This window comes from Faecalitalea cylindroides (assembly GCF_028321995.1).
Classification (GTDB): Bacteria; Bacillota_I; Bacilli_A; order Erysipelotrichales; family Erysipelotrichaceae; genus Faecalitalea; species Faecalitalea cylindroides.
In genome coordinates this window covers 1-49246 of the sequence record NZ_JAQLXG010000016.1, presented here as the reverse complement: position 1 = coordinate 49246, position 49246 = coordinate 1, and the positions used below count along the sequence as shown (strand labels likewise).

51 protein-coding genes, 4 tRNA genes, 1 pseudogene, 1 riboswitch and 1 other annotated feature are annotated in these 49246 nt (G+C 35.4%); of the genes and pseudogenes, 40 read left to right on the top strand and 16 right to left on the bottom strand.

Going from position 1 to position 49246, the window contains the following annotated elements; all coding sequences use genetic code 11:
* The first annotated feature begins 165 nt into the window (after positions 1-165).
* Together PND65_RS08640 and PND65_RS08635 are read left to right on the top strand one after the other, a co-directional pair.
* On the top strand, positions 166-384 hold the full coding sequence (locus tag PND65_RS08640) for a cation transporter (protein WP_035402626.1): 219 nt from the start codon (positions 166-168) through the stop codon (positions 382-384).
* Positions 385-393: 9 nt separating this feature from the next.
* Complete coding sequence (locus PND65_RS08635) at positions 394-756, top strand: ArsR/SmtB family transcription factor (protein WP_271991558.1); 363 nt, start codon at positions 394-396, stop codon at positions 754-756.
* A 22-nt stretch (positions 757-778) separates the two neighbouring features.
* Here the strand turns inward: PND65_RS08635 and PND65_RS08630 are convergent, their stop codons facing one another.
* Complete coding sequence (locus tag PND65_RS08630; protein ID WP_035402622.1) at positions 779-1132, bottom strand: ArsR/SmtB family transcription factor; 354 nt, start codon at positions 1130-1132, stop codon at positions 779-781.
* 153 nt (positions 1133-1285) lie between these two features.
* Here PND65_RS08630 and PND65_RS08625 point away from each other — a divergent pair, with 153 nt between their 5' ends.
* Complete coding sequence (locus PND65_RS08625; RefSeq protein WP_271991556.1) at positions 1286-3154, top strand: heavy metal translocating P-type ATPase; 1869 nt, start codon at positions 1286-1288, stop codon at positions 3152-3154.
* 85 nt (positions 3155-3239) lie between these two features.
* Here PND65_RS08625 and PND65_RS08620 read toward each other — a convergent pair whose 3' ends face one another.
* Both PND65_RS08620 and PND65_RS08615 read right to left on the bottom strand, forming a co-directional pair.
* Positions 3240-4010 carry a Cof-type HAD-IIB family hydrolase gene (locus PND65_RS08620; protein ID WP_271991555.1) on the bottom strand — a complete coding sequence of 257 codons (771 nt, stop codon included), beginning with the start codon at positions 4008-4010 and terminating at the stop codon, positions 3240-3242.
* Between the two features lie 76 nt (positions 4011-4086).
* Positions 4087-4689 carry an HD domain-containing protein gene (locus PND65_RS08615; protein ID WP_271991552.1) on the bottom strand — a complete coding sequence of 201 codons (603 nt, stop codon included), beginning with the start codon at positions 4687-4689 and terminating at the stop codon, positions 4087-4089.
* An 88-nt stretch (positions 4690-4777) separates the two neighbouring features.
* Here PND65_RS08615 and PND65_RS08610 point away from each other — a divergent pair, with 88 nt between their 5' ends.
* Positions 4778-5368, top strand: coding sequence for a flavin reductase family protein (locus PND65_RS08610; RefSeq protein ID WP_271991549.1), 591 nt, complete (start codon positions 4778-4780; stop codon positions 5366-5368).
* A 99-nt stretch (positions 5369-5467) separates the two neighbouring features.
* On the opposite strand, the gene aroF is transcribed toward PND65_RS08610, so the two are convergent.
* Positions 5468-6484 (bottom strand): 3-deoxy-7-phosphoheptulonate synthase, encoded by a 1017-nt coding sequence (gene aroF, locus PND65_RS08605; protein WP_035402612.1) that lies wholly within the window; start codon positions 6482-6484, stop codon positions 5468-5470.
* Positions 6485-6520: 36 nt separating this feature from the next.
* Positions 6521-6757: a binding site (T-box leader), on the bottom strand.
* Between the two features lie 79 nt (positions 6758-6836).
* Here aroF and PND65_RS08600 point away from each other — a divergent pair.
* Positions 6837-7478 carry a DUF2238 domain-containing protein gene (locus tag PND65_RS08600; protein ID WP_195191469.1) on the top strand — a complete coding sequence of 214 codons (642 nt, stop codon included), beginning with the start codon at positions 6837-6839 and terminating at the stop codon, positions 7476-7478.
* Here PND65_RS08600 and PND65_RS08595 read toward each other — a convergent pair.
* Complete coding sequence (locus PND65_RS08595) at positions 7475-7738, bottom strand: hypothetical protein (protein ID WP_271991547.1); 264 nt, start codon at positions 7736-7738, stop codon at positions 7475-7477. The two genes, PND65_RS08600 and PND65_RS08595, sit on opposite strands and share 4 nt — an antisense overlap.
* 296 nt (positions 7739-8034) lie before the next feature.
* On the opposite strand from PND65_RS08595, the gene PND65_RS08590 reads away from it, so the two are divergent.
* From PND65_RS08590 to PND65_RS08555, 8 genes are all read left to right on the top strand, one after another.
* Positions 8035-8262, top strand: a complete 228-nt coding sequence (locus tag PND65_RS08590) for a hypothetical protein (protein ID WP_271991544.1) — start codon at positions 8035-8037, stop codon at positions 8260-8262.
* 12 nt (positions 8263-8274) lie between these two features.
* Positions 8275-8730 (top strand): hypothetical protein, encoded by a 456-nt coding sequence (locus PND65_RS08585; protein ID WP_271991542.1) that lies wholly within the window; start codon positions 8275-8277, stop codon positions 8728-8730.
* 20 nt (positions 8731-8750) lie between these two features.
* Positions 8751-9284, top strand: coding sequence for a hypothetical protein (locus PND65_RS08580; RefSeq protein WP_271991539.1), 534 nt, complete (start codon positions 8751-8753; stop codon positions 9282-9284).
* Positions 9285-9405: 121 nt separating this feature from the next.
* The gene (locus PND65_RS08575; RefSeq protein ID WP_195191473.1) at positions 9406-9936 is read left to right on the top strand and encodes a dihydrofolate reductase family protein; all 531 of its coding nucleotides are present in this window, start codon (positions 9406-9408) and stop codon (positions 9934-9936) included.
* A 90-nt stretch (positions 9937-10026) separates the two neighbouring features.
* Positions 10027-10542 (top strand): helix-turn-helix domain-containing protein, encoded by a 516-nt coding sequence (locus tag PND65_RS08570; RefSeq protein WP_271991537.1) that lies wholly within the window; start codon positions 10027-10029, stop codon positions 10540-10542.
* Between the two features lie 147 nt (positions 10543-10689).
* The gene (locus PND65_RS08565) at positions 10690-11820 is read left to right on the top strand and encodes a DUF362 domain-containing protein (protein ID WP_271991534.1); all 1131 of its coding nucleotides are present in this window, start codon (positions 10690-10692) and stop codon (positions 11818-11820) included.
* A gap of 122 nt (positions 11821-11942) precedes the next feature.
* Positions 11943-13301 (top strand): Trk system potassium transporter TrkA, encoded by a 1359-nt coding sequence (gene trkA / locus PND65_RS08560; RefSeq protein ID WP_271991532.1) that lies wholly within the window; start codon positions 11943-11945, stop codon positions 13299-13301.
* Entirely contained in the window at positions 13285-14781 is a 1497-nt protein-coding gene (locus PND65_RS08555) for a TrkH family potassium uptake protein (RefSeq protein WP_087320812.1), read from the top strand. Before trkA ends, PND65_RS08555 begins: the two co-directional genes overlap by 17 nt.
* A gap of 120 nt (positions 14782-14901) precedes the next feature.
* Here the strand turns inward: PND65_RS08555 and PND65_RS08550 are convergent, their stop codons facing one another.
* Entirely contained in the window at positions 14902-15504 is a 603-nt protein-coding gene (locus tag PND65_RS08550) for a TetR/AcrR family transcriptional regulator (RefSeq protein WP_271991530.1), read from the bottom strand.
* 149 nt (positions 15505-15653) lie between these two features.
* On the opposite strand from PND65_RS08550, the gene PND65_RS08545 reads away from it, so the two are divergent.
* The 5 genes from PND65_RS08545 (at position 15654) to PND65_RS08525 (ending at position 23561) form a co-directional block, all read left to right on the top strand.
* Positions 15654-17741 carry an efflux RND transporter permease subunit gene (locus PND65_RS08545; protein WP_271991528.1) on the top strand — a complete coding sequence of 696 codons (2088 nt, stop codon included), beginning with the start codon at positions 15654-15656 and terminating at the stop codon, positions 17739-17741.
* Positions 17734-20046, top strand: a complete 2313-nt coding sequence (locus PND65_RS08540; protein WP_271991527.1) for a hypothetical protein — start codon at positions 17734-17736, stop codon at positions 20044-20046. The genes PND65_RS08545 and PND65_RS08540 overlap by 8 nt, the downstream gene beginning before the upstream one ends.
* A 218-nt stretch (positions 20047-20264) precedes the next feature.
* Entirely contained in the window at positions 20265-20594 is a 330-nt protein-coding gene (locus tag PND65_RS08535; RefSeq protein WP_195376417.1) for a hypothetical protein, read from the top strand.
* 329 nt (positions 20595-20923) lie between these two features.
* Complete coding sequence (locus tag PND65_RS08530; protein ID WP_271991525.1) at positions 20924-22873, top strand: ATP-binding protein; 1950 nt, start codon at positions 20924-20926, stop codon at positions 22871-22873.
* A complete protein-coding gene (locus PND65_RS08525; RefSeq protein ID WP_015536335.1) occupies positions 22866-23561 on the top strand; it encodes a response regulator transcription factor in 696 nt (231 codons plus the stop codon). The genes PND65_RS08530 and PND65_RS08525 overlap by 8 nt, the downstream gene beginning before the upstream one ends.
* Before the next feature lie 49 nt (positions 23562-23610).
* Here the strand turns inward: PND65_RS08525 and PND65_RS08520 are convergent, their stop codons facing one another.
* The 4 genes and pseudogenes from PND65_RS08520 to PND65_RS08505 all read right to left on the bottom strand — a co-directional run bounded on the left by PND65_RS08520 (position 23611) and on the right by PND65_RS08505 (position 25686).
* Positions 23611-24615 carry a sensor histidine kinase gene (locus PND65_RS08520; protein WP_271991522.1) on the bottom strand — a complete coding sequence of 335 codons (1005 nt, stop codon included), beginning with the start codon at positions 24613-24615 and terminating at the stop codon, positions 23611-23613.
* Between the two features lie 217 nt (positions 24616-24832).
* Complete coding sequence (locus tag PND65_RS08515) at positions 24833-25105, bottom strand: helix-turn-helix domain-containing protein (RefSeq protein ID WP_271991560.1); 273 nt, start codon at positions 25103-25105, stop codon at positions 24833-24835.
* 78 nt (positions 25106-25183) lie between these two features.
* A pseudogene (locus tag PND65_RS08510) lies at positions 25184-25417 on the bottom strand (response regulator transcription factor); the annotation flags it as partial.
* Between the two features lie 195 nt (positions 25418-25612).
* Positions 25613-25686 (bottom strand) — tRNA-Thr (locus PND65_RS08505).
* Positions 25687-25791: 105 nt separating this feature from the next.
* Here PND65_RS08505 and PND65_RS08500 point away from each other — a divergent pair.
* Complete coding sequence (locus PND65_RS08500; RefSeq protein WP_271991518.1) at positions 25792-26496, top strand: N-acetylmuramoyl-L-alanine amidase; 705 nt, start codon at positions 25792-25794, stop codon at positions 26494-26496.
* 258 nt (positions 26497-26754) lie between these two features.
* Here the strand turns inward: PND65_RS08500 and PND65_RS08495 are convergent, their stop codons facing one another.
* The 3 genes from PND65_RS08495 to PND65_RS08485 form a co-directional block, all read right to left on the bottom strand.
* The gene (locus PND65_RS08495) at positions 26755-27429 is read right to left on the bottom strand and encodes an adenylate/guanylate cyclase domain-containing protein (protein ID WP_051335254.1); all 675 of its coding nucleotides are present in this window, start codon (positions 27427-27429) and stop codon (positions 26755-26757) included.
* A gap of 224 nt (positions 27430-27653) precedes the next feature.
* Positions 27654-28898, bottom strand: a complete 1245-nt coding sequence (locus PND65_RS08490) for a hypothetical protein (RefSeq protein ID WP_271991516.1) — start codon at positions 28896-28898, stop codon at positions 27654-27656.
* Positions 28868-29290 (bottom strand): hypothetical protein, encoded by a 423-nt coding sequence (locus PND65_RS08485; RefSeq protein WP_022355420.1) that lies wholly within the window; start codon positions 29288-29290, stop codon positions 28868-28870. The genes PND65_RS08490 and PND65_RS08485 overlap by 31 nt, the downstream gene beginning before the upstream one ends.
* 301 nt (positions 29291-29591) lie before the next feature.
* Here PND65_RS08485 and PND65_RS08480 point away from each other — a divergent pair, with 301 nt between their 5' ends.
* The 4 genes from PND65_RS08480 (at position 29592) to PND65_RS08465 (ending at position 32066) form a co-directional block, all read left to right on the top strand.
* Positions 29592-30308, top strand: coding sequence for a replication protein (locus PND65_RS08480; protein WP_271991513.1), 717 nt, complete (start codon positions 29592-29594; stop codon positions 30306-30308).
* Complete coding sequence (locus PND65_RS08475) at positions 30298-30540, top strand: hypothetical protein (protein ID WP_195191428.1); 243 nt, start codon at positions 30298-30300, stop codon at positions 30538-30540. Before PND65_RS08480 ends, PND65_RS08475 begins: the two co-directional genes overlap by 11 nt.
* Positions 30541-30548: 8 nt before the next feature.
* The gene (locus PND65_RS08470; RefSeq protein ID WP_195191427.1) at positions 30549-30815 is read left to right on the top strand and encodes a MerR family transcriptional regulator; all 267 of its coding nucleotides are present in this window, start codon (positions 30549-30551) and stop codon (positions 30813-30815) included.
* 93 nt (positions 30816-30908) lie between these two features.
* Positions 30909-32066 (top strand): site-specific integrase, encoded by a 1158-nt coding sequence (locus tag PND65_RS08465; RefSeq protein WP_271991511.1) that lies wholly within the window; start codon positions 30909-30911, stop codon positions 32064-32066.
* Between the two features lie 43 nt (positions 32067-32109).
* On the opposite strand, the gene PND65_RS08460 is transcribed toward PND65_RS08465, so the two are convergent.
* Positions 32110-32185 (bottom strand) — tRNA-Asn (locus tag PND65_RS08460).
* Positions 32186-32290: 105 nt separating this feature from the next.
* On the opposite strand from PND65_RS08460, the gene PND65_RS08455 reads away from it, so the two are divergent.
* From PND65_RS08455 to uvrB, 16 genes are all read left to right on the top strand, one after another.
* Positions 32291-33169 (top strand): HAD family hydrolase, encoded by an 879-nt coding sequence (locus tag PND65_RS08455; RefSeq protein WP_087159147.1) that lies wholly within the window; start codon positions 32291-32293, stop codon positions 33167-33169.
* A gap of 182 nt (positions 33170-33351) precedes the next feature.
* Complete coding sequence (locus PND65_RS08450) at positions 33352-33912, top strand: manganese efflux pump MntP (RefSeq protein WP_195191182.1); 561 nt, start codon at positions 33352-33354, stop codon at positions 33910-33912.
* Positions 33913-33950: 38 nt separating this feature from the next.
* Positions 33951-34487 carry a nitroreductase family protein gene (locus PND65_RS08445; RefSeq protein ID WP_087159149.1) on the top strand — a complete coding sequence of 179 codons (537 nt, stop codon included), beginning with the start codon at positions 33951-33953 and terminating at the stop codon, positions 34485-34487.
* Positions 34488-34566: 79 nt separating this feature from the next.
* Positions 34567-34643: transfer RNA gene (locus PND65_RS08440), tRNA-Ile, on the top strand.
* A gap of 14 nt (positions 34644-34657) precedes the next feature.
* Positions 34658-34733 (top strand) — tRNA-Ala (locus PND65_RS08435).
* Between the two features lie 155 nt (positions 34734-34888).
* Positions 34889-35791, top strand: coding sequence for a M15 family metallopeptidase (locus PND65_RS08430; RefSeq protein ID WP_271991508.1), 903 nt, complete (start codon positions 34889-34891; stop codon positions 35789-35791).
* Positions 35778-37010 (top strand): CapA family protein, encoded by a 1233-nt coding sequence (locus tag PND65_RS08425; protein ID WP_022355994.1) that lies wholly within the window; start codon positions 35778-35780, stop codon positions 37008-37010. Before PND65_RS08430 ends, PND65_RS08425 begins: the two co-directional genes overlap by 14 nt.
* Complete coding sequence (locus PND65_RS08420; RefSeq protein ID WP_271991506.1) at positions 36997-38190, top strand: M15 family metallopeptidase; 1194 nt, start codon at positions 36997-36999, stop codon at positions 38188-38190. The genes PND65_RS08425 and PND65_RS08420 overlap by 14 nt, the downstream gene beginning before the upstream one ends.
* A gap of 275 nt (positions 38191-38465) precedes the next feature.
* Positions 38466-39365 (top strand): permease-like cell division protein FtsX, encoded by a 900-nt coding sequence (gene ftsX, locus PND65_RS08415; protein WP_022355992.1) that lies wholly within the window; start codon positions 38466-38468, stop codon positions 39363-39365.
* On the top strand, positions 39362-40726 hold the full coding sequence (locus PND65_RS08410) for a murein hydrolase activator EnvC family protein (protein WP_271991504.1): 1365 nt from the start codon (positions 39362-39364) through the stop codon (positions 40724-40726). The genes ftsX (PND65_RS08415) and PND65_RS08410 overlap by 4 nt, the downstream gene beginning before the upstream one ends.
* Positions 40727-40736: 10 nt before the next feature.
* Positions 40737-41423, top strand: a complete 687-nt coding sequence (ftsE, locus tag PND65_RS08405; protein WP_015536326.1) for a cell division ATP-binding protein FtsE — start codon at positions 40737-40739, stop codon at positions 41421-41423.
* Positions 41420-42322, top strand: coding sequence for a permease-like cell division protein FtsX (ftsX, locus tag PND65_RS08400; RefSeq protein ID WP_271991501.1), 903 nt, complete (start codon positions 41420-41422; stop codon positions 42320-42322). Before ftsE ends, ftsX (PND65_RS08400) begins: the two co-directional genes overlap by 4 nt.
* Positions 42323-42360: 38 nt before the next feature.
* On the top strand, positions 42361-43782 hold the full coding sequence (locus tag PND65_RS08395) for a S41 family peptidase (protein ID WP_035400513.1): 1422 nt from the start codon (positions 42361-42363) through the stop codon (positions 43780-43782).
* Positions 43783-43812: 30 nt separating this feature from the next.
* Positions 43813-43885: riboswitch (Fluoride riboswitch) on the top strand.
* A 52-nt stretch (positions 43886-43937) separates the two neighbouring features.
* Positions 43938-45152, top strand: coding sequence for a cation:proton antiporter (locus PND65_RS08390; RefSeq protein ID WP_271991499.1), 1215 nt, complete (start codon positions 43938-43940; stop codon positions 45150-45152).
* A gap of 2 nt (positions 45153-45154) precedes the next feature.
* The gene (locus PND65_RS08385) at positions 45155-45634 is read left to right on the top strand and encodes an EamA family transporter (protein WP_271991497.1); all 480 of its coding nucleotides are present in this window, start codon (positions 45155-45157) and stop codon (positions 45632-45634) included.
* Between the two features lie 97 nt (positions 45635-45731).
* On the top strand, positions 45732-47699 hold the full coding sequence (uvrB, locus tag PND65_RS08380) for an excinuclease ABC subunit UvrB (protein ID WP_271991494.1): 1968 nt from the start codon (positions 45732-45734) through the stop codon (positions 47697-47699).
* Between the two features lie 24 nt (positions 47700-47723).
* Here the strand turns inward: uvrB and PND65_RS08375 are convergent, their stop codons facing one another.
* Positions 47724-48425 carry a hypothetical protein gene (locus tag PND65_RS08375; protein ID WP_271991493.1) on the bottom strand — a complete coding sequence of 234 codons (702 nt, stop codon included), beginning with the start codon at positions 48423-48425 and terminating at the stop codon, positions 47724-47726.
* A gap of 65 nt (positions 48426-48490) precedes the next feature.
* Here PND65_RS08375 and PND65_RS08370 point away from each other — a divergent pair, with 65 nt between their 5' ends.
* Positions 48491-49006, top strand: a complete 516-nt coding sequence (locus PND65_RS08370) for a DUF3783 domain-containing protein (protein WP_271991491.1) — start codon at positions 48491-48493, stop codon at positions 49004-49006.
* A gap of 51 nt (positions 49007-49057) precedes the next feature.
* On the opposite strand, the gene PND65_RS08365 is transcribed toward PND65_RS08370, so the two are convergent.
* Positions 49058-49246, bottom strand: a 189-nt coding sequence (locus PND65_RS08365) for a hypothetical protein (protein WP_271991489.1), incomplete at its 5' end; no start/stop codon positions are given.

Here is a 49246-nt window from a genome sequence, read left to right as displayed (position 1 = left end):
GACAAAAAGGACTGGAGTTTCCATTTAAGGAATTCCAGTCCTTTTTTAGATCTAACTTTTAACTGTTAGACCCCCTTTTTTATCTTTTTATCTTGACGTTATGGAAATAATTGTTACAATTAAATTAACGTATGAACAATTGTTCATATATAAAGGAGAACAGTTATGAAAAAGACATATAAAATTGATGTAGATTGTGCAAATTGTGCAAACAAGATGGAAGAAGCTGCCAATAAAACAGAAGGTGTTAAAAACGCAGTTGTAAATTTCATGACATTAAAAATGATCGTGGAATTTGAAGATGGTGTTAACGCAAAAGAAGTTATGGGTCGTGTTTTAGACAATTGTAAAATTGTTGAAGATGACTGCGAAATCTTTTTCTAGGAGATTTTAATGGAAAAGAATAATATAGAATGTTGCGAAAAGATCGAGGTTCATGAAGAATTATTAAAAATCGTTCAAGAAAAAATGCCAGACGAAGTGAAGCTATATGATTTGGCGGAATTATTTAAGATCTTTGGAGATTCTACAAGGATTCGTATCTTATTTGTATTATTTGAAGCCGAAGTATGTGTCTGTGATTTAGCGCAGGCTTTGAATATGAAACAATCGGCAATCTCTCATCAATTAAGAATTTTAAAACAAAATAAGTTGGTGAAGAGTCGTCGAGAAGGGAAATCTGTGTTCTATTCATTGGCTGATCAACACGTTCGAACAATTATTGGTCAGGGAATGGAACATATTGATGAGGATTAAAAAAATAAGGAAGTTTATTTCCTTATTTTTCTTTAAGATGATGTGCAGCCATAGCTAGAATTTCTTCAACGTGTTCATCATCCAGTGAATAATAAACTGTTTTTCCATCTTTTCTAGATTTAACGAGCTTTGATATACGCAATGCCTTTAATTGATGAGAAATGGCTGATTTTGTCATGTTTAAAACGTTGGCTAAATCAGATACGCACATTTCTGAGTGCTGTAAAGAAATTAGTAATTGAAGTCGGGTACTATCAGACATAACCTTAAAGAAATCGGATAGATCCATGATTTCATCAAAATTAGGAAGGCTGTTTTTTACTGTATCTACAAGATCTTGGTTTTGAGGCGCACAATCACAACGGTTTTCTAACATAGAATTCCCCCTTTATTGACATTATAGTTGAAAGATTGAACAATTGTCAAAAAAGAGATGCTTTTATGTTGACAGTTGAACAATCAATACACTATAATATGTATAAAGTTGAATATTTGTTCAATTGTTTGAATAAGAAAAGGAAGAGATATTATGAACAAGAAACAAAAGAAAATGCTGATTCGAATTATTATCGCCTCGATTTTATTTATTGGTTTAAAATTAGTTCATCTACCTGAAATGGTTAATGTTATTCTTTCTTTAGCAACTTATTTTCTGATTGGGTATGATATATTAACTAAAGCTGTTAAAGGAATTTTGAAAAAACAGGTATTTGATGAAAACTTTCTAATGGCTGTTGCGACAGTTGGAGCTATAGCTCTTGGAGATTATAGTGAAGGAACCGCCGTTATGTTGTTTTATCAGATTGGAGAATGGTTCCAAAGTTATGCAGTTGGAAAATCTAGAAAGAATATTAGTGAATTGATGGATATTCGTCCGGATTATGCCAATATTGAAAATGAAAACGGTGATCTTATGCAAGTAGATCCTGATGAAGTTGAAATTGGTACGATCATAATTGTAAAGCCCGGAGAAAAAATTCCAATTGATGGAATTGTTGTGGAAGGAAATTCCACTTTAAATACAAGTGCATTAACGGGAGAAAGCTTACCAAAGGATGCCTCAATAAATGATGAAGTTATCAGTGGATGTATCAATTTAACGGGATTATTAAAAATTAAGACAACTCGTGAATTTGGAGAATCAACTGTCTCTAAGATCTTAGACATGGTAGAAAATGCCAGTTCTAAGAAATCAAGATCTGAAGCCTTTATCTCTCGATTTGCCCATTACTATACACCAGCCGTTGTATATAGTGCTTTAGCCTTAGCTATTCTTCCTCCAATCGTGTCTCTTTTGATGGGGATAGATTCGAATTGGTCAGAATGGATCTATCGAGCTTTAACATTCTTGGTTATCAGTTGTCCTTGTGCTTTAGTTATTAGTATTCCATTAAGCTTCTTTGCCGGAATTGGTGGTGCAAGCAATGCCGGTGTCTTGGTTAAAGGATCTAACTATCTAGAGGCATTGGCATCGACAAAATATGTAGTCTTTGATAAGACTGGAACCATGACACAAGGTGTCTTTGAAGTGAGTGGTATCCATCATGCAAGTATTGAAAAAGACAAATTATTAGAGTTAGCTGCAATGGCAGAAAGTTATTCTTCACATCCTATCAGTAGATCTTTATTGCAGGCATATGGAAAGCCAGTGGATAAAGAGCGAATTAAAAATGTAGAAGAAATCAGTGGACATGGAGTGATTGCGCAGATCGATGATAAAGAAGTTCTTGTAGGTAATGATAAGTTAATGAAAAAGTATGGCATTGAATATAAGCCTTGTCATGATGTAGGAACAATCGTACATATTGCGATTGATCAAAAGTATGTAGGACATATTTTAATTTCAGATAAGATCAAACCTCATGCTAAAGAAGCTATCGCAAGATTGAAAGAAGTTGGCGTTAAAGAAACGATCATGTTAACAGGAGATGTTAGAACCGTTGCCAATAAAGTAGCTTCTGATTTGAATATTGATAAAGTGTATAGTGAACTATTACCGCAGGATAAAGTAAATAAAGTAGAAGAATTGTTGGAAAAGAAACAAGAAAAAGAAAAACTAGCCTTTGTGGGAGATGGTATCAATGATGCTCCTGTATTGTCTAGAGCAGATGTAGGGATTGCCATGGGCGCTTTAGGTAGCGATGCCGCTATTGAAGCAGCGGATATTGTTTTAATGGATGATGATCCATTAAAGATTGCCAAAGCTATTAAAATCGCAAAAAAATGTTTACGTATCGTATATGAAAATATTTATTTTGCGATTGGTGTAAAGATCATCTGTTTGATCTTAAGTGCTTTTGGTATTGGAAATATGTGGTTAGCTATTTTTGCCGATGTTGGTGTGATGGTGATTGCGGTATTAAATGCAATTCGTACATTAAATGTGAAGAAGTTATAATGTTAGCTAGGATGCTTATAAAAAGGCATCCTTTTTTATGTAGGGATAAAAAAGAGGAAAGACATCGTGTCGATCCTCAGCTTAATTATAAGATATTAAAATGTTTTAAGGCTTTGTAAATACCGTCGTTTTCTGAAGCGTCAGTAATATAATCAGCCGCTTCTTTTACACAGTCTTCGGCATTCTGCATGGCAACACCTATTTGAACAAATCTTAGCATGTCGATATCATTTTCTCCATCACCAAATGCCATTGTTTCTTCCTGCTTGATATCATAGTAGGAAAGGATATCTTTGATACCAATTGATTTTCCTCCAGTATTGGAAATGATATCTACACCATAAGGATTCCAACGTGTTAATTTACAATTGTTAAGTCTATTCATGATCAACTGTGATTCTTTCTCATTTGAAAATGCAGTGACTTGATAGATGTTTCCACCTTGGTATTCTTTAATAGGTGGTAAATCGGTTGCGATGGCGTCTTGTGCATGTTTTACGTATTCATTCACAAAATTAATGTAGAGCTCTTTGTCTTGAACAAGTACCAGTGGGATTTCTTTTTGTTTGAAGAGTTTTAATGTATTTTCTGTATCTTTTTTATTAAACGGATAGGATTGAATGATTTCTTTATCTTTGTTGAAGATTAGCTGTCCATTTAAACAGGCGTATCCATCAAAGGGGATATCTCGAATTGGTTGTTCTTCAATTTCGCATACATGTCTTCCAGATGCGATAAAGATTTTGATCCCTTTTTCCTGCAGCTTAGTTAAAGCAAATCTAGTGCTGTCGGCAAAGGAGCCATCTGTACTGGATAGCAGTGTTCCATCTATATCAAAGAAAATTGCCTTGATCATTTCTTTCACCTCGAGCCTTATTGTATAAGAAAAACAATGTCTTTGCGAGTTTTGTTTGATGGATTTATCATAGATTTTACAAATTTGTATCGTCGATAATTTTTTTCTTCTTAACATTTGGTTCAATAAAATTTTTATAAGAATACTCCCATAGGATCTTGGAACCTAACTTCGTTTTTTCGTTTCGTTTTAAGATTTGTGAAAGGCGAACCTTATTTTCTTCCCACATCTTTCCATTTGTTGCATCATTTAACATCACTGGTTGAAAATTATCCATTGTATGAGCAAAATGGGCTTCTGGTGTTTCGTTGTTTTCAAATTCTTCCCAAAGCATTCTAAATTTCACTTTTTGATCTTCAGGAAGCAATCCAAAGATGCGATCTGCTGCTTTTGTTTCACGTTCTCTTTGTGTTTTAATTCCTTTTTGATCATAAGCATATGTATCTCCAGCATCAATTTCAACGATATCATGGATCAATAACATGGAAATGGTTTTTAAAATATCAATTTCCTCGTTGGCATACTCACTTAAAAGCAGTGTCATTATGGCCATGTGCCATGCATGTTGGGCATCATCTTCTTTTTGTATGCCGTTTGTCAATAAGGTCTGGCGTGTGATCGTTTTTTCTTTATCAATTTCTTTTATAAAACTAATTTGTTTATCCAATCGTTCTTTCATAAGTGCCTCCAATTAAATTCATTATACATTTTTTTGGCAAGACAAAAAATAACTTGTATAATATGAACATATTTAAAGGAGAAATAAGATGACAAGACAATATTGGCGAGCATCAAATCTATTAAATCCAGTACCGGCTGTTATGGTTTCCTGTGCAGATAAAGAAGGTAGAGCGAATGTGATGACAGCTGCCTGGGCAGGGACAATCTGTTCAGATCCGGTTATGGTCTCTGTTTCAATTCGCAAAGAGCGTTATTCATATCAAATCATCAAAGATACAAAAGAGTTCGTGATCAATTTAACAACGGCTTCTCTAGCCAAGGCAACTGACTATGTTGGTGTACGTTCTGGCAGGAATATTGATAAATTTTCCTTGGAAGGAGATCTAAAGCTGACAAAACAACCATCAAAATGCGTAAAAGCTCCTTCAATCTTGGAAAGTCCAGTTTGTTTGGAATGCAAGGTGAAAGATATCATTGAACTAGGAACACATGATATGTTTATTGGTGAAGTTGTTTGTACATCGGTAGATGATGCCTATTTGGATGAGAATGGAAGATTAGATCTACAAAAAGCGGATTTAATTGCCTATAGTCATGGTGAATATTATCGATTGGGACAAAAAATAGGAAAGTTTGGTTTTTCTGTTCAAAAGAAAAAACGCAAGAAAAGAAAATAGTGAATTCGACAATAGTTTTTTATACGAGCAGAGCTGTTTGAAAGTACACGGAGTGCTGGATATAGGATGAATATTAAAAAATAGCCGTGAATTTCACGGCTATAGTGTTTTATCTGTGATTTTTATAATTTGTTTGATATCTTGAATCAAGTCATCGTATTTTTCCGGTTTTAAAGATTGTGGGCCATCACATAATGCACATTCAGGATCATTGTGAACTTCTATCATTAAACCATCAGCTCCAGCTACAACAGCTGCTTTTGCCATTGGATCGACAAGCCACCATTTGCCTCCAGCATGACTTGGGTCAATAATGATTGGTAAGTGTGTTAATCGTTTGATAACAGGAATTGCCTGTAGGTCCAATGTATTTCGTGTATAGGTTTCAAATGTGCGAATTCCTCTTTCACATAAGATGACATTTGGGTTTCCATTTGCCATGATGTATTCAGCAGACATGATCCATTCTTCATATGTATTTGACAAGCCTCGTTTTAATAAAACAGGCTTTTTAATTCGTTTTCCGACTTCTTTTAATAAATCAAAGTTTTGCATGTTTCTAGCTCCAATTTGAACAAGATCTACTTTATCATTAAATTCATCAATGTATTTCTCTCCCATTAATTCTGAAACGATAGGAAGACCTGTTTCCTCTTTGGCAGCAACTAAGATATCTAAACCTTGTGTTCCCATGCCTTGAAATGAGTAAGGGCTTGTTCTAGGTTTATAAGCTCCACCTCGTAACATGTGTGCCCCACTTTTTTTGATTGAACGGGCAATTTCTATGACTTGTTCTTTAGATTCAACAGAACATGGGCCAGCAATTAGTGTTAGGTTATTACCACCTACTTTGACACCACTAACATCAATAATAGAATCTTCAGGATGAAAAGCGCGGTTGGCAAGCTTGTATGGCTCACTGACTTTCATGATACGTTCAACACATTCATCCACTTCGAATTGTTTTGGATCTACACGTGTTGTATCTCCAATAAGTCCAACAATGGTAGACATTTCTCCTCTTGACAAGTGGGTCTTTAATCCCATTCTTTCAACTTTGGCGATGATTCGGTTTACATCATTTTCTGTGGCTCTAGGCTTAAATACAATAATCATTTTATTTCCTCCTATATAACATAAAAGTCCCTTTGCCATAAGGGCGAAAGGGACTGTCGCGTTACCACCTTAATTCAATATGACCTCACAGTCATATCCTTTTCGAGTACAAACATACTCTAACACAATAACGGGTGTACCCGGACAAACCTACTATTATTTCAGCCGTCTACTCCAAGATGTATTCAATGAATCTTCAAATCTCTTTTCCACCAGCCAAGAGCTCTCTATGTCTGAACGATTTCATTTACTCTTTCTTTTCCTTGTAGTTGTTCCTATTCTAGTAAAAACATGAATCAATGTCAATGAAAAAAATTATGGATTGTCTTATAATGATTGCAGAGGTGTTTTTATGAGTAATGATAACATATTGAAAAGAATATGGTATGTCTTTAACGGAATATATGTAGTGACATTGTTTTATAGTGTTTTTGTAAACTATACTCAAGGAGATATGAATGGTGTTTTTATGTGTGCTGTTGCGGTTTTAACGCTGGTTATGGTGCCGTTGATCTTTAAGATCTTTCATTTTAAGCCAATCTATGAAATTTATTTGATTGCGACTACATTTGCGTATATTGCCAGTGTATGGGGAAGTACGCTGGGCGGTTATGGTTTAAAAGGTTTTGATAAGTTTTTACATTTTTCAAGTGGCTTTTTAATGTTGACGGTAGCTATCATGCTGTATTATTTATTGAGCTCACATAATGAAATTAAAACAAAACAGGAAAAAAGAGTATTTTATGTGTTTATTAATGCAGTCAATATGGCGATTGCATTGTGTTGGGAATTCTTTGAGTATGCTATGTTGATTTTTTTTAACAATGATGCGATCAATCATTATACACAAGGAGTTCATGATTCTATGACGGATATGTTATGTGCAACGATAGCAGGACTGTTATTAACAATATGGATAATGAAAAGTCGATCAAATTTCTTTATGAATACGGCGCAGAAATTTTATGAACTAAATGTAAAAAAGAAGCCTTAACCAAGGCTTCTTGTTAGGTGAAGATGACTTGTTTTATCCTGAATATCTTCAAAGCACTTAATGATACTCATAATGGAGTCACTTACCAGATCATACTGTTGAAATTCAATATACATATCTTCAGAATTATTTAATAAACTTTTATATAGTGATTTTAACGAATTATTCTTACTTGAACGAAATCCAAACAACTTGCATAAATAATCTATAGGATCAGCATTAGATGCAAGACTATTCAAATCAATTGTATATTTTTTCATTGAAAACAACTCCTTTCATTTGCTTACATTTTATCAAAGATAAAAAATGTATTAAAGCCTTTAGGACAATATTAACGAAATCTTAACATTCCTTTTTCATGGTGCTAATCAATATTCGTGGTTTGGGATCTTTGTTGTATAATATAGCTGTAAAAGACATATCAAATTGTTGAAGGAATGAAAAATTGTGTAAAATGTATAAGGTTAAAGAAGCGGATTAGGAAAAGTTTAGAAAAAAGATTAACTTTTGGCAGGAAAACTATCTGAGAAGGCTGAATAAAGAATATATTGATATATTGAAACAAGACAAAGCTGCATCTGAAATTTTTTGGACTCTAGAAGAGAAAATCAAAAAAGATAAAAAGAGTGTGGAAGTTATGGTAATAATGAGACGATCCATTATGCTGGATGATATATTAGAATTAATACGAGATAATGTAATTGAATTTAAAGATATTGACGAATTTAGTGACGATTTAAAAGATACTGTGCGACAAATTCTTGATTATAAAAATAATATTTAAGGAGATAATCTAATGGTTCTAAAAAGATTTTTTTCAATTGCTGTTATGGTTATTTTATTTGTAAGTGTAGTTGGTTGTTCATCACAAGAAACACATGATCTAAATGATTCAAAATTGATTTATGAAGAAGCCATATCACCAAATCGCGAATATGTTGAAAATGAAGAAGATATCGTAGATTACACAATAGAAATATATCAAGATAATGAAAATAATATTTTAGTTTATTCGACATCTAATGCTGAATTTTTTGATCCACTTCAGTGTGAAATGGAGTGGGATGAAAAGATGAATGAATCAGACATTTTTATAGAATGGACAACTTTGATGGGAAGCCAGACTTCAAATCAAGATGATCAATTTGCATTGGCAAATGTATCGTTTTTAAAAGATGGACAAGTTGTACAGGAAGTAAAAATTAATTTTGTGGATCAAGGAATAGAGATCATTAAAGAAATAATTAGATGATAGAAGCAGGAGAATGAAACGTGAACAAATCTAAGATGAAATTAAGTGCTATTTTAAGCAGGCTGTTTTTTATTTTATTGATCATTAGCGTTGACTCAATGTATGTGTTGCCGTTTTTGTTTGAGGATTTCCCATTAGACTGGCTTATACAAATTATTATCCCTATTTTATATGTATTAAGTGTTATTAGTCTTTTCTTTATTAAAAAAGAGATCGATGGTGATCATACTTTGATCAAAATGGCAATGATAGGCAAAGTCGCTTTGATACCTTGGTTTTGTGTCAATGCGTTTTGGATCACACTTTTATTCCTAAGTGGGATTATATTGCCTTTAAACTGGCTTGGATTGCCAGTAATACTTGTTATAGATGGATTGATATTGGCTATTACTTCGTTGTATTCAAGTGTAGGAATATATTCTTTTTATCGCAAACACCAAATGTCTTACAGAACATTGTTAATTGTTTTACAGTGGATTTTTATTGTGGATGTTATTAGTTCCATTGTTGCGTTTATACAATCTAATAAGAAAGTAAAACTTCAAAAAGAATAGTATGATGACATTTTTAAAGTAATCGTATGAGTGATTTTAGTACATATAGAAATTTAAAATTAGCAGAAGCATTGTTTAAAAAAAGCAGATCATACAAATTTGAAAAGGTAGACAGTTTATTATGAGAAAGATTAGTTTGTATATTGCGATGAGCTTGGATGGCTATATAGCAGATAATAAGGGTGGAGTAAACTGGTTAAAAGGTCAAGATGAAAATGATAATACAAATAAATCCTATTCTGAATTTATAGAAAAAATAGATACAATAATCATGGGATGGAATACGTATCATCAATTTGTTACAGAACTCTCACCGGATTTTTGGCCATATGAAAATCAAATTACATATGTTATGACGCATAGAGAAGAAGCTTCATCTGAGAAAATTCGATTTATAAATGAAGATTTAAATGAGTTTGTAATAAAGTTGAAGAAAGAAAAAGGGAAAAATATCTGGATTTGTGGAGGAGCTAATGTTGTGCAACAATTGATGGATGAAGATCTTATTGATGTTTACAATGTTACTATAATTCCAACTATTTTAGGTTCAGGTGTACGACTCTTTAAAAAAGGTAAAAATGAAATAAAGCTTAGTCTTGTAAAAGCGAAAACATATAATGGTATGATAGATGCAGTATATACAAGGCGGTGAATGTTATATTGCCTGAATGTTAAAAAGCGTTGCTTGTTATGATATAGAGCTCTTCATAGAATATTGGTAGATGAAAGGAGTTCTTCTTATATGTTAAGTGAGAATATTAAAAAGATTCGAAAATCAAAAGGATTGACGCAAAAGGATCTTGCTCTTCAATTAAATGTTGTTCGTCAAACCGTTTCAAAATGGGAACAGGGTTTATCGGTTCCGGATTCTGAGATGTTAATTTCTTTATCGAAAGTATTTGATGTCCCTGTTAATGTATTGTTGGAACAAAATCTACATATTGAAAATGAATTAGAAATAAAGGAACTCTCGCTAAGGTTGGAAGCTATAAATGTATATCTTGCACAAAAGGAGAAATCGAGAAAAAAACGGTATCAAAAATTGTTGATATTGTTATGTGTTTTAGTCGTACTGATTTTTGGGTTTTTAGTGTATTTCAATAGTCCGTATCTAGAATGGAATTATGCAAATCCTGAAAGAGCTGTTTTAGGTGTAGGGTATCATGTGTTTGAATGGCTGTTTGTTCGCATTGCACCAGTTATTTTAATTTGTGCTATTGTAGAAATAATAGTATTGAAAAAAGTATTGAAAAGTTAAAGATTGAAAATGTTCAGAAAAATACATCTAATTTCAGGAAATATCATTCTTAAGAAGTGAATCACTTTTTTATGAAGATAAGAATTATTTTTTGTCTTTTCATATTTAGCTTCGAGGATTAAAATGAACATAGTAGGAGGTTTGGTTATGGAAAAATCAAAGGTATACTATACAGATTTTCATGCTCATTTAGGAGAAGGCTTACCAACAAAATTAAAAAGATTGGTAAAGAAAGCGGGAATTGCTGAATTAGAATTAGATGGAAAGTTTGTTGCGATCAAGATGCATTTTGGAGAATTAGGAAATATTTCTTATTTACGTCCAAATTATGCCAAAGCAATTGTTGATGTCGTTAAGGAACTAGGAGGAAAACCTTTTTTGACAGATTGTAATACGATGTATCCAGGGTCTAGAAAGAACGCTTTAGAGCATTTGGAATGCGCTTGGGAGAATGGGTTCACACCACTTAGCGTTGGTTGTCCAATTATTATTGGAGATGGACTTAAAGGAACTGATGATATTGAAGTGCCTGTTAAAGGTGGAGAATATGTTGAAAATGCTAAAATTGGACGTGCTGTCATGGATGCAGATGTATTTATTTCTTTAACGCATTTTAAAGGTCATGAAATGACTGGCTTTGGTGGTACGATCAAAAATATTGGAATGGGATGTGGTTCTCGAGCAGGAAAGATTGAACAGCATTCTAGCGGATTGCCTCATGTAGATCCTGAAAAATGTAGAGGTTGTAAACTTTGTTTAAGAGAATGTGCAAATAATGGTTTACAATTTGATGAAGAAGCTAAGAAAATGACAATCGATTCAAAGAATTGTGTTGGTTGTGGTCGTTGTGTTGGTGCATGTAATTTTGATGCGATTTCTTTCAATAATGATCATGCCAATGAAATTTTGAATTGTCGTATGGCAGAATATACGAAGGCTGTTGTTGATGGAAGAGAACAATTCCATATTTCTTTGATTGTAGATGTTTCGCCTAACTGTGACTGTCATGCGGAAAATGATATTCCGATTTTACCAAATATTGGTATGTTTGTATCCAAAGATCCATTAGCCTTGGATCAAGCTTGTGTTGATGCATGTTTAAAAGCGACTCCAATGCCGGGCAGTCAGCTTGCCAAACATTTGGCAGATCCTAATTTTGAAGATCAACATGATCACTTCAGAAATTCAACGCCTGAATCAGAATGGCGCTCCTGCTTGGATCATGCGGCAAAGATTGGTTTAGGTTCTCGTGAATACGAATTGATTGAGATGAAATAATATAGAAGACATGGGAAACCGTGTCTTTTTTATTAATGTATGAAAACATCTTTTGATATGGACATTTTATTATGTTGTAGTACAATAGTGTTCGCTAATAAAGTAGTTTTGGAGGAAGGACTATGAAGATCATCATTGTCGGAGATGGAAAAGTTGGTTTTGCGATTGCAAAGCAGCTTAGTAAAGAAGGCTATGATATTACGATTATTGAAAATAAGCCTCAGGTTTTGAATTTGACTATGAATTTGTTGGATGTCGTTGGAATTCAGGGAAATGGAGCAAACTATGATGTGTTAAAAGAGGCACAAGTTGACCAGGCAGATTTAATCATCGCTGCTACATCCAGTGATGAAATTAATATCATTAGTTGTTTAATGGCCAAAAAGATGGGAGTAGGAAATACGATTGCTCGTATTCGTAATCCAGAATATGTTAAAGGCTTAAGAATATTAAAAGAAGATTTAGGCTTGAGTTTACAAATAAATCCTGAACAGACGGCTGCCATTGAAATTGTTCGATCTTTAAGTTTTTCTAACTTTATCAAGACGAGTTCTTTTGCGAAAGGACGTTTGGAGTTAGCAGAAATCAAAGTGTTAGAAAACAGTCCGTTGATAGGTAAAAAGATTTCTAAACTTGGTGATGCTTTAAAATCGCAGATACAATTTGTTGCCATTCAGCATGGCAAAGAGGTTTCCATCCCTAATGGAGATACCGAAATTCGTCTACATGATAAAGTAACTTTGACAGGATCTACAAAACAGTTAGAAAAGTTCTTGTGTACAATTGGAGTACTTCAACAACGCAGCGTACATGAAGTTATGATCGTTGGCGGAGGGAAGATAACTTTCTATCTAGTTCCAATGTTGTTAGAGTTAGGAATTGGTGTCAAGGTCATTGAAATGAAAAGGGATAGATGTCTGGAATTGGTTGAAAAATTCCCGGAAATTACAGTTATTCATGGAGATGGTACTGATCATGAACTATTGTTATCTGAATCATTAAGAGATATGGATGTATTTATTGCTTTGACAGATAATGATGAAGAAAATGTTATCATATCGATGTATGCTTCTAATCAGGGAGTAGGAAAAGTAATTCCAAAAGTAAATCGCGTATCTTTAGGATTTTTATTGGAAAAACTTGGTATTGAAAATGCAATCACACCAAAAAACTTGACCGCAAATCAGATTGTTTCTTATGTACGTGCGATGCAGAATACTCTTGGCAGCAATGTTGAATCATTGATCAAGATCGTGGATGATCAAGTTGAAGTCTTAGAGTTTAGGGTTCGCAGTAATTGTAAATTTATTGGAATTCCTTTAAAGGATTTGAATTTAAAAGAAGGGATTTTGATTAGTTATATTACCCATCGTGGAGTTTCTAGAATTGGTGTAGGTAGCTCTAGGGTTGCTTTAGGCGATACAGTGATTATTGTAAGTACACAACAAGGATTGAGGGATATCAATGATGTACTCGCTTAATAGAACTTTGCAGACATTTAACTGGCGGGTAATCTTTAATATCATTGGTCATGTATTGATGATTGAAGGGTGCTTGTTGTTGTTTCCGTTGATCGTTGATCTGATTTATTCACAACATGTATGGGATGCGTATCTAAAGACAATTGTTATTTGTTTAGTAATTGGTTTTCCTTTATCACGTATGAAAGAAAAACATAAGTCTTATTTTGCCAAAGATGGATTTGTAGCTGTTGGATTATCTTGGGCTATTCTTTCTTTTTTTGGGGGACTTCCTTTCTTTTTTACGCAGGAAATTCCAAGTTTAGTGGATTGTTTCTTTGAAACGGTTTCTGGATTTACAACCACTGGTTCAAGCATATTGACTGATGTAGAGGCTTTGAGTCAGGCTTCTTTATTGTGGAGAAGTTTTACGCATTGGGTAGGAGGAATGGGTGTACTTGTCTTTATTTTGGCTATTATTCCTCGTTCTAATGATCGTACTATGCATATCATGCGTGCAGAAGCTCCAGGTCCTGTCATAGGAAAGTTAGTGCCTCGTTTGAAAGATAGTGCTGCAATCTTATATAAAATTTATTTTGTTCTGACTATTATTATGATTTTATTCTTACTGGCTGGTGGAATGCCGTTATTTGATTCGCTTTGTACTGCTTTTGGGACAGCAGGAACAGGTGGCTTTTCCATCAAAAATGTGGGTATGGCTTATTATAATAGCGTATACTTGGAAATGGTTGTTACATTTTTCATGTTGTTGTTTGGAATAAACTTCAATTTGTTTTATTTTCTTCTTATTAAAAATGTAAAAGCAGTATGGAAAAATGAAGAATTACGAACATATTTGATTATCGTAGCTTTTTCAATTCTAATGATCATGTGCAATATTGTCCATTTATATGATAATTCCTGGTTTGAGGCATTTCGTTATGCTTCTTTCCAAGTCGCAAGTATTATATCTACTACAGGATTTTCTAGCACGGATTTTAATTTATGGCCACAGTTTTCAAAGATGGTATTGTTATTGTTAATGATAATTGGTGCTTGTGCGGGATCTACAGCTGGTGGTATCAAAGTGAGTCGTTTCTTGATTTTGTTAAAGAAGACTAAATTAGATATTCAAAAATTGCTTCATCCACAAAAAGTAGAAGCTATTACCATGGATCAAAAAATAGTTGATGAACAAGTCGTGCATCAGATACTCAGTTATTTTTTCTGTTTTATGTTGATATTAGGGTCTATATTGTTGATCGTATCTTTAGATGATTTTGATTTGGAGACAACGCTTTCGGCTTGTTTCACATGTATTGGTAATGTAGGACCTGGTTTAGGTATGGCTGGCCCTTTAAGTAATTTTTCGATGTTTTCTGATTTATCCAAGATTGTTTTATCATTTGCTATGTTGATTGGACGTTTGGAAATCTATCCAATCATTATATTTATCGTTCCTTTGTTTGCTACAAGAAAAACAAAAAGACATAGAGATTAAAAAAGCTCTACCAAAACTGGTAGAGTTTTTTTTATGAAAATAAATAATGTTTTTTGTAGAATATGCAGGAAATAACGTGTTTAAAAAAGTGATCATGATAGAACACCGTCATGGACCTGTTTAGTCTTTATAATTTTTGAGTATGGCCCGAATGACCTCGAATAAATAAGGTTTGTATTCCTGAAAAGGAAGCGGTTTTTGATACAGAATGGAGTTGTAACAAGTACTGCCTACAGTTTCTATGATAATGAATAAGATAATATCCGGTCTTTTAAAGGTATAGTCGCTTTTTTTGGCTAATAAAGTAAATTGTTGAAGCATACCGATTTCTTCATTATCCATGGTTGTCTGCAGTTGCTCATGAAAGATGCCCCAGGATAGATTTCGTTCAATAAATTTTAAAATAGCTGGATTATCTTCTAAGCTCAACAAAACCTGATTGATGATGAAAATGATCGCATCTTCAAAATTTTGAATATCATTTTTCTCCAGTTTTTCTCTGGCTTCCTGAAACAAACGAGCCGCTTCTTTTTGAATAAGTACGTCACGAATCTGGTATTTATCTTTAAAGTACAGATAAAAGGTTCCTTTTGCAACATTGGCTTTTTTTACGATATCCTGAACGGTTACGGAATGGATATCTTTTTTTGTGAACAGGTCAAAAGCGCTGTTTAAAAGCGCTGTTTCTTTATTTCTCTTATTTTCCAATACTTTGGATTTCATACTATCACCACTTATAGTATAGACAAAAATGTACGTTTGGTCAATTTTTATTTCTTAATATAAAGGTTATATTAAAAATTATTTTAAATAATTGACTAACAGTCATTTTTGTACTATACTCATGTCGATGTTGAGAAAGGATAGAGAATATGGATAGAATTTCTAAGTTTATTGTCAGATACAGAAACAAGATTTTACTTGTGGCTGTACTGCTCTTGATTCCCAGTGTGATCGGTTATTTCAATACGGGAATCAATTATGATATTCTTTCCTACCTGCCTAAAGAAGCGGAATCAATGAAAGGACAGGAAGTCCTGGATAAGGATTTTAATCTGGCTAGTGTAGGAATGATGGTAACCAATGATCTTTCGGACAAAGAGGTTGTTTCTTTAAAAGATAAGATTGAAAAGATCGACGGGGTCAAACAAGTTTTCTGGCGAGATGATGTTTTGGATATTACCTTTCCTAAGGAAATGATACCGGAGACTCTTCAAAAACAGTTGTACTCCAAAGATTCAACTTTAATGATCGTCACCTTTGAAGAAGATACCGCTTCTCCAAAAACAATGGATGCGATTGCGAAGATCAAAGAAGTGTCGAACAAGGATTGTTATTTAGGGGGAATGAGTGCTATTGCCGAAGATACCAAGGATCTGGCTAATTCAGAAACGGTTAAATATGCTTTGATTGCCGTTTTGTTAAGTCTGGTTGTGCTGTATTTAGGACTTGAATCTTCCGTAGCACCTTTGATCTTTATGTTGGGTATGGCTTTTCCCATCATCTATAACTTTGGAACCAACATCTTCTTAGGAAAGATTTCTTATATTACACAGGCTTTGGCGATGATCTTACAATTAGCGGTGACAATGGATTATTCGATTTTCCTTTTACATCGCTATCAGGAAGAAAAGAAAAAAGCAGAGAATACGACCAACGACATGGCCATGGTCAAGGCCATTCAGGCGACCTTTACTTCCATCACATCCAGTTCGGTGACAACGATCGCCGGCTTCTTAGCGCTTTGTTTCATGCAACTAAGACTGGGTGGCGATATTGGTATCGTGATGGCTAAAGGGGTTGTGCTGGGAGTCATTTGTACTATTTTTGTTCTACCTAGTCTATTGATGATCTTTGATCGCCAAATTGAAAAATATACACATAAAACATTGATTCATGAACTCAAAAAAGTACCTGGTTTTGTGGTTCGACATGCCAAGTTTTTGCTGTTGATCGGAATTTGTATCTTTATTCCTATGGGCTTTGCACAGGCCAATGTCAAGCAATACTATGATCTGACCAGTACATTGCCATCTGATCTTTCCAGTATGAAGGGAACGGAAGAACTAAAAGATAAATTTAATATGAATACGACTCACTTCATTTTGGTCAGTGATACATTACCAACAAAGGATATCCAGGAACTTTCTGGAAAGATTGAAAACATTGAGGGGATTGAAAATGTCTTGGCCTATGAAAATTTTGTCGGCGGTGGGGTTCCCGGCACATTTGAGCCGGAAGCCATTAAAGATATTTTTGAAAATGGCGGCTATAAACTGTTGATTGCCAACAGTGATTATCATGCGGCTACGGATGAAGAAAATAAGCAGTTGGACAAGATTCATGAAGTTTTGAGTCAATATGACAAAAAAGCGCTGATCACCGGTGAGGGCATGTTGTCAAAGGATTTGATTACCACGACCAACGAAGATTTTAAGGTCGTAAATGTATTATCGATTTTGGCAATTTTTGTGATCATCTTGATTACGTTTAAATCGATTGCGTTGCCGTTTATCTTAGTGCTGGCAATTGAATTGGCAATCACGATCAACATGGGTATTCCTTATCTGACACATACGACATTGCCATTTATTGCCGGCATTGTGATCGGTACGATTCAGTTAGGGGCCTGTGTGGATTATGCGATCTTGATGACAACGCGATTTAGAGAAGAACTCAGTTTAAATAAGAGCGGAAAAGAGGCCATACGAGTTGCGATTCAAAAGACATCTCCTTCGATCATTACCAGTGGCTGCTCCTTCTTTGCGGCTTGTATTGGAGTGTCTTTGATATCTCGTATGGATTTAATTTCCAGCCTTTGTGAGCTTTTGGCAAGAGGGGCCATCATTTCTGTCATCAGTATTATCTTCATCTTGCCAAGCATGCTTTTATTGGGACATAAGCTGATTGAAAAAACAACGAAAAAATGGCCGATAACTAAGGAGGATCAATATGAATAAAAATATTAAGGTAATGGGCAGTGTGATCTTAAGTGCCGTATTGGCACAATCTATGCTTCCACTTCCTATCTATGCATTAGAGGATGAAAATCCGACACAGAAAACAGAAACGGTCTATGCGGTTTTAAATGCCGATGGATCGATATCGGATACGATCGTATCCAGCTGGCTGCACGATGATGACGGCATCCATAACATCAAGGAAACGCTGGATGAAACCGATGTAGAAAATGTCAAAACTGATGAAGAACCCAAAGTAGATGGCAATGTCTATACCTGGAACAGCAAGCATAACGATATTTACTATCAGGGTAAGACAACAAAGCAGCTTCCCATTGAAGTAAAAATTACCTATGAGTTGGATGGACATCAATTGAGCGCAAAAGAAGTTGCAGGACAAAGCGGACATTTGAAGTTGACAATTCACTTTGAAAATCTTGAATCAAAAACGGTCTATGCGGATGGAAAAGCCATTACCGTACATCCCAGCTTTTTAGCCGGAGGTCTTTTGACTCTGAATGCAGATCATTATGAGAATGTATCTTGTTCCAATGGAAAAATCGTGAATGATGGTACAAATGAAGTGCTGGCCTTTGCGAATGTACCGGGATTGGCTGGTACTTTACAGGAAGCTGGATTAAATAAGATCATCGATCAGTTACATATCAGTGATGATACAGTGATTGAAACCGATGTAAAGGATTTTGATTTAGGATCGATCATGATCGCTATGACCAATGAAATCTCTTTAGATGAATTGGCTGGTCAATTATCCATTGGAGATCTGACAGGCGGTATCAATCAGCTGGTATCGGCTTCTGATCAGTTATTAGATGGTTCTAAACAGTTGTATGAAGGTACGACAGAATTAAAGGAAGGTGCTAAACCTTTAACGAGTGCTACACCACAGATCCAACAGTTGGCCGATGCATCAACACAATTACATACAGGCTCCAGTTTGTTGTTGGATGGAATCAAAGCATATACGCAGGGAGTGACACAGCTGGACAAGGGAAATCAAAAGTTAATAGCTATACCGGCCGCTATGCAGCAAACCGTACAGGGAAGTACATCTTTATCACAAGGGTCACAAAAGCTACAGGAAGGTCTAGCACAACTGGAAGAACAGGTGAATGGACTGGATAAAAATACTTTATCAAAGCTTACACAGGCGATGAATGCGACCAAACAAGAATTAACTACGTTACAAACACAGCTTTCTACTTCAAAAGAAGCTTTGACATCTTTAGAGAACAGTTTACAAACAGTTCATCAGGCTATGACTGGATTGGAAACTTTCCAGACACAATTTGAGGCTATTGTGGCTTCGGTAAATCAAACTGTGGAAAACGATCAAAGTAAGATTCAAAGTTTTAATGCCCAGTTAGAAAGTGCAAAACAGGCGCAGTTGCAGGCATTGCAGTCCTCCATTCAGGCGCTGCAAACCAGTAAATCTGCGATTTCTCAGGAGGATACGACAGGGGCCGCCTCTAAGATCGATGAACAGATTGCTGCTCTGCAGTCTCAATTACAAGTTGTTCAAAGTATTGATGTTCAGGGTTATACACTGGAAACGTTAGATACACAAAAAGCACAGATGCAGGCCCTGCTTTCTCAGACCAGGCAGTCTTTGGACGGTTTATCAAAGGTCATGGAAGGTACAAAATCAGATATGCAAAAGCTGCAGACATCTATGCAGACAGCTGCTCAGTCCATGGCTACCTTAGAACAAATTATGACAGGTGTTCATCAGAATATGAGCGATCAAGATTTTGTTCAACTCATCACAAAGCTGCAAGGTGGAGTAAGTCAGTTAAAAGCAGGTGCTGATCAGCTTCATACGGGTTCTGTAGCCCTGGAATCAGGACTTCAACAGCTTCAAAGTGAATCCAAAACAGCTGTTGATCAGTTAAATGCCGGTTCGCAACAAATCGTATCTAAAAATGAAGAATTGATCAGTGGTGCTTCCTTATTAGATGAAGGAACAGCGCAGTTGGAAGGACAAAAATCAAAATTAATGGAGATGAGCGATGGTCTTGTACAGCTACAAAATGCTTTTGATACATTAGAGAATGGAGCTAAGCAGCTTTATGACGGACAAAGTCAATTCAATGAGCAGGGTATGAATAAACTAAAAGAAACAGCGGATTTGACAACATCGGAGTTTAACACACTACAAACTGTGTTTGATCAAATCGATGCATTGAACAAGGAACATAAATCGTTTGCAGGTACACCGGATAATTCGGAAAATATTGTTCGATTTGTATTCCGAACGAAGGATATAGAATCGAAAGATGAATAAAAAAAGTGGGTCTAACAGTTGAGTAGTTTTTGAACTACTTTGGACTATTAGTCCCTTTTTATATGTGTATGAACCCTAAATAATAAAAATCCCCAGTTCATCTCTTGATGTGCTGGTTTTTTAACATTATAAAAACATCTTTTTTATTTGACGTGTATATTGTTTGTTTTAAACATTAAAAATCTTTTATATACTAAATAAAAGGATAGAATGAGGATATGAATAAAAATAGAAGTATTAGTTTGATATTATTAATTGCCGTTTATATTATTCTTTTTATTGCTGTTATTGCTTTATTACATGAGCGAAATTTGCAAATCAAGTTAATTCTATTAATTACAAGTTTAACTTTCATAGTTTTTTCTAAATTATTGAGATGTTCTGGAAAGGTAAATTGGCTTACAAGTTATGACAACGAAGAGTATAAAAATATGACCGAAAATACTCGTTTAGAAATAGCGTTAAAATATTCAAAAATAATTTCGATTCCTAATATTATTTTATGTTGCTATTTGTTTGTTATCGATGTGCACTTGGAAAATAGATAAATGACTAAATGATGTTTTTCGCAAAAAAAAGATAAAATAATCATGATAAGTAAATATATAAATGCTTTTTAAAGTAGCTGTTTTTTTGTGTTTTGGAAATATAATATTAACAGCATCTTAATATGAGAAGTGCCATAATATGAGCAGGGAGTGTAGCAATGAAAACTGTATTATTAGGCACATTAATCGTAGGATTTTTTATTATAGCTTACTATTCTGTTCGAAAAATCATTCGAGCTCTTGATTTGTTTTTGAAGATGCATAAATGATTTATTGAACAGAATGTGCGATAATGAGAATATATGTGAGTTTGAAAGGTGATTTTGTTTATGGATAAAAAAGAAATGAACGAACATATATTGGTATGTTTATCGCCATCTCCTTCCAATACTAAGATAATAGAGGCTGCCAGCAAAATGGTAGAAGCATTTAATGCAAACTTTACTGCCTTATATGTAAAGACAACTAAAGAACCGAGCAAGGAAGATAGGCAACGGTTAAACGATAATGTGAAGTTTGCTCAAGATCGTGGAGCAACGATTGAATCGGTTTTTGGAGATGATGTAGCATATCAAATCATAGAATATTCTCGTTTGTCTCATGTGACAAAAATCGTAGTGGGGAAAAGTCGTGTCAAAGGACTCTCTAATATCAAACCAACTTTGGTGGATAAATTGATAGCACAGGCTGGAAATGTGGATGTGTATATTATTCCCGATACAGAAGATACAAGGCCAGCCCCAAAAGAAAAAGAACCGATTGATTTAAATGCACTAAAAAAAGATTTATTAAAGAGTTTTGTGATTCTATCAATAACCACTTTAATTTCTTATCTATTTTTTGAAATTGGATTTGCAGACTCCAGCATTATGATGGTTTATATCCTCGGTGTCATGATTATTGCGATGATCACGCAAGGGAAAGCTTATTCATTGATTACTTCAGCTTTGATTGTTGTGATATTTAATTTTTTGTTTACTGAGCCTAGATTTACTTTGAAGGCGTATGCCAGCGAATATCCTGTGACTTTTTTAGTGATGTTTTTTGCGGCATTGATTACAGGAACTTTAGCGGGAAAGTTAAAAGACTTTGCTTCTGAATCGACACGCAATTCTTATCGTACCAAGATTTTGTTTGATACTAATCAACTTTTACAAAATTCAACGTCTAGCGAGGAAATTGTCACAATCATGGCAAAGCAAATTCAAAAATTGCTTTCTAAAAGTGTAATCGTGTATATAAAAGAAAATGGTAAGATCGATCGGCCATATGTTTTCATGTGCAATAAAGAAGATCCCTCTAAGTATTTGAATGACCATGAATTTAAGGTGGCACAATGGGTTTGTGAACATAATAAACAGGCGGGTGCATTTACGGTGCGGTTTACTGATTCATCTTGTCTGCATTTATCAATTCGTGTCAATCAACAGGGATATGGTGTTGTATCAATTCCAATTGATGAGCCTATCGAACCTTTTGAAAATAGTATATTGTTGTCAATTTTAGGAGAGAGCGCTTTAGCTATGGAAAATTATAGAAATATAAAGGATAAAGAAGAGTCAATTATTCTGGCTGAAAATGAAAGAACAAGGGCCAATATGCTTCGTTCTATTTCACATGATTTAAGAACACCATTAACATCAATTTTAGGAAATGCCAGCAATTTACTTTCTAATGCGCATCTTTTTGATGAAAAAACCAAGAGTCAAATATATTTAGATATTTATGATGAATCGTGGTGGTTGATTAACTTAGTGGAAAATCTTTTATCCGTCACTAAAATTGAAGATGGAGATATGCACCTTAATTTCTCATATGAATTGATCAATGAAATCGTGGAGGAAGCTTTAAAACATGTGGATCGTCATAAAATAGAACATAAGATTTCAATCCATAGTGAGGATGATTTAATGTTGGTAAAAGTGGATTCTCGATTAATGGTTCAAGTTTTTGTGAATTTAATAGATAATGCGATAAAATATACGCCAAAAGGATCGCATATAGATGTTTTTATTTTGAAAAAAGAAGAGGAAGTTTTAATACGTGTTCAAGACGATGGGCCAGGTATTAGTGATGAAGATAAAGAACATATTTTTGAGAGATATTATCAAAAAGCAAACACTTTGGCAGATTCTCGTCGCTCTTTAGGACTTGGATTGGCCTTATGCCGTTCGATCATCAATGCACATGGCCATGAAATAGTTGTTAAAGATAATGTTCCTCATGGAACGATATTTGAATTTACTTTGTCATCAAAGGAGGTTGTGCTGGATGCCTAATTGTTCAGTGTTAGTAGTAGAAGATGATAAATCAGTTCGTAATTTGATCGTTACGACCTTACAAGCTAATGATTATCCGTATACAAGTGCAGAGAATGGGAAAGAAGCTTTATCAAAAATTGAAACAGAACGACCAGATGTTCTTTTATTGGATCTAGGCTTACCTGATATCGATGGAATAGAGGTTATCAAAGAACTTCGTACTTGGTCGAATATGCCTATCATCGTAATCAGTGCTCGAAGTGAAGATAAAGATAAGATTCAAGCTCTTGATATGGGAGCGGATGATTATTTGACAAAACCTTTTTCTGTAGATGAATTGTTGGCAAGATTAAGAGTGACGCAAAGAAGACTGACTATGATTTCTTCTAATGTTTCTAATTCAGTATTTCATAATGGAAAATTAACGATTGATTATAGTGCAGGTTGTGCATTTGTTGATGAGCAACAACTTCATTTAACACCTATTGAATTTAAACTTTTATGTTTACTCTCAAAAAATGTTGGGAAAGTTTTGACACATACCTATTTGACCAAAGAAATCTGGGGAACTAGCTGGGAAACAGATATGGCAAGTCTTAGGGTCTTTATGGCAACGTTGCGCAAAAAACTTGAGGCAAAAGATAATAGTGCGCATTATATTCAGACTCATATTGGTGTAGGTTATCGAATGTTAAAAGTGGAATAAAAAAGGAGGATCATATATTTATGATCGCTCCAGGAGGTAGACACACAATTTATTTAGCAGGGATCCACAAAGAGAACGTGGTTCCCTTTTTCTGTTCACTGCTAACATCAATCTTGATCTTTAGATTTGATGCGATTTGATTTGCGATAGAAAGACCTAAACCATAACCTCCCTGGTATTTACGAGCTGGATCACAACGATAGAAACGGTCAAATATGTGTTTGATATTTTCTTTGTCGATATAACTTCCTTCATTGTGAATGATAATCAGAATTTGATTATCTTTTTTCTTTAAGGTGAAATGAATTTTTTTACCAGTCGGTGTGTATTTTGTGGCATTGTCTAAGAAAATAGAGATTAATTGTTTAAATTGATTTTCATTTCCTAAAGCTAGTTGATTCTCTTGAATATTGCTTTCTAAGATAATACCTTTTTCAAAGGCAATGGTTTCAAAAGATAGAACACAACTTAAAGCAATGTCACTGATGTTGCATATGGAGTTAAGTACATTCTCTTTTTGAGTATCGTTTTTAGCAAGAAACAGTAAATCTTCTACAAGTTTCTTCATTCGCAAAGCCTCGCTCTGGATCGATTGAAGAGATTGTTTAAGTTTTGATTCGTCCTGTTTTTTGGTAAGGGCAAGATCTGTATTTGCCAAAATAACGGTTAACGGGGTTTTGAGTTCATGAGAAGCATCTGCCAAGAACTGCTTTTGTTGCTGCCAGGATTGAGCTACAGGTCTTAAAGCCCAGTTTGCTAATAAAATTGTTAAGATCAAAAACGCTAATATTGAAAGAATGGCTACCAATATTGCAGTAACTAACATAGAGATAAAGTTGGACTTTGCAATAGATATATCCACAAAGGCATAAATATAACCATTATCTTTCACATCTTTTTTATAAGCCAAATTTTGTTCAAATAAGATACCTTGCGATTTATCTTGAATTGAATTAACAAGGTTTTGAGATGTTTCATCACTGATTTGATAATTTCTGGAATATAGCTCCAGAATTGCATTGGAATCATCAGTGATGATTGTAAATGAATTCATGTTTGGAGGGGGATCGTTGTCATTTTGCAAATTTTTTGTCGAGTAATCCAACTCAAGAGTAGGATGATCATCATATTTATACAATGCAAAATTTAAAGAGTTATTAATATCATTTTTAGTTCGTTGATAAGAGGCTAAACAAAGAAGGGTTATAACACATACAAGTATTAACGTAATAAAAGTCATCGTAATCAAAATGAATTTACGTTTGAGTTTCTTAAGCATCACTATACTCCAAATGATACCCTACTTTTCGAATGACTTTAATAGTAACCTTACTTTTTAAAAAGAGGAGTTTTTTTCGTAAAAAAGAAATATAGGCTTCAACATTGTTGTCAATTGCTTCACGGTCATTGCCCCAGACAGAGTTGATTAATTCTTCTTTGCTGGTGAGGATTTTAGGGTGATACATCAATAATTTCATGATTTCAAATTCTTTATAAGCTAAATGGATGCTTTTGCCATTGCATTCAAGCTCGCAGGTAGACAATGATAGAACTAAATCTCCAAATTCAATTTTTTCTATGATTACTTCGCCTTTACGTCTTGTCAATACGCGGATTCTCGCCAGCAATTCAGCAGGAGAAAAAGGTTTTGTCATATAGTCATCAGCTCCAACATTTAATCCTTTTACTTTATCTGGTATTTCATCCAATGCACTTAACATCAAAACGGGTATATCCATTTTCTGATTACGCAGTTCTTTAACGATATCAAAACCATTTAATCCAGGAAGCATGATATCCATAACGATAATGTCATATGGGTATTGTGTGGCATGTTGTAAACCGTCTTGGCCATTATAAACAGCTGTGGCTTGTCATTTCTCTTCTTCCATGATTCGGCATAAGGCCTGTGCTAAATTTTTTTCATCCTCAATAATTAGAACATTCATTTTGATCACCACAATTATTATATAAGATTTTAACACAATTAACTTTAATCTAGCTTAAAGAAAAAACTGTTAAGCAAGTGCCTAACAGTTGTGCTCAATAGATGGTGCCTGCACGCGGAATTGAACCACGAGTTCATCCTTACCATGGATGTGTATTACCATTATACTATGCAGGCGCTCATTAATTATGACATTGAATTTGAAAAAAGACAACTAGAAAATATCCTGCCTCCTTTAAGACTGATTTAAGGTTGATTCCATATAATAAAGTCGGTGATGAAATGAAAAAAATACAAATATTCTCAATTTCATTAGGATTTTTGATTGTGTTTCTTCTTGGGTTTGGTGCGAATGTCTTATTTTTTAACGATGATTCTATAGAAGTTTATGCCAATAATAATATGGAGACAATTGTAATCGATGCTGGTCATGGAGGATATGATGTAGGATGCATTGCCTTGGATGGAACGCAGGAAAAAGACATAACTTTAGACATTGCTTTATCCACTGGAGAATTGTTAGAAGAAGCAGGATATAACGTAGTATATACAAGAACGAGTGATAATGTATCTTGGCCAGAAGATAACAAAGAAGATCTTCAATCACGTATAGACATAGCAGAAGATGCAGATGCGAATTATTACATTTCAATTCACATAAATTCAAGTGATTATAATGATGGGGCTAGTGGTTATGAAACATATGTGGATTTTAATGATGATGAGATGGTTGAAATGGCAGAATCTATTCATGCGCAGTTGGAATTGTTAAATTATGCACAGGATAGAGGGGTGGTCGATACAAATGAAACTCCTCTTTATGTTGTCAGCAATAATTCAATTCCTGCTTTATTGTTAGAAGTTGGATTTATAACAGACACAAATGATTTCAATTATATGGTAAATAATGGCGATGATTTAGCACAAGCTATTGCCAATGGAATCATGAATTCGATTGAAGCAGAAGAAATCAGCGAAGAAGTGTAATGAAAAAAACTTAATATAAATAAAGCAGATGAGTTTGATAGTCATCTGCTTTTGTAATTTATGAGTTTAGGAATGAATAAAAAAACACTCCATTTTCGGAGTGTTAATTTGCAATGGCGCCTGAAACACAACGAACGATAGTATTTAGAGTAAATTGATGTACGCCGATAATAGCTATTTAAAAGGACTTTTTGAATTTCATTGTGCTTATAAATTGATACAGATTGATGCAAATCTGACTAAAAATGTGGTGAAAAACTAATCTTTCATTCCATCTAAAATCCATGAATTAAATTCAGTTTTAATAATATTAGCAGAGTAGTATGTTCCAAGTTGTTCATCGTAATGTTTATTGAACCATTCTTTTGGCTTGCTTTTTCTATTTTTTTCTTCCAAAAAAGAAATAAATTGATCATAACTTGATTTAGAGAAAATTAATGGAGCGATGCCATTTTTATTTCCAAAAGAAGAGAATTTGGAGGCTCGTGCTACCGCTTTTCCAATCCATACTTTACTATTAATCCCTTCGTCTTTTCTACCTGCTTTTATCACTAATTCTTTAGAGGTTGACATCCCAATACCTATCTTAATTTCTGGTAAATTTCTTCCTAGTAATAATTCATTGAGCATTTTCATAAAAGTGTTAATATAGAATGTTTTTTCAGCAAGTTCATATTCGTCTCTTTTCATTGGAGAAGTGTAAATTGCATACACACAATCTCCTCTAATTCCTATTTCTCTTAAATTATCGTTGTTACGTAAGATTTCAATAGTTTCTGAAGTAAAACTTTTTATCACTTTAGCAACTTTTTCTTTATCTTCATCACCAAATAATGCTGATGAATTGCGAATGTCTACAAAAATAGCGGTGACCCAACAATAGTAACCATTTGAAAAAGTAAAAGAATCATCATTTGGAAACCGATTTGTCAAGGGGAGATTACCCTGGAGTTATACATTTTTCTTTTTTGAGCTTCTGAGCCGTCGCCTTTCACCGCGGCCCTAAAATTTTGCATAAACACGACACAAGATCAGCAGCGTGTAAGCAATCAGAAAAAACTAAACCGCCTGTCCCTATGGCCGAGATAAGGGTCATTAGGACAGGCGGTTTTCTTTGCCTTAAATGATGACTGGTAAGATGTACATATTCCATGACGTTAGTCGGAACGGAAATAAGCCTGGTGGTGTACCATAACATCGTCTAGAATGCCTGAATCATCAAAACCAATCTTCCAGGAGGCCGGGTCAAGAGGGTCATCAATTTCGTAAGTCAAGCGATATCCACCATAGGTTGCCTCAAAGCTATCGTTCGGTTGGCCATACAGCTTTAAGACATCTTCTCTGGTTGACCATCCCAGCATCAACCCTCCGGGAAGGCGTAGTTCTGTACCGGAAAAGTCGTAGTTGCCATATATTACATGAATACCTCCCACCGTGCTCTCAGCGACAGGGATCGTGCTTTCGGTGGTGTTGAAGACACAGACGCTGATATCCTGCTCGTGGTCATTGGTCAACGAGACCCATTCCCATTCATAGGACGCATACGGGCCTTCCGCGCCAGCCAGAGAAAGCCCGGCATTCTCCTCGGAAATCACCCACCCATCGTCAAGGAAAGCCGCAAGGGGAACTGGTAATGTATAAACCGTATCATTGATCTGGATTGAAAAACTTTCCCAATCATTCGGGAGTTCAGGGGATGGTGGGTACAATTCTGCCCCTGACGCGTCGAGTTCTGTCATAAATTCGAGCGACATCAAGGTGGAGGTGTGCGGCAGGTAGGTGACTTTCGCAAACAGATTGTAGTCGTTCCCGCCCCACAGCGCGCGCCCTTCCTCGTACCTCTTTTCACTGATTTCAAAGGAATGCCGCTCGCCGGTCATATCTACGCCGCGCAGATAATAGTCGTCCGAACCATAGTCCCCGATCCCTCGCGAATATTCAAATTCCAGCCGCTCCAAATAGGCGGCTTCCGGGCGCTTGAGATAGGGGATGTCCAAAACGAGCGGCCGGACAAGGAAGAAAGCGGCGGCGACGCATAGCAGAATGCCTGCGGTTCTGCCGACCTTTTGCAGGAACGTTGCGTCCGGCTGAATCAGCAGTACGAATAAGACAAGGGCGATGATCACCGCTACCAGCCCTAAACCGCCATGGACAATGACGGCTTGCATAAACCCCGTGATTCCGATGGCAAAGGCATCGGCGCTTGTAAACCATTCCATCACCGCGAGGATGGTGATTGGCAGAAAAAAGATGACGGCAAGGAACAAAATAAACCATTTTAACTCCGCCTTGTTTTTTTTGCCGCCGGGTGTTCTTTCGTCTGTTCGGTTCTCATTTATATTGTTCATTTTCTCTCTTGCTTTTATGAAAATCAGTGTTTCAAATGCTCCAGTACCTCGCAAATCGCGAGCATCCCCTGTTTTTGATCTTTGATTTTGGCGGTGATGCTGTTGTTGACCAGCGACAATTTTATTTTGGTTTTCCCGCTTTTCGCTTTGATGATCCGCTGGGAAGGCAGTAAACCTTTTTGTACTTTCAGTTCGTCAAACTGGTCAAACGGAATGCAGATTTTACCGTAAATATGCGAGATATCAAAAGTTTCCAACACTGCGATAACCAATGTTTTTTCTGTCACGCCAACATAACAATATACATTACTCAAAGCTCCCAGTGCCAACATTTCAGCCGTCCCAGACATCAAGGTCCCCCATGCTTTTCCCTGGTATGTTTCCCCGTCCGGGCAAATACTGGCTAACATTTCATTCATATCTTTCTCATTCATGAATAAAGTCATATAGTTCACCTCGTTGTTTTGTTCATGGATCAGTGGATCCGATTCCATCTTAATTATAGCGCTTATCTTATTTTACGATGTAAAATCAGGGTAAAATACCCGTAAATATTAGGCGAGAAAGGCACAAGGTTACCCAATAATTTGGCTACGACAACCCCCTATGAGTGAAATGTGAACACCATATCACAATTATAGAAAGGATGATGCGTATGATTGTGATAAAAATAAAAAAGTATGTGTTTGACCACATACCGAATATTTTGTACACGCTCATTATACCATGCCAGTGAATGATGACAAAGTGAAATTGTATGGAGGATTGGCAAAAATAGATCCATTTGAATTTTGGGATACCGATTTAATCCCGGAGAATTTATCTCCTGAATTAAAAAAACTGAAGAGAAGGCATTGGCTCTATATTGTATATCCGGAATCTGCTCCTGAGGATTGGAAAGAGCAATTGGCACTAACAGGAGTACAATTTGCTGTTTCACCATTACATGATAGAGATTTATTGGTCAATGGAGACTTGAAAAAAGCACATTGGCATATGATTGTTATCTTTGATGGTCCTAGCACTTTCTTAACAGCTGCATCATTTCGAGAAATAACACATGGGCCATATCCTAAAGTATGTGAGAACTTACGAGGGTCATTTGAATATTTTACGCATAAAAATGATCCCGATAAGGCTCAGTATTCATCTAGCGACATTGAATTATTTAATGGCTTTGAGATAGATTTATCTGCTAAAGATGTGCAAAGAATCAAAAAAGAGTTATGTGAAATAATCATAAAACACAATATTACTGAATATATGGAATTTAATCTTTATGTTCAGTATTATCTTGAAGCTGATTATTTTGATGTTGCCAGTAATAATACTTACTATTTTAATTCTTTGATCAATTCGTTTCGACATAATCCAGAGAAGATAATGGCTCGATATAAAGTTATCAAAGAAGAAATATCAGGTTCAGTTGATAGTAATAAGGAGGATAAAGAACATGATAGTTGAAGCAAAAAATTTAGAAATCAGAGGTGTTGAAAAACGCACTTCAAAAAAATCAGAGGAAGAATATTTGATTGTTCGTGTTGAAGATGAAACAGGTAGAGCATATGAACTATTAGATCGTGATGTTGAGAATATGCCTATTTATAAAAGAGGCGTTGAATGTGATTTAACATTAGATCTTCGTTTAGGCAAATATACCAATGTTTCTATTGTTAAAATGAATATTCATAAGTAGGTGATTTTATGACAGGTGATATGGAGAAGAAATATCCAATTCCATCCGATGTTAGAATGTACACCCGTGAAGAGGTTGCGGAAATAATTGGATGTCATAAAGATCATGTTGTAATGCTAAGTGAAGTAGGATGTTTATCTTGTATACGTATCGGTAAGCGTTATATGTATTCATACGAGGCAATAAAAAAATTTCAGCACGATTATGAAGGATTCAATTTGTCGAATCGAGTAAAAGCTTTAGAAGCTTATCGTATCGTTGAAAGCAGAAAATAGCTTGTTTGAGGTGCTGAATCTTTAGATGAGGCACCTCATAAGTTATAATGATATCGTCCTTTTAAATAGCTTAGGCGATTAGAAGGAGAACAAATGGCTATTAGAAAAAGAGTAAGCAAAAAAGTGAAAAACGGATATGTTTACGAAGTTAATTTTACTTATAAAATTAATGGAATTTCATATCGATATTGGAAAGGCGGTTTTAAAACCAAAAAAGAAGCACAAGAGCATGAGAATTTGAAACGCATGGAATTTGCGAATAGTGTGAATCGTGTTCAAGATTGTAATAAAACTTTAAAAGAAGTTTATGATGAGTTTATGGAAATTGGTAGTACTGAATTTCAATACAACACGATTTATAATACGAAAAAGACTCTACATTATTGGTATGGAAAAGATGCAACGATGGATCTAGGGAATATCCCTATTCGAGATATTGGATACAGGACTTTGCAGCAGTTTTTCAATAAAAGAAGTGATTGCGGTAAAGCTTGTAATGAAGATATCAAAACAGCCCTTAGAAGGATATTTGTTTATGCGATTCGAAGTGAATATATTTCATCTAATCCTATTGAGTATGTAAAGGTTACTGGAGTTGAGAACAAAAAAGAAAAGCATGTTCTAACGTATGATGAGTTTCAATTGATTCTAAGAGAACTAAAGAATAAAAATACGGTTGAATATGATGCTATTTCGATGGCAGTTGTGATTGGATTCTATACTGGACTTAGAATCAGTGAAGTTATGGCTCTTCAAAAAGATGATTTTGATTTTGAAGAGAATACGATTTTTGTTCATAGAAAATTGAATTATAAGGGTAAAAAGAAAAAAGATATCGAAGCAGTTGAGCAAATGAAGTCTAAAAGCTCAAAAGCGATGATACCTTTACCGGATAGTCTTAAACAAGAATTAGAGTTATGGTTTGAAATGAATCCATATCAAAATGTCATCTGTGATGAGGGAGGTGATTTCCTTGATCCAGATTGTACAGGAAATCGTATCCGCAGTATTTCAAATAAGTTAGGGATACCATTTCACTTTCATTTATTGAGACACACATATACCACTTATTTGGTGAATGCTCATGTTGATGTGAAAGTGGCACAAGAATTATTGAGACACGCTAACTTCAATACGACGATGTCTGTTTATGCTCATGTGGATGATAAGAAGAAACAAAACATAGTGAATGAAGTGTTCTGTGGCGAAAATGTGGCAAAAACGCATAAAAATAAAAACACTTCGTCGTAATCACCGATACCTAAAGGCTTTTTCGACAAAGTGTTATATGCAATGGCGCCTGAAACAGGACTCGAACCTGTGACCTGCCGGTTAACAGCCGGATGCTCTACCGACTGAGCTATTCAGGCAATTGCTTAATTATAATATCCTAAGGAGGTTTTTATGTCAACACCTTTTTTGATTTTTTCTTTGGCTTCAAGTATGATAGTTTTGAAAAAGGAAAAGGTGAGACTATGATCAAGGCAATTGTAATGGATATGGATGGCACTTTATTGGATTCCAATAATAAGATTTTGCCGGAAACAAAGAAAGCGTTAATTGATTTAGAAAAGAAAGGTGTATCACTTATTTTAGCAAGTGGAAGAAGTTATACTAGATTGCTGCCATATGCCAAAGAGTTGGAAATGGATAAATATCATGGATATTTATTAGAAGTTGATGGTATTGCGATATATGATGTGCATGAAGATAAACGTTCGGTATTAAAACGAATGGAACCTCAGGAAATTGAAGAAGTCTTTACGTATTTAATGGGTCTTGATTGCGAAAGCATGGCTTGTTTTGATGATGGCTTGTTTGATTATTTTAATGAGGATATATATCAATTGAAGGTTCAGTTACGCAAAGAAATGAATCTACCTGATGATTATCCTTGGACTGCAGGGCCTTGGGCTTGGCTTGCGGACATGCGTGATGGCTATCCTAAAATCTCATATATTAAAACATTTGACGAAATCAACAGACTTGTTAATAAGATTCAATTAATGCAGGATGAAGATAAACTTGCAATAATTTATGCTGATCTTTTAGATAAATTTTCAAATCAGTTTGAAATCTTTAGGACGTGTCCTAGACAGTTGGAAATTTTACCGAAAGGTTTTTCAAAAGGGAAAACGCTTGAAAGGATCATGAAACAGAATGGCTGGCAAAAAGATGAAGTCTTAGCGTTTGGAGACGGGGAAAATGATGTGAGTTTATTTGAAGTTGTCGATAACAGTTATGCAATGGGACAAGCAAAAGATTATGTGAAAGAAAAGGCAGCTTTTGTCACAAAATCAAATAACGAACAGGGGATTTTAGAGGCTTTAAAGCAGTTAGGATTAGCTAATTAAAATGAATTGAAAGCTTTAAAATATCTATGATAAGATGTCTCTGCAATAAGGGAGTAGTTATCTTGTTTTGCAAGTGTTTAAACCAACATACTGGTCAGATAGGACCTGGTTTAATGTAAAAGACGAGACTTATGCGATTTTTTTCGCATGAGTCTCTATTTTTTTAGAAAGGTTGAAGTTTTATGGATCTACTATCACTAATTTTTACAGGTATCGGATTGGCTATGGATGCCAGTGCTGTTTCAATTGCGAAGGGTATGTCTTTACCAAATGAAAAAATTAAAAATTACGCTTTAAAACTAGGTTTGGCTTTTGGTATCTTTCAGGGATTGATGCCTCTAATTGGTTATTTGGCGGGTAGTACATTTTCTGGTTATATTCAAAGTGTTGACCATTGGGTTGCTTTTATATTGCTTGCTTTGATTGGATTAAATATGATCAAGGAAAGTCGAGAAGAAAAAGAAAATGAAGAAGTTTCGGATTTGCCGTTAAAGGTAATCTTGTTGTTGGCAATCGCCACCAGTATTGATGCTTTAGCTGTTGGTGTGAGTTTTGCTTTCTTAAAAGTTAATATTGTGTTGGCTTGTTCGATCATCGCTATTGTTACATTTATATTATCTTTTATTTGTGTCATGGTTGGAAAAAGGCTGGGATCTCTTTTTCAAAAATATGCAGAAATTTTTGGTGGTATTATTTTAATGATGATTGGGGCAAAGATCTTGATTGAACATTTATTCTTGTAGTTTTCTGATATAATTTATGTATCAAGGAGGTGCATCAAATGGAATTACAAAAAGTATTGAGTGAGCGTCGTAGTATTCGGAGATATAAGAATTCATCTATTCCTCAAAATGATATTGAAACGATCATTCAGGCGGCACAGGAAGCACCTAGTTGGAAGAATTCGCAGACGGCTCGTTATCATGTCGTGCAGACAGAAAAGATGGTAAAAAAGATTAAAAAAGAAGCTTTGCCTGAGTTTAATGCGAAAAATGTTGCGGATGCTCCTGTTTTGATAGTGATGAGTTTCGTTGGATCAAGAAGTGGGTTTGATAAAGATAAAAATCCCGTCAATGAAGTTGGCGAAGGCTGGGGATTTTATGATTGTGGTCTTGCTACTGAGAATTTATTATTGAAAGCAACGGAACTTGGGTATGGGACACTTGTAATGGGGATTCGAGATGAGGTAAAACTTCGTGAACTATTAAATATTCCTCAAGATGAAATTATTGTCGCTGTGATTGGGTTAGGAATTCAAGATATAGCTCCATCAAAACCTGAAAGAAAGCCGCTTTTAGATGTGTTGAAATGGCACTAGAAAAAAAATTAAAAAAAATTTAAAAAATAGTTTGACAACTAATAATCTGCATGATATTATTACTAGGCATTCAGCAATTGGGCCTGTAGCTCAGGTGGTTAGAGCGCACCCCTGATAAGGGTGAGGTCGTTGGTTCAAGTCCATTCAGGCCCACCAGTTGCTGAATAAATGGGGTGTTAGCTCAGCTGGGAGAGCACCTGCCTTGCACGCAGGGGGTCAGGAGTTCGATCCTCCTACGCTCCACCATTTAGTAAATGAAGCCTTGAAAAAGGCTTTTTTTTATTTAGTGTGCATATTTACACATTATTTTTTTATCGTCCCTTTTTTTTAAATGTTTGAAGTGATATTCTATTACTAGTGAAAAAGAAGAGGTCGTTATGAAGAGAAAAAGGAAAAAAATAATGAAAAAAAGAACAAGGAACCGGCTGATTCTTTTGATTGGTGTAATCCTTGTTTTATTATTGGCTTTTTTTATGATTCGAGGAATTGTGACAGGAATTTCGTCTTTGTTCACATCGGATATTCAAAGCGTTGAAGGGTATGAAGAACTTCAGAGTGGTGGTTTAACGGATGAGGAAATTTCTGAGATTGTTTCTTTGCCAAATTACCATTCAGAGCGGGCTGCAAGATATGCTGCTTGGGATGTTAAAGATGCTAAAGAACGTGTTATGCAAGTAAACTGTGATATGGATCTTGAACCATATTCGAATACTATAATTCAGGAAGATGATACCGATGTCACAATGTTGATTAATAAGTTCTATGCTTTGCCTGAAGGCTATGTACCTGCCGATTTAGTGCCTTTAGATAAGTATGCTTGTGTACAGGGAGAGGATTTTTCGTGTCAGGATGTAGAACAAATTGAATTACGAAAAGAAGTATATGATGCTTATATCGAGTTTTGTGATGCTGCTAGTAAAGAGAATATAAATATTCGAGCAATAGCTGGTTACCGCAGTTATGATTACCAAGCCGGTTTATGGAATTATAATGCTTCAGTGTATGGTGAAGCATATGCGGATGAATATTATGCACGTCCAGGGCAGAGTGAACATAACTCTGGTTTATGTATAGATATTACATTTAATGGGTATAATTATAATGAAATTGAAAATTATGATGGATATGAATGGATTTTAAATAATGCTCATAAATACGGATTTATCCTTCGTTATCCAAAAGATAAGGTTGATGTGACACGATATGGGTATGAATCCTGGCATTTTCGTTATGTAGGCAAAGAAGCTGCCAAAGTAATCTATGATAATGATTGGACATTGGAGGAATATCATGGCTCAAAATAGAAAAAGAAAAAAGCGGTGGATGAAGAAAAGAACAAGAAATCGTTTGATTCTTGCCGGTGGATTAATCGTATTTGTTTTATTGATCTATGGTTTGATCAGTTTGATTGCTTCAGTTTTCTTCTCTTCAGATGAAAATGTGGATAATAAGACAACAACAGCCAATGAGCAGACAGTGGTTTCGTTTATGGGGGTTGGAGATAATTTGATTCATGATACTGTGTATAAAGATGCTCTGCAGGAAGATGGAACATACGATTTTACAGATATGTATGCCAACTTCAGCGAAGATCTTAAAAATACAGATATCAAATTTATCAATCAGGAAACGGTACTTGGCGGTGTAGATCTTGGTTTATCAGGATATCCTACATTTAATTCTCCAACAGAAATTGCGAAAAATCTTGAATCAGTCGGTTTTAATCTTGTGAATCTGGCCAGTAATCATTGTTTGGATCGTATGGAACAAGGAATTGCCAATGAACTGGCTGCTTTTGATGAAACAAATATCGTTCATGATGGTGTTTATAATACACAGGAGGAATTTGATACCATTCCAACTTTTACAAAGAATGGAATCACATTTAGTTTTTTAGCTTATACATATGGCACAAACGGAATTCAACCTACATATACATATAATGTGTCTTATTTTGATGATGCGCAAATTCAAAGTGATGTTCAAAGAGCAAAAGAAATCAGCGATGTTGTAATCGTATCAGCACACTGGGGTGATGAAAACACATTTGAACCGAATGATTTTCAGAAACACTATGCGCAATTGTTTGCAGATTGTGGTGTGGATGTTGTGATAGGGACACATCCTCATACGATTCAGCCGGTTGAATGGATTGAAGGTTCAAAGGGTAATAAGATGCTTTGTGTTTATTCTTTAGGAAATTTCATTGGAGGTATGCTGACAACCGATAATGCGATAGGTGGCGAAATAAAATTTGATTTTGTCAAAGAAGGGGAAAAGATATCTATTGAAAATGTTGAATGGATCCCAACGATCATTCATTTTGAAGGCAATCAAGCCAATATCATGGAAGAGCGTTCAAACTATCAAGCATATAAAGTAAGTCAATATACAGATAAGTTGGCAAAGAAACATGTTTTAAACAATTATGAAGGAAATGTGGTAAGCTTAGAGTATATTGACTCTAAAACAAGAGAAGTCATATCTGCGGAATTTTTAGGAGAATATGATGGCACAAACTAAAAAAAGAAGAATTAACCGTAAAAAACAAATCAAACGCTTGAGTTTATTAGCGCTCATTATCTTATTGATCATTTTCCTTTTTGTATCTAACTTCAATCGTATGCGATTGTGGATAAAAGGTTATGGTTTTTCTGAACAGAATATTCTTTTACGACTGGATAAATCATGGTTAAATGAATATTTAGAATTGGATTCAGCTTTAGATCTTGAAACTTGGGATACTGTTGAAAATGATCATCATTATATCGATTATGTTAACTATTCGAGTAATCATGATGTTTCAAATGAACAGGTTGTTCAGTATGTAGACTCTTTCTATGAACTTTATGGTCAACTTGAACAAGCTGGTTTTTCAATAGAAACGTGTAGAGAATTAATGGATTCTTTAACAATTGATGATTTTCAGGCGATTGTGGATGCCGGATATAAGTATGAAGATATCCAAGGGTATTTGGATATAAATGGTGTAATTGTATCGGATATTGCGGCTTATATTGATTCGGGTTTAGATCCGCTTGATGCCGTAATGAATGTTTCGTATCCGTTTATTGATTCACAAAATACGATCACGACAAACTATCAGATCATGGAACCGGATGATCTTTTGGTATTGGTAAAACATGGTTTTGGAGTTTCTTCTGATTATGTTCCAGATGATCTTGTATCGACAAACATCATGGTTTCTGATTCCAGTCCAGATCCTAGACTTAGAAAAGAGGCTGCTGAAGCTTTAGAAAAGATGGCTGAAGATGCTTCCAAAGAAGGATATACTTTAGCGATTAACAGCGCTTACAGATCGTATGAAGACCAGCAGGCTGTTTATGATGAGTATTTTGCGATGTATGATCCTGTGACTGCAGCAAGTCTTGTAGCAGTTCCTGGCTATAGCGAACATCAGCTTGGTCTAAGTGTTGATTTAACTTGTAAAGATGTGATTGATGGAGTATATGGAGTGTTTGGTGACAGTCCGGACTATGATTGGACCATTGCTCATGCTCATGAATATGGTTTTATTTTACGCTATCCAGAAGATAAAACTGCTATTACTGGGACGGCTAATGAGCCTTGGCATTATCGTTATGTTGGAGTTGAAGCGGCTACGGAAATTTATGAAAATGGATGGACTTTAGAAGAATATATCCAACATCATGGCTTTACATATGATTTATCACCAGAATAATATATCTGGTGATTTTTTTTGATCTTGAAAGAAAAATAGCACCATTTTGGTGCTATCTTCTTAATGATTAATTAGTTTTTTTAGGAGAGAGATATATGAAGGGATTTTTTTAATTGAGCTTTCCTTAAGCTCATCTATAAAATACTTAAAAGTTATGTTTTAAGTATCACTTTATCGTGTGAAAAAATGTGAGATTTATTTGAAATGTGTTAAATTGTCGAATTTTTGGATTTTTTAAGATATGTGTTATAATGACTGAGATTAGGGGATGTGAAATGATATTATTTTTTAAATGTTTACCAAGATTGATACATCGAGCTAATGCAGATATTCGAAGACATTTCACTATGACGTTTTCGAGTGCTTTATCAATTGGTGTAGCATTATTGATTGCTATGTTAATGGTCGTTAGTGCGGTGAATGTCAATCAGTTTACGCAAAATATTGAAGAAGAATTTATTGTCCAGATATCCCTGGATCCAACATTGAACGATGAACAAATCAATGAGCTTGAGAATGAAGTTTCATCGATGAAACATGTTGCCAGTGTGACTTTTTCTTCTAAAGAAGAAGAATTGGATAAGCTAATTGAAGAAAATGGGAATATGTTTTCTCAATACGAAGGAGATAATAATCCTTTGTATGATGTTTTGATAGCTGAGCTGGATGATAATACGGCCATGGAATCATTTACCAATAAAGTCAGCAAGATGGATGGTGTTATGAAGGCTACTTATGGAGGTAGTGCTATTGTGACATTAATCAACTTGTTTGAAGCAATTCGATATGGAGGCTCGATCTTTGTGGTAGTTATGGTTGTACTGGCAATCTTTTTGATTCGTAATACGATCAAGATGACGATTCGAATCAGAAAAGATGAGATTGCGATCATGCGTCAAGTTGGGGCATATAGCTGGTATATTTCTGTACCATTTATGTTAGAAGGAATGGTCACAGGATTTATTGGGGCTTTAGGACCAATGTTGATTTGTGGATTTGGATATACATATTTGTATCAGGCGCTGAATGGTTCCTTGATGTCAGATATGTTCCGGTTGATCGAACCTTTTCCTTTTGTGATTTGGGTTTGTTTAGGATTATTGATCGTTGGCGGCTTTGTAGGAATGATTGGAAGCTTGCTGGCTACTAGGAAATATTTGAGGTGGGCACGATGAAAAAGACAAAAATACTATCTGTAATCAGTACAGTTGCCTTATCATTAGGCACAATGATCCCTGTTTATGCGGAAGATTATTCCGATGAAGATGCGTGGTATGCACGTTGTTCGCAACCACAGACAGATCAAGCTGGAGTAAGCGCATGTCAGGGATTCCAGGATTATCAGGAACAAAAAAGGCAGCAATTACAAGAAAATATTAATTCATTTAATAATGATATTGCCTCATTAAAATCAGATAGCGCTGAAATAGAAGCTTTGGCAAAACAACAAAAAGAACTGGCAGATTCTTTAACAAGTCAAATTCAGGCAAAGGAAGAATCAATTCAAACTATTGAAGAGTCAATTCAAGATTTGGTTGCGCAAATCGAGGCAAAACAGGCAGAAATTGATGAATGGGATGCACAGATCAAATCTCGTATGCAAAGCGAACAAACAACGATAGGAACAAATATCGTTATTGATTTGATCATGGGTAGTGACAATTTAAATGATATGTTACGCCGTATTTCTGGTGTTGAAAGAATCACCGAAGATGACCAGGACCAAATCGAAAAATTAAATGAATTAAAAGCGGAGCTGGAATTACAAAAATCAGAACAGGAGCGTTTAGAAAACGAAACGAAGGAGCAAAAGGCTCAGCTTGAAGAAGAACGTGAACAAGTAAAACAGCTTGAAGAGTCTTATAACAAGCTTGTTGAAGAGTATCAAAAACAAATAGCGGATCTGCAGGCACAGATGCGTTCAGCACAGGCAGATATCGCTTCTATACGATCATTTACGATTTCTTCTGGGTACACTGGAAGCATTGAACAGGTAGATGGATTCATCAATCCAATCAGCGGAGGAAGAATTTCTGCAGGAACATGGGCTTATCCTCGTGGTGGTTTGCATTTAGGTTTAGACTGGGCAGCTTCAATTGGTACAGCCGTTGTTGCTCCTGCTAGCGGTGTTGTTTTATATGCGAATAATCCAGCACCGACAAATGGTGGATATTTAGGTAACTGGACAGGATATCCTGCTGGTGGTGGAAATACAATTGAAATGTTATGTAATGTAGGTGGAACATTGTATGCGGTAAGTTTTGCCCATTTATCACAAAATGGTTTTGCGGTAAGTGCCGGTCAGAGTGTTTCACAAGGACAGTTGCTTGCCTTGACTGGTAACTCAGGAAACTCAAGTGGTCCTCATTGTCATATTGAAGTTTATAATTTGGGTTCTATGAGTGTTGAAGAGGCAGTGAATCGCTTTGCCTCAACAGCGGATTTTGCATGGGGAACAGGATGGAACAGTACTGCAACGGCTTGTGGTTCGGGAAATACTCCATGTCGTGAAAGACCTGAAAAATTCTTCGGATAGGAGGCTTGAAATGATTGAAATCTTAGATGTATCGAAAGCTTATCCAAATGGAGTCCATGCTTTGAATCATGTAAAGCTTAAGATCGATGATGGTGAATTTGTTTATGTAATTGGAGCAACAGGATCAGGAAAGAGTACGTTGATAAAGATCTTAAACGGAGAAATCGTTCCTGATGAAGGGTTGGTTATTGTTAATGGTACCGATGTAGGAGCTTTAAAGCATAGAAAAGTGCCTTATTATCGTAGAAACATTGGTTGTGTCTTCCAGGATTATCGTCTGCTTCCAACTTTGACGGTATTTGAAAATATTGCCTTTGCCTTGGAAGTTTTAGGTATGTCAAAAAAAGAGATTCGAAAACGTGTGCGTGATGTATTGGAGTTGGTCGATCTAAAAGATAAGGAACGTTGTTATCCAAATGAACTTTCAGGAGGTCAACAACAGCGTGTGACAATAGGTAGAGCGATTGCCAATCGTCCTCAGGTATTGATTGCCGATGAACCAACAGGAAACCTGGATCCAGAAAAGAGCTTGGAGATCATCAAACTTCTAGAAAAGATTAATGAAACATTTAATACAACTATTTTGATGGTTACGCACGATATTGTATTGGTTGAAAAATTTAAGAAACGAACAATCACTTTAGACCATGGTTATGTTGTTCATGATTCTTTCAAAGGTGGATATAAGAGCGTATGAAAGAGAAATTGAATCTAGCTCTGTATGAATTGAAGTACGCGTTTATTGGGATCAAAAGGCATTTATTGTTATGTTTATCAGCTATTAGTGCCATTACGATATCACTATTCTTGATGGCTGCTTTTCTTGTGGTGGGAATCCATGTCGATCATTTTGCAACGAATGTACAAAGTGATTTAAGTATCCATGTTATTTTAGACCAAGATATTGTGGAAGATGATCAGATTAATGCAATTGAAGATCAAATACTAGAATTATCGAATGTAGATTCAGTTGAATTTTCAGATAAAGAAAATGAATTAGAGTTGATGATCGATGAAAAAGGAGACGCTTTCTCCATTTATAAGGGAGAAGAAAATCCTTTATCCAATGCGTTTTTTGTCTATGTACAGGATGAAAAACAAATTCAAGATACATCTGAACAAATTGAGCAAATTGAAGGCGTTTCAAGCAGTGCATATGGAGGAAGCAGTGTTACGCAGCTGATCAATTTATTGGATATGGTTCGTAAAGTTGGCTATGGCGTTATACTGTTGCTTCTTATTTTGTCGATTTATCTTATTTTTAATACGATTCGTACAACGATATTCTCACGTCATGAAGAAATTATTATCATGCGCCAGGTTGGAGGAACAAACGCTTTTATCAAGCGTCCTTTTGAAGTGCAGGGTGTTTTGATTGGATTGTTTGGCTCGTTGTTACCGGTAGCAGCTTTGTATTTTGGATATGCGAAGCTGTATGAGGTATTAGAAGGTCAATTGTTTTCTAATTTGTTTTCTTTGATAAAGCCAAATCAAATTGTATGGCAGGTTGGTTTGATCATAACCTTGATTGGGTTGTTGATTGGAGGATTTGCCAGCTTCTGGGCTGTTACAAAGTATTTAAAAGTAAAACGATAGGAACGTCCTATCGTTTTGTTGATATGGAGGTTATGAAAATGGCTCGAATAAAGAACAATAAGAAACAAACCATCATCGTTACGGTATTATGCTTAGTATGTTTTGGTGTAGGTGTCTTGGTTCCGGTTATCTATCAAAGAGCTTCGAGTTCATCCAGTGATTCAAAGCTCGAATATGTTAAGAATGTCTTGGAGAATGACTGGTATTATGCAGATCAGGTAGAAGATCTGGATAGTTTGCTGACTGAACAAGCTTTGACAGGTATGACAACATTAGATATCGACCCACATACAAATTATTTCAGCCTGGATCAGGCAAAACAGTTTTCTTCCAGTCTTCAGGGAACTAATACAGGAATAGGTATTCAGTTTTATCAGCAAGATAATGGAAATATTTATGTAAAATACGTGTTCATCAATTCAACAGCGGATGATGCAGGATTAAAAAGCGGTGACATTATCACAAAAATCGGTAATCTAGATCTTGCAAGTTCAACAACAGATGATATCGTTACCTATATTCAAGATCGTGATGGGAAAGAAATTGCGGTGGACTATGTACGTGATGGACAGACTGCTTCAGTTAAACTAACTCCAAGTGAATATGACTCCACGGTTATCTGTAATATCTATGATGGATATGGAGAAATCATTCTAAGCAGCTTTTCTTCTCATAGTGGAGATGATGTGGCCGATGCGATGGCACGTTTAAAAGAGGCTGGAATTACTAAGATGATCCTGGATTTAAGAAACAATACAGGCGGATATTTAAGTGCGGCTGTAGAAATCGCATCCACTTTCTTGCCTTCGGATTCTGTTGTTTTTTATGAAGAAGATAAAGATAAGAATATAACAGAAGTAAAAACGGATGACAGTTATGGGCAGATTGAAATGGACCAAATCGTTATTTTACAAAATGATCAAACAGCCAGTGCTTCTGAAGCGCTGATAGGAGCTTTAAAATCACACTTGAAAGATAAAGTTACATTAGTGGGACAGACGACTTACGGAAAAGGAACAGAACAGACAACCGTTCCTTTTGAAGATGGTACGAGCATTAAATATACAATAGCACGATGGTTGACACCGGATAAGGAAAGCATTCATGAAAAAGGCTTTGAACCGGATGTGGCTGTTGAGGATACTTCGATTGGTTCTGTTAGTTATACAGAAATGAAAGAAGATGATGTGATCATTGCGGACAAGGTTCATGTCAATGCCTCAGCTCTGCAAAGATTCTTAGAATATCTGGGATATACTGTCGATAGAACGGATGAATACTTTTCTAAAACGAGTTCTGATTCTTTGAAACAGTTTCAAAAAGATCAGGGAATTGCTCCAACTGGAAATTGTGATTATACGACCTGGGAAAAGATTTTGGATATGATCACGCAAAAATACAATGAGAATTCGGTCAATGACGATCCAATCCGTAACCATGGAATCGAATTATTGGGATAAATATTTACAAAAAATAAAAGAAAAGGTATACTTCTTTGTGGAAATGAAGTTCTTCCATGGGAAAACCTAAACCGCTTATTAAGCTGATGACTTCTACGAGTTTTTTATCGTGGAAAGGCATCAGCTTTTCTGCGTTATTGAAGGAGGATTTGTTTATGTTGACATCATTGGCTTTTATCTTTTTAGTCGGATTATCTATGGCAGCTATCTGCCAAAGAATTAAAATGCCTCGCATTATCGGTATGTTGATAACGGGAATTGTACTTGGCCCATATGTGTTGGATTTGTTGGATCCATCGATCTTGTCTATATCGGCAGATCTAAGGCAGATGGCATTGATCATTATATTGTTGAAGGCAGGACTATCTTTAAATCTGGAAGATCTAAAAAAAGTTGGACGCCCAGCTATCATGATGTCTTTTGTGCCTGCCAGCTTTGAAATCTTAGCTTTCTTTTTGTTTGCTCCATATATTTTAGGTATTGATCGCATTTCAGCAGCAGTAATGGGATCGGTGTTGGCGGCTGTATCACCGGCTGTGGTTGTACCTAGAATGGTTTCGTTGATGGAAGAAAAATATGGAACTAAAAAGAGCATTCCACAGATGATCATGGCAGGAGCCAGCTGTGATGATATTTTTGTGATCGTATTGTTTACGACGTTTACTGGGATGGCACAGGGTGGAAGTGCAAATTTTATAGATTTTTTGAATATTCCTGTTTCAATCGTATTAGGTATTATTTTAGGTGCTGTAACAGGATATTTTTTAAGCTGGTTTTTTGAAACTACGTATGCTTTAAAAAACTATGTTCGAAACAGTATGAAAGTTATTATTGTACTAGGTGTTTCATTTTTGTTGATGGCAATTGAAACCTGGTTAAAAGGAATTGTTTCTGTTTCTGGTTTGTTGGCAGTTGTGAGCATGGCATGTGTGATCAAATTAAAAAGCACAGAGTTTGTATCAAAACGTTTGTCTGAAAAATTTGGTAAGTTATGGCTGGCAGCAGAAGTGTTGTTATTTGTGCTTGTAGGAGCCGCTGTTGATATTCGATATACGATGGATGCGGGCTTAGCCGCTGTTTTGATGATTTTTATTGCCTTGTTTTTTCGCTCTATCGGTGTATTGATCTGCATGTTGAAAACACCTTTGAGACGAAAAGAACGTTTATTCTGTGTGATTGCGTATCTTCCTAAGGCAACGGTGCAGGCAGCTATTGGTTCTGTTCCTTTGGCAATGGGACTTTCATGTGGTCAGATCGTTTTATCTGTCGCTGTTTTGGCAATCTTGATTACTGCCCCATTAGGCGCTATTGGGATGGATCTAACTTATCAAACACTTTTAGAAAAAGAAGATGTTTCCTCTTTGGAATAATAGTGAAAATTGATCTATGGAAGACTATAATAGGTGTTGGAGGTCTATCTCATGAAGAAGGTGAATGCCATGTGGGCTTTATTTGCACTTGGTTCGGCTGTATTTGCCGCATTGACATTATATTGGCTAAAATAGGAATTGATGGAATGAACTCCAATCTTGCCACAGCCATTCGTACGATCGTGGTCTTAATTATGGCTTGGGGCATGGTATTTTTAGTTGGAGCTCAGTCTGGTATTTCTGAGACATCTAGTAGAAGCTGGATCTTTTTGATCTTGTCTGGTCTTGCCACGGGTGCTTCCTGGCTTTGTTATTATCGTGCTTTGCAGTTGACAGATGCTTCTAAAGTTGTACCGATAGATAAATTGAGCGTTGTGATAACTTTGCTCTTGGCTTTTGTCTTTTTGCACGAAGAGTTTACAGCAAAATCAGCCATTGGGGCAGTATTGATCACAATTGGAACATTAGTGATGGTTTTATGAAATTAGCTCGTTTATGCGAGCATTCTTTTTTGTCTGTTCATAACAATTGCGTATAATAGGGTTAGATGTTATTCTAGCCAAAAGGAGAGAATCGAAAATGGATAAATTTGAACTGGTATCAGATTATAAACCAATGGGCGATCAGCCTACGGCTATCAAAGAATTGGTGCAAGGATTAAAAGATCATAAAAAATATCAGGTTTTGTTGGGGGCAACAGGAACTGGTAAGACCTTTACAGTCTCAAATGTCATTGCCCAGGTGAATCGTCCAACATTGGTGTTTGCACATAATAAGACATTAGCTGGGCAGCTATACTCGGAGTTTAAAGAGTTTTTCCCTAATAATAGAGTGGAGTACTTTGTCTCCTATTTTGATTATTATCAACCTGAAGCATATTTGCCTAAGACGGATACATATATTGATAAAAATACCAAGACAAATGAAGAACTGGATATGTTGAGGATGGCCGCGGTAAACAGTGTGTTAGAAAGACGTGATACGATCATCGTTGCCAGTGTTGCCTCAATTTATGGTGCCAGTAATCCAGAACAATATCGTCATATGATCTTTACTTTGAGAACAGGGCAGACCATAGATCGAAATGAGTTGATGCTGGCATTGGTTCATCAACAGTATAAAAGAAATGATACCGATCCTTTGCGTGGAACTTTTAGAGTTCGAGGCGATGTTATTGAAATTACTCCTGGTCATACAGATCGTTACCTGATTCGTATTGAATTGTTTGATGATGAAATTGAACGAATTTGTGAAGTGGATCCTGTTACAGGTCATGTAAATCAGGCATATCATTTATATATTATTTATCCGGCAAATGGATATGCGACAAGCATGGATGTTATTAAAAGGGCAGCTGCAAGCATTGAAGAAGAGTTGGAAGATCGTTTAGATTACTTTGACAAAATGGGAAAACCGCTTGAAAAAGAACGTTTGGAACAAAGATGTCGTTATGATATAGAAGCTTTAAAAGAATTTGGGGTGTGTCCAGGAATTGAAAACTATTCACGACACATTGATGGACGAAAGCCAGGGGAAAGACCCTACACATTGTTTGATTATTTTCCAGATGATTTTTTATTGGTCGTGGATGAAAGTCATGTTTCTCTTCCGCAGATTCGAGGCATGTATAATGGAGACAGGGCTCGTAAAGAAGTATTGGTAGAGTATGGTTTTCGTTTACCAAGTGCCTTAGATAATCGTCCACTGCGTTTTGAAGAATTCGAATCGATCATACCTTCGGCTATTTTTGTTTCGGCAACTCCGGGTGATTATGAACTTGAGAAAGTAGATGGTCATGTTATTGAACAGATCATTCGTCCAACCGGATTATTGGATCCAGAAGTGGAAGTAAGACCAATCGAAGGTCAGATTGATGATCTAGTAGATGAAATTAAAATGCGTATTAAAAAGAATCAAAGAACATTGATCACGACCTTGACTGTGCGTATGGCAGAAGATCTTACATCATATCTTAAGAATATGGATCTTAAAGTTGCGTGGCTTCATCATGAAGTAACGACAATTGAAAGAACAGAGATCATTCATGATCTTAGGCAGGGAAAATATGATGTATTGATAGGAATCAACTTATTAAGAGAAGGTCTGGATATACCGGAAGTTTCTTTAATTGCGATCTTAGATGCAGACAAAGAAGGCTTTTTAAGAAGTAAACGTTCTTTAATTCAGATCATTGGACGTGCCGCTAGAAATGCAGAAGGAAAAGTCATTATGTATGCAGATACGATCACCGAAAGTATGCAATATGCTATTGATGAAACAAATCGAAGAAGAAGCATACAGATCGAATATAATAAGGAACATAATATTGTTCCAAAAACGATCATAAAACCAATTCACGATGTAGTTCGATCAAAGGAAACGAAAGAAATGGCTGCCAAGTACTTAAAGAAAAAGAAGGTGGGCGCAAAACAAAAAGAAGTCATGTTAAAGAATATCGAACAGGAAATGAAAGAGGCTGCGCGTACGCTTGATTTTGAAAGAGCAGCTCAGTTGCGCGATATATTATTAGAATTAAAAGCAGAATAAAAGAGAACCGCAAGGTTCTCTTAATTAGTAATTTTCTAAATCAGCTGGATACGTTATAGTATCAAGGGAATTGATTTGATCTAACGTGCATTCGATGGTTACATCGATGATAACTTGCTGGGTTTCGACATCCTGTAGTCCGGATATCCCAAGGGTTAAAGAGGTAATATAGTTATCTTCAATTGTTGCATCAAGTGTAGCATCTTCAATGGTAACGGATCCCATAGAATCAAGGTATGAAGAAATTAATGATCCATCAATCGTGAATGAGTAATTATTTCCATTTTTTGAGCTTCGTGTAAAGAGCGCTTTTAATTCATCGTCTGTATAATTTAAGAATGGATTGTATACAGACAGTTTTTCACTGCCGTTGATTCCTAAATTTTCTAAAAGACTTTGGGAAGTGGTTCCATATGAATTAAGGTATGTTTTGTTATCTTTGATGTAGAAGTTTAAAAAATTGTCTTCGGCATTGTCTCCAGCTTCAAGATCAAGATCTAGAGCGAGTTGCAAATTGTCTTTTTGATTCAATTGTAAATCAAACTTGATTTTAGAAGCGTCTTCATTGTTTGATGTGAAAGTACCTTGAATATGGCCGGAATTCAATTCAAGTGTATTATCGAGTGCCGAGAAAAACTCTAGTGCATAATCGTCATTGTTAGATGAGCATGCAGCTAGATTTAAAATCATAAAAGTCGATATAAAGAATGTAAATATTTTTTTCATGAGGTCCTCCTTGTGTAAAAGTATTGTATATTAGGAATGATAAAGATGTCAAAAAGGAGAGTAAAATGAATAAAGTATTGATTTATTTAGGAACATCTAATTTAAAAGAAAAAGTAATTGAAGATGTATTTAAGCAAATTGGAATAGAAATTAATTATATAGATGATGATGATCTTGAAAATACATTGGAAAAGTTATTAGAATTACCTCGAAAAGAAGGGGAAAAAGGAAAACGAGAACCATTTATGTTTATTGATGGCGACAACGTGGATGAAATTAAAAATTTGGAAAGCATTTTAAGAGATAATAATGTGAAGATTGAAAGAAAAGCAGTGAAGACAAAAAATAATATTAGTTGGACATTGCGCGCATTGATGGATGAAGTAGATGAAGAATTTGAATATTTTGAATTACGAGATCACTTATATAATTTGATCATGCACCCAGATAAAGAAAAACTAAAAAAAGATCCAGACTATTTGAAACTGATGTCAATGGCATTTTCTTTGTTGGAAGACCAAAATGTAGGCAAGGATATCCTTGAAATAGCAATAAAATCAATCGAAAATTTCAAAAATTAAAATAAAAACGCTTACATTAAAAAATGGGGTTGATTTAGTGTCTAGGATTTGCTAATATAAACGGGCGCCAAGGGAGAGCGGATCTGATAAAAAAAGAGCTTGAAAAAAAGCTTGCAAAGTCCACCAAGTTGTGGTAATATAATCAGGCACGCGAAACGGTGCGAAAAAGAGATCTTTGAAAACCGAACAGAATAGAAGAAACCAAGAACGAAACGTCAATTCTGGAAAGAAGAAACAATC

What these genes read in the sequence shown, in the direction of transcription:
- PND65_RS08530 (WP_271991525.1), top strand. Translation starts at nt 20,924, where the DNA reads ATGGATAAAAAAGAAATGAACGAACATATATTGGTATGTTTATCGCCA.
- PND65_RS08390 (WP_271991499.1), top strand. Translation starts at nt 43,938, where the DNA reads ATGTTGACATCATTGGCTTTTATCTTTTTAGTCGGATTATCTATGGCA.
- PND65_RS08640 (WP_035402626.1), top strand. Translation starts at nt 166, where the DNA reads ATGAAAAAGACATATAAAATTGATGTAGATTGTGCAAATTGTGCAAAC.
- PND65_RS08500 (WP_271991518.1), top strand. Translation starts at nt 25,792, where the DNA reads ATGAAAAAAATACAAATATTCTCAATTTCATTAGGATTTTTGATTGTG.
- PND65_RS08625 (WP_271991556.1), top strand. Translation starts at nt 1,286, where the DNA reads ATGAACAAGAAACAAAAGAAAATGCTGATTCGAATTATTATCGCCTCG.
- PND65_RS08375 (WP_271991493.1), bottom strand. Translation starts at nt 48,425, where the DNA reads ATGAAAAAAATATTTACATTCTTTATATCGACTTTTATGATTTTAAAT.
- PND65_RS08595 (WP_271991547.1), bottom strand. Translation starts at nt 7,738, where the DNA reads ATGAAAAAATATACAATTGATTTGAATAGTCTTGCATCTAATGCTGAT.
- PND65_RS08450 (WP_195191182.1), top strand. Translation starts at nt 33,352, where the DNA reads ATGGATCTACTATCACTAATTTTTACAGGTATCGGATTGGCTATGGAT.
- PND65_RS08425 (WP_022355994.1), top strand. Translation starts at nt 35,778, where the DNA reads ATGGCTCAAAATAGAAAAAGAAAAAAGCGGTGGATGAAGAAAAGAACA.
- PND65_RS08485 (WP_022355420.1), bottom strand. Translation starts at nt 29,290, where the DNA reads ATGACTTTATTCATGAATGAGAAAGATATGAATGAAATGTTAGCCAGT.
- PND65_RS08555 (WP_087320812.1), top strand. Translation starts at nt 13,285, where the DNA reads ATGATGTACTCGCTTAATAGAACTTTGCAGACATTTAACTGGCGGGTA.
- PND65_RS08370 (WP_271991491.1), top strand. Translation starts at nt 48,491, where the DNA reads ATGAATAAAGTATTGATTTATTTAGGAACATCTAATTTAAAAGAAAAA.
- PND65_RS08395 (WP_035400513.1), top strand. Translation starts at nt 42,361, where the DNA reads ATGGCTCGAATAAAGAACAATAAGAAACAAACCATCATCGTTACGGTA.
- PND65_RS08635 (WP_271991558.1), top strand. Translation starts at nt 394, where the DNA reads ATGGAAAAGAATAATATAGAATGTTGCGAAAAGATCGAGGTTCATGAA.
- PND65_RS08630 (WP_035402622.1), bottom strand. Translation starts at nt 1,132, where the DNA reads ATGTTAGAAAACCGTTGTGATTGTGCGCCTCAAAACCAAGATCTTGTA.
- aroF (WP_035402612.1), bottom strand. Translation starts at nt 6,484, where the DNA reads ATGATTATTGTATTTAAGCCTAGAGCCACAGAAAATGATGTAAACCGA.
- ftsX (WP_271991501.1), top strand. Translation starts at nt 41,420, where the DNA reads ATGAAAGAGAAATTGAATCTAGCTCTGTATGAATTGAAGTACGCGTTT.
- PND65_RS08445 (WP_087159149.1), top strand. Translation starts at nt 33,951, where the DNA reads ATGGAATTACAAAAAGTATTGAGTGAGCGTCGTAGTATTCGGAGATAT.
- uvrB (WP_271991494.1), top strand. Translation starts at nt 45,732, where the DNA reads ATGGATAAATTTGAACTGGTATCAGATTATAAACCAATGGGCGATCAG.
- PND65_RS08420 (WP_271991506.1), top strand. Translation starts at nt 36,997, where the DNA reads ATGGCACAAACTAAAAAAAGAAGAATTAACCGTAAAAAACAAATCAAA.
- trkA (WP_271991532.1), top strand. Translation starts at nt 11,943, where the DNA reads ATGAAGATCATCATTGTCGGAGATGGAAAAGTTGGTTTTGCGATTGCA.
- PND65_RS08615 (WP_271991552.1), bottom strand. Translation starts at nt 4,689, where the DNA reads ATGAAAGAACGATTGGATAAACAAATTAGTTTTATAAAAGAAATTGAT.
- PND65_RS08550 (WP_271991530.1), bottom strand. Translation starts at nt 15,504, where the DNA reads ATGAAATCCAAAGTATTGGAAAATAAGAGAAATAAAGAAACAGCGCTT.
- PND65_RS08455 (WP_087159147.1), top strand. Translation starts at nt 32,291, where the DNA reads ATGATCAAGGCAATTGTAATGGATATGGATGGCACTTTATTGGATTCC.
- PND65_RS08525 (WP_015536335.1), top strand. Translation starts at nt 22,866, where the DNA reads ATGCCTAATTGTTCAGTGTTAGTAGTAGAAGATGATAAATCAGTTCGT.
- ftsE (WP_015536326.1), top strand. Translation starts at nt 40,737, where the DNA reads ATGATTGAAATCTTAGATGTATCGAAAGCTTATCCAAATGGAGTCCAT.
- PND65_RS08465 (WP_271991511.1), top strand. Translation starts at nt 30,909, where the DNA reads ATGGCTATTAGAAAAAGAGTAAGCAAAAAAGTGAAAAACGGATATGTT.
- PND65_RS08410 (WP_271991504.1), top strand. Translation starts at nt 39,362, where the DNA reads ATGAAAAAGACAAAAATACTATCTGTAATCAGTACAGTTGCCTTATCA.
- PND65_RS08540 (WP_271991527.1), top strand. Translation starts at nt 17,734, where the DNA reads ATGAATAAAAATATTAAGGTAATGGGCAGTGTGATCTTAAGTGCCGTA.
- PND65_RS08430 (WP_271991508.1), top strand. Translation starts at nt 34,889, where the DNA reads ATGAAAAAAAGAACAAGGAACCGGCTGATTCTTTTGATTGGTGTAATC.
- PND65_RS08470 (WP_195191427.1), top strand. Translation starts at nt 30,549, where the DNA reads ATGACAGGTGATATGGAGAAGAAATATCCAATTCCATCCGATGTTAGA.
- PND65_RS08585 (WP_271991542.1), top strand. Translation starts at nt 8,275, where the DNA reads ATGGTTCTAAAAAGATTTTTTTCAATTGCTGTTATGGTTATTTTATTT.
- PND65_RS08520 (WP_271991522.1), bottom strand. Translation starts at nt 24,615, where the DNA reads ATGAATTCATTTACAATCATCACTGATGATTCCAATGCAATTCTGGAG.
- PND65_RS08610 (WP_271991549.1), top strand. Translation starts at nt 4,778, where the DNA reads ATGACAAGACAATATTGGCGAGCATCAAATCTATTAAATCCAGTACCG.
- ftsX (WP_022355992.1), top strand. Translation starts at nt 38,466, where the DNA reads ATGATATTATTTTTTAAATGTTTACCAAGATTGATACATCGAGCTAAT.
- PND65_RS08475 (WP_195191428.1), top strand. Translation starts at nt 30,298, where the DNA reads ATGATAGTTGAAGCAAAAAATTTAGAAATCAGAGGTGTTGAAAAACGC.
- PND65_RS08545 (WP_271991528.1), top strand. Translation starts at nt 15,654, where the DNA reads ATGGATAGAATTTCTAAGTTTATTGTCAGATACAGAAACAAGATTTTA.
- PND65_RS08575 (WP_195191473.1), top strand. Translation starts at nt 9,406, where the DNA reads ATGAGAAAGATTAGTTTGTATATTGCGATGAGCTTGGATGGCTATATA.
- PND65_RS08620 (WP_271991555.1), bottom strand. Translation starts at nt 4,010, where the DNA reads ATGATCAAGGCAATTTTCTTTGATATAGATGGAACACTGCTATCCAGT.
- PND65_RS08570 (WP_271991537.1), top strand. Translation starts at nt 10,027, where the DNA reads ATGTTAAGTGAGAATATTAAAAAGATTCGAAAATCAAAAGGATTGACG.
- PND65_RS08600 (WP_195191469.1), top strand. Translation starts at nt 6,837, where the DNA reads ATGAGTAATGATAACATATTGAAAAGAATATGGTATGTCTTTAACGGA.
- PND65_RS08565 (WP_271991534.1), top strand. Translation starts at nt 10,690, where the DNA reads ATGGAAAAATCAAAGGTATACTATACAGATTTTCATGCTCATTTAGGA.
- PND65_RS08535 (WP_195376417.1), top strand. Translation starts at nt 20,265, where the DNA reads ATGAATAAAAATAGAAGTATTAGTTTGATATTATTAATTGCCGTTTAT.